Annotated in this window: 49 protein-coding genes (2 of these 49 only partly in view); 25 read left to right on the forward strand and 24 right to left on the reverse strand. The window is 46.4% G+C overall.

Features of this window, described 5'->3' with window-relative positions; translation table 11 throughout:
* On the reverse strand, positions 1-985 hold the 5' portion of the coding sequence (locus NC796_RS01195; RefSeq protein ID WP_310681362.1) for a class I fructose-bisphosphate aldolase. It extends 92 nt beyond the left edge of the window; only the first 985 of its 1,077 coding nucleotides appear in the window; it begins with the start codon at positions 983-985; its stop codon lies beyond the left edge, outside the window.
* Positions 986-1,375: 390 nt separating this feature from the next.
* On the opposite strand from NC796_RS01195, the gene dusB reads away from it, so the two are divergent.
* Complete coding sequence (gene dusB / locus NC796_RS01200; protein ID WP_310681364.1) at positions 1,376-2,368, forward strand: tRNA dihydrouridine synthase DusB; 993 nt, start codon at positions 1,376-1,378, stop codon at positions 2,366-2,368.
* Between the two features lie 326 nt (positions 2,369-2,694).
* Here dusB and NC796_RS01205 read toward each other — a convergent pair whose 3' ends face one another.
* Together NC796_RS01205 and serS are read right to left on the reverse strand one after the other, a co-directional pair.
* Positions 2,695-3,390: a hypothetical protein gene (locus tag NC796_RS01205; RefSeq protein WP_310681365.1), complete on the reverse strand. Its 696-nt coding sequence runs from the start codon at positions 3,388-3,390 to the stop codon at positions 2,695-2,697.
* Positions 3,391-3,445: 55 nt separating this feature from the next.
* Positions 3,446-4,714 carry a serine--tRNA ligase gene (gene serS, locus NC796_RS01210; RefSeq protein WP_310681367.1) on the reverse strand — a complete coding sequence of 423 codons (1,269 nt, stop codon included), beginning with the start codon at positions 4,712-4,714 and terminating at the stop codon, positions 3,446-3,448.
* 202 nt (positions 4,715-4,916) lie between these two features.
* Between serS and NC796_RS01215 the strand changes: the two genes are divergently transcribed.
* Together NC796_RS01215 and NC796_RS01220 are read left to right on the forward strand one after the other, a co-directional pair.
* Positions 4,917-5,399 (forward strand): Lrp/AsnC family transcriptional regulator, encoded by a 483-nt coding sequence (locus tag NC796_RS01215; protein WP_310681368.1) that lies wholly within the window; start codon positions 4,917-4,919, stop codon positions 5,397-5,399.
* Between the two features lie 31 nt (positions 5,400-5,430).
* Positions 5,431-6,939: a hypothetical protein gene (locus tag NC796_RS01220; protein ID WP_310681369.1), complete on the forward strand. Its 1,509-nt coding sequence runs from the start codon at positions 5,431-5,433 to the stop codon at positions 6,937-6,939.
* Here the strand turns inward: NC796_RS01220 and rpoN are convergent, their stop codons facing one another.
* Together rpoN and NC796_RS01230 are read right to left on the reverse strand one after the other, a co-directional pair.
* Positions 6,940-8,478: an RNA polymerase factor sigma-54 gene (gene rpoN / locus NC796_RS01225; RefSeq protein WP_310681370.1), complete on the reverse strand. Its 1,539-nt coding sequence runs from the start codon at positions 8,476-8,478 to the stop codon at positions 6,940-6,942. It abuts the gene before it with no gap.
* The gene (locus NC796_RS01230; RefSeq protein WP_310681371.1) at positions 8,475-9,068 is read right to left on the reverse strand and encodes a DUF3109 family protein; all 594 of its coding nucleotides are present in this window, start codon (positions 9,066-9,068) and stop codon (positions 8,475-8,477) included. The genes rpoN and NC796_RS01230 overlap by 4 nt, the downstream gene beginning before the upstream one ends.
* A gap of 161 nt (positions 9,069-9,229) precedes the next feature.
* Between NC796_RS01230 and NC796_RS01235 the strand changes: the two genes are divergently transcribed.
* Complete coding sequence (locus NC796_RS01235; protein WP_310681467.1) at positions 9,230-9,703, forward strand: GyrI-like domain-containing protein; 474 nt, start codon at positions 9,230-9,232, stop codon at positions 9,701-9,703.
* A 29-nt stretch (positions 9,704-9,732) separates the two neighbouring features.
* Here the strand turns inward: NC796_RS01235 and dprA are convergent, their stop codons facing one another.
* The 4 genes from dprA to accD all read right to left on the reverse strand — a co-directional run bounded on the left by dprA (position 9,733) and on the right by accD (position 15,073).
* Complete coding sequence (dprA, locus tag NC796_RS01240) at positions 9,733-10,854, reverse strand: DNA-processing protein DprA (protein WP_310681372.1); 1,122 nt, start codon at positions 10,852-10,854, stop codon at positions 9,733-9,735.
* Entirely contained in the window at positions 10,829-11,827 is a 999-nt protein-coding gene (gene obgE / locus NC796_RS01245) for a GTPase ObgE (RefSeq protein WP_310681373.1), read from the reverse strand. Before obgE ends, dprA begins: the two co-directional genes overlap by 26 nt.
* A 61-nt stretch (positions 11,828-11,888) precedes the next feature.
* Positions 11,889-14,084: a S9 family peptidase gene (locus NC796_RS01250; protein ID WP_310681374.1), complete on the reverse strand. Its 2,196-nt coding sequence runs from the start codon at positions 14,082-14,084 to the stop codon at positions 11,889-11,891.
* A 137-nt stretch (positions 14,085-14,221) separates the two neighbouring features.
* Positions 14,222-15,073, reverse strand: a complete 852-nt coding sequence (gene accD, locus NC796_RS01255) for an acetyl-CoA carboxylase, carboxyltransferase subunit beta (protein ID WP_310681375.1) — start codon at positions 15,071-15,073, stop codon at positions 14,222-14,224.
* Between the two features lie 260 nt (positions 15,074-15,333).
* Here accD and NC796_RS26710 point away from each other — a divergent pair, with 260 nt between their 5' ends.
* The 4 genes from NC796_RS26710 to NC796_RS01265 are packed head-to-tail and all read left to right on the forward strand — an operon-like array spanning position 15,334 to position 16,313.
* Complete coding sequence (locus tag NC796_RS26710; RefSeq protein ID WP_409070336.1) at positions 15,334-15,474, forward strand: hypothetical protein; 141 nt, start codon at positions 15,334-15,336, stop codon at positions 15,472-15,474.
* Complete coding sequence (locus tag NC796_RS01260) at positions 15,440-15,853, forward strand: low temperature requirement protein A (protein ID WP_409070333.1); 414 nt, start codon at positions 15,440-15,442, stop codon at positions 15,851-15,853. Before NC796_RS26710 ends, NC796_RS01260 begins: the two co-directional genes overlap by 35 nt.
* Positions 15,847-15,951, forward strand: coding sequence for a hypothetical protein (locus tag NC796_RS26715; RefSeq protein ID WP_409070337.1), 105 nt, complete (start codon positions 15,847-15,849; stop codon positions 15,949-15,951). The genes NC796_RS01260 and NC796_RS26715 overlap by 7 nt, the downstream gene beginning before the upstream one ends.
* Entirely contained in the window at positions 15,939-16,313 is a 375-nt protein-coding gene (locus tag NC796_RS01265; RefSeq protein WP_409070334.1) for a low temperature requirement protein A, read from the forward strand. Before NC796_RS26715 ends, NC796_RS01265 begins: the two co-directional genes overlap by 13 nt.
* Before the next feature lie 83 nt (positions 16,314-16,396).
* Here NC796_RS01265 and tsaB read toward each other — a convergent pair whose 3' ends face one another.
* The 3 genes from tsaB to NC796_RS01280 all read right to left on the reverse strand — a co-directional run bounded on the left by tsaB (position 16,397) and on the right by NC796_RS01280 (position 20,765).
* A complete protein-coding gene (gene tsaB, locus NC796_RS01270; protein ID WP_310681378.1) occupies positions 16,397-17,053 on the reverse strand; it encodes a tRNA (adenosine(37)-N6)-threonylcarbamoyltransferase complex dimerization subunit type 1 TsaB in 657 nt (218 codons plus the stop codon).
* Positions 17,054-17,310: 257 nt separating this feature from the next.
* On the reverse strand, positions 17,311-19,368 hold the full coding sequence (locus NC796_RS01275) for a DUF3857 domain-containing protein (protein WP_310681380.1): 2,058 nt from the start codon (positions 19,366-19,368) through the stop codon (positions 17,311-17,313).
* 101 nt (positions 19,369-19,469) lie between these two features.
* The gene (locus NC796_RS01280) at positions 19,470-20,765 is read right to left on the reverse strand and encodes a dihydroorotase (protein ID WP_310681382.1); all 1,296 of its coding nucleotides are present in this window, start codon (positions 20,763-20,765) and stop codon (positions 19,470-19,472) included.
* Positions 20,766-20,978: 213 nt separating this feature from the next.
* Here NC796_RS01280 and xseA point away from each other — a divergent pair, with 213 nt between their 5' ends.
* Positions 20,979-22,178: an exodeoxyribonuclease VII large subunit gene (gene xseA, locus NC796_RS01285; protein ID WP_310681384.1), complete on the forward strand. Its 1,200-nt coding sequence runs from the start codon at positions 20,979-20,981 to the stop codon at positions 22,176-22,178.
* A gap of 99 nt (positions 22,179-22,277) precedes the next feature.
* Here the strand turns inward: xseA and pheA are convergent, their stop codons facing one another.
* The 9 genes from pheA to NC796_RS01330 form a co-directional block, all read right to left on the reverse strand.
* Positions 22,278-23,432, reverse strand: coding sequence for a prephenate dehydratase (gene pheA / locus NC796_RS01290; protein ID WP_310681386.1), 1,155 nt, complete (start codon positions 23,430-23,432; stop codon positions 22,278-22,280).
* Positions 23,433-23,712: 280 nt separating this feature from the next.
* On the reverse strand, positions 23,713-25,425 hold the full coding sequence (locus tag NC796_RS01295) for an AAA family ATPase (protein ID WP_310681388.1): 1,713 nt from the start codon (positions 25,423-25,425) through the stop codon (positions 23,713-23,715).
* A gap of 300 nt (positions 25,426-25,725) precedes the next feature.
* Complete coding sequence (locus NC796_RS01300) at positions 25,726-27,006, reverse strand: hemolysin family protein (protein WP_310681390.1); 1,281 nt, start codon at positions 27,004-27,006, stop codon at positions 25,726-25,728.
* A 56-nt stretch (positions 27,007-27,062) separates the two neighbouring features.
* A complete protein-coding gene (locus tag NC796_RS01305; protein ID WP_310681469.1) occupies positions 27,063-27,320 on the reverse strand; it encodes a four helix bundle protein in 258 nt (85 codons plus the stop codon).
* A gap of 216 nt (positions 27,321-27,536) precedes the next feature.
* Positions 27,537-28,319 (reverse strand): enoyl-CoA hydratase-related protein, encoded by a 783-nt coding sequence (locus tag NC796_RS01310; RefSeq protein WP_310681392.1) that lies wholly within the window; start codon positions 28,317-28,319, stop codon positions 27,537-27,539.
* A 16-nt stretch (positions 28,320-28,335) separates the two neighbouring features.
* Complete coding sequence (locus tag NC796_RS01315) at positions 28,336-29,232, reverse strand: hypothetical protein (protein WP_310681394.1); 897 nt, start codon at positions 29,230-29,232, stop codon at positions 28,336-28,338.
* A 3-nt stretch (positions 29,233-29,235) separates the two neighbouring features.
* A complete protein-coding gene (locus NC796_RS01320) occupies positions 29,236-29,688 on the reverse strand; it encodes a hypothetical protein (RefSeq protein ID WP_310681396.1) in 453 nt (150 codons plus the stop codon).
* An 18-nt stretch (positions 29,689-29,706) separates the two neighbouring features.
* Positions 29,707-30,492 carry a PspA/IM30 family protein gene (locus NC796_RS01325; RefSeq protein WP_310681397.1) on the reverse strand — a complete coding sequence of 262 codons (786 nt, stop codon included), beginning with the start codon at positions 30,490-30,492 and terminating at the stop codon, positions 29,707-29,709.
* 262 nt (positions 30,493-30,754) lie between these two features.
* On the reverse strand, positions 30,755-32,101 hold the full coding sequence (locus NC796_RS01330) for a thymidine phosphorylase (protein ID WP_310681398.1): 1,347 nt from the start codon (positions 32,099-32,101) through the stop codon (positions 30,755-30,757).
* Positions 32,102-32,176: 75 nt separating this feature from the next.
* Between NC796_RS01330 and NC796_RS01335 the strand changes: the two genes are divergently transcribed.
* The 3 genes from NC796_RS01335 to NC796_RS01345 all read left to right on the forward strand — a co-directional run bounded on the left by NC796_RS01335 (position 32,177) and on the right by NC796_RS01345 (position 38,300).
* The gene (locus NC796_RS01335; RefSeq protein ID WP_310681399.1) at positions 32,177-33,304 is read left to right on the forward strand and encodes a 4-phosphoerythronate dehydrogenase; all 1,128 of its coding nucleotides are present in this window, start codon (positions 32,177-32,179) and stop codon (positions 33,302-33,304) included.
* A gap of 271 nt (positions 33,305-33,575) precedes the next feature.
* The gene (locus NC796_RS01340; RefSeq protein WP_310681400.1) at positions 33,576-36,827 is read left to right on the forward strand and encodes a SusC/RagA family TonB-linked outer membrane protein; all 3,252 of its coding nucleotides are present in this window, start codon (positions 33,576-33,578) and stop codon (positions 36,825-36,827) included.
* Between the two features lie 15 nt (positions 36,828-36,842).
* On the forward strand, positions 36,843-38,300 hold the full coding sequence (locus NC796_RS01345) for a SusD/RagB family nutrient-binding outer membrane lipoprotein (RefSeq protein ID WP_310681401.1): 1,458 nt from the start codon (positions 36,843-36,845) through the stop codon (positions 38,298-38,300).
* A gap of 84 nt (positions 38,301-38,384) precedes the next feature.
* Here the strand turns inward: NC796_RS01345 and NC796_RS01350 are convergent, their stop codons facing one another.
* The gene (locus NC796_RS01350; protein ID WP_310681402.1) at positions 38,385-39,149 is read right to left on the reverse strand and encodes a TatD family hydrolase; all 765 of its coding nucleotides are present in this window, start codon (positions 39,147-39,149) and stop codon (positions 38,385-38,387) included.
* A complete protein-coding gene (locus NC796_RS01355; RefSeq protein ID WP_310681403.1) occupies positions 39,142-39,993 on the reverse strand; it encodes a hypothetical protein in 852 nt (283 codons plus the stop codon). The genes NC796_RS01350 and NC796_RS01355 overlap by 8 nt, the downstream gene beginning before the upstream one ends.
* Positions 39,994-40,132: 139 nt before the next feature.
* Here NC796_RS01355 and NC796_RS01360 point away from each other — a divergent pair, with 139 nt between their 5' ends.
* The 13 genes from NC796_RS01360 to rodA all read left to right on the forward strand — a co-directional run bounded on the left by NC796_RS01360 (position 40,133) and on the right by rodA (position 53,657).
* Positions 40,133-40,915, forward strand: a complete 783-nt coding sequence (locus NC796_RS01360; RefSeq protein ID WP_310681404.1) for a tryptophan 2,3-dioxygenase family protein — start codon at positions 40,133-40,135, stop codon at positions 40,913-40,915.
* Between the two features lie 95 nt (positions 40,916-41,010).
* Positions 41,011-42,195, forward strand: coding sequence for a hypothetical protein (locus NC796_RS01365; RefSeq protein ID WP_310681405.1), 1,185 nt, complete (start codon positions 41,011-41,013; stop codon positions 42,193-42,195).
* 147 nt (positions 42,196-42,342) lie between these two features.
* Entirely contained in the window at positions 42,343-42,714 is a 372-nt protein-coding gene (locus NC796_RS01370) for a GxxExxY protein (RefSeq protein ID WP_310681406.1), read from the forward strand.
* A gap of 151 nt (positions 42,715-42,865) precedes the next feature.
* Positions 42,866-43,936 carry a recombinase RecA gene (gene recA / locus NC796_RS01375; protein ID WP_310681408.1) on the forward strand — a complete coding sequence of 357 codons (1,071 nt, stop codon included), beginning with the start codon at positions 42,866-42,868 and terminating at the stop codon, positions 43,934-43,936.
* Positions 43,937-43,957: 21 nt separating this feature from the next.
* Entirely contained in the window at positions 43,958-44,626 is a 669-nt protein-coding gene (locus NC796_RS01380) for a regulatory protein RecX (RefSeq protein ID WP_310681409.1), read from the forward strand.
* The gene (locus tag NC796_RS01385) at positions 44,623-45,690 is read left to right on the forward strand and encodes an AI-2E family transporter (RefSeq protein WP_310681410.1); all 1,068 of its coding nucleotides are present in this window, start codon (positions 44,623-44,625) and stop codon (positions 45,688-45,690) included. Before NC796_RS01380 ends, NC796_RS01385 begins: the two co-directional genes overlap by 4 nt.
* 128 nt (positions 45,691-45,818) lie before the next feature.
* Entirely contained in the window at positions 45,819-46,403 is a 585-nt protein-coding gene (purN, locus tag NC796_RS01390; RefSeq protein ID WP_310681411.1) for a phosphoribosylglycinamide formyltransferase, read from the forward strand.
* Positions 46,404-46,432: 29 nt separating this feature from the next.
* Positions 46,433-48,007 (forward strand): bifunctional phosphoribosylaminoimidazolecarboxamide formyltransferase/IMP cyclohydrolase, encoded by a 1,575-nt coding sequence (gene purH, locus NC796_RS01395; protein WP_310681412.1) that lies wholly within the window; start codon positions 46,433-46,435, stop codon positions 48,005-48,007.
* 140 nt (positions 48,008-48,147) lie between these two features.
* Positions 48,148-49,212 (forward strand): rod shape-determining protein, encoded by a 1,065-nt coding sequence (locus NC796_RS01400; protein WP_310681413.1) that lies wholly within the window; start codon positions 48,148-48,150, stop codon positions 49,210-49,212.
* A 13-nt stretch (positions 49,213-49,225) separates the two neighbouring features.
* A complete protein-coding gene (gene mreC / locus NC796_RS01405) occupies positions 49,226-50,068 on the forward strand; it encodes a rod shape-determining protein MreC (RefSeq protein ID WP_310681414.1) in 843 nt (280 codons plus the stop codon).
* Positions 50,065-50,535 (forward strand): rod shape-determining protein MreD, encoded by a 471-nt coding sequence (gene mreD, locus NC796_RS01410; protein WP_310681416.1) that lies wholly within the window; start codon positions 50,065-50,067, stop codon positions 50,533-50,535. The genes mreC and mreD overlap by 4 nt, the downstream gene beginning before the upstream one ends.
* A gap of 21 nt (positions 50,536-50,556) precedes the next feature.
* The gene (gene mrdA / locus NC796_RS01415; RefSeq protein ID WP_310681418.1) at positions 50,557-52,410 is read left to right on the forward strand and encodes a penicillin-binding protein 2; all 1,854 of its coding nucleotides are present in this window, start codon (positions 50,557-50,559) and stop codon (positions 52,408-52,410) included.
* A complete protein-coding gene (gene rodA, locus NC796_RS01420; protein ID WP_310681420.1) occupies positions 52,407-53,657 on the forward strand; it encodes a rod shape-determining protein RodA in 1,251 nt (416 codons plus the stop codon). Before mrdA ends, rodA begins: the two co-directional genes overlap by 4 nt.
* A gap of 592 nt (positions 53,658-54,249) precedes the next feature.
* Here the strand turns inward: rodA and NC796_RS01425 are convergent.
* Positions 54,250-57,671, reverse strand: partial view of a DUF2194 domain-containing protein gene (locus NC796_RS01425; protein WP_310681471.1) — the 3' portion only. It continues 1,249 nt past the right edge of the window; the window shows 3,422 of its 4,671 coding nt (coding positions 1,250-4,671); its start codon lies beyond the right edge, outside the window; its stop codon occupies positions 54,250-54,252.

Below are 57,671 nucleotides of genomic sequence, written 5' to 3' on the forward strand. Positions count from 1 at the left end.
GGCCACTAATCAGCCCCATACCACCGGCACGCTTATTAATAACAGCTGTACGTACCGCCTGGGCGAAATCATTTTCACCAGAACCGCCGCCTGAGTTAATCAGTCCTGCGCGGCCCATGTAGCAGTTGGCTACCTGGTAGCGGGTCAGATCGATGGGATGGTCGGTTGCCAGCTCAGTGTAAATTCTCTCGTCGAGCTTGCCATAAGAGGAATCCCCCATGTTCAGTGCCTTATATCCACCGTTGTTAACTGGCTGCTTCTGTTTTATAATATCAGCCTCGATGGTTACTCCAAGGTGGTTGGCCTGACCAGTGAGATCAGCAGAAGCGTGATAATCAGTTCCGTTTTTCTTGAATGCGGAGTTTCGCGTATAGCACCACAAGATCGTCGCCAATCCTAGTTCATGGGCATATTCAAAAGCTTTGGCTACTTCCTGGATCTGTCGGCTCGATTCTTCCGATCCGAAGTAGATAGTGGCACCAACAGCGACAGCTCCCATGTTGAACGCCTCATCAATGCTCCCGAACATAATTTGGTCATACGTATTTGGGAAGGTCATCAACTCGTTGTGGTTGATCTTGACAACAAATGGAATTTTATGAGCATACTTGCGAGCTACAGCACCAAGTACTCCATATGTAGAGGCAACTGCGTTACAACCGCCTTCAATAGCGAGTTTAACAATATTTTCGGGATCGAAATATGCCGGATTGGGAGCAAACGATGCGCCACCTGAGTGCTCAACACCCTGGTCTACCGGCAGTATCGAAAGATAACCGGTTCCGCCAAGTCGCCCATTGTCAAACAGCGTTTGGAGATTACGCAGAACACGTGGATTGCGATCGGAATCGATCCACACATCATCTACAAAATTGGGATTCGGCAGATGTAGATTTTCCTTGTAAATTGTTTCACACGAATGATTCAGCAGATCATCTGCTTCATCACCAAGCATTTCATCGATGCTTTTTGCGGCAAGTGCCATAGTAAAAACTCCTATTTTATTGGTATATAAGGTTATGAATTGCTAGAGGCCTAATATAAGTGATCTGTCTAGAAATGACTAAAAAAGATGAAGTATGAGATATTACCAAAGCTTTGAGGTATCCTTCTCAAACGTACAGAGATTTTAAAAATTAAAGTTTGAGAAGCTGTCAGCCTTCAGCTTTCAGTCTAATAGTAACATATATCATCATTGAATCTATTATATGGTAAGCCTATTATCCCAGATAATTAGGGTAAATTTTATCAGGAATACCAACACTGAAAGCTGATAGCTGATTACTGATCACTGACAGCTATTCTCAATGATGTTAAAGCTAAAAGTCCTTATATTTGGTCCTTCAAATTTGCAACAAGCAGCTTAGTTAACAATATGAAAATAGGTTCGATAGATCTTGGTGAAAAACCACTACTTCTGGCTCCCATGGAGGACGTTACCGATTCACCTTTCCGGGTGATGTGCCGTCGACGAGGGGCGAGTATTGTCTATACGGAATTTATCAGCTCTGAAGCGATTGTCCGCGACTCTAACGGAGCCATGCAAAAAATGGATTTCTGTGAGGAGGAACGGCCGTTTGGGGTTCAGATCTTCGGCAGTAGAGAAGTAGCGATGGAGGGTGCCGCGCAAACGGCTGAGGCTCAAAATCCTGATCTGATCGATATCAACTTTGGATGCCCGGTCTATAAAATTGCCAAGAAGGGGGCCGGTGCCGGCTGCCTGAAGGACCTTGCGCTGATGGAGCGTATGGCCGGTAGTGTTGTCGATGCTGTGGAAGATCGACCAGTGACGGTTAAAACCCGACTGGGCTGGGACAACCGCACCATACGAATCCAGGAAGTAGCTCTAATGCTTCAAAAACTGGGGGTTAAAGCTCTGACTGTCCATGCCCGGACCCGTAATCAGAAATATAAAGGAGACGCCCGCTGGGAGTGGCTGAAAAAACTTAAAAATACGCCCGGACTTGAAATCCCGATTATCGGAAATGGTGACGTGACTACTCCACAGGATGCAAAACGCATGTTTGATGAAACCGGTGTTGATGGAGTTATGATCGGTCGGGGTGCTATTGGCAGCCCATGGATTTTTGAACAGACGCGACATTACCTGGAGACCGGTGAGCTTATCCCCCCACCATCGGTGGACGACCGTATTCAATTAGCTGCTGAACAACTGCGTCGTTCCGTAGAGCATCATGGGGAGCGGTATGGCGTCATCATCATGAAAAAACACTATGGGCAATACCTGAAAGGTGTTCGAAACAGTCGAAAACTTCGTGGAGCTATCATGGAGGAAAAAGAGATGCAGCCTATCCTGGAACTGCTGCTAAACTTTAAGGAGCAGGAGATGTACGCAACGGCCTCCTAAATATTCCATTTATAAGAAAATGTCCAGTTAAGCAGGTCACCTTGAATCAAAACCAATCTGATCACGTATAGAGGCAGGTACAAATTTCAAATAATATTTCAGCCTATGTGGTCCCGATTATTTCGTGCTCTAACAGCACTTCTCAACGCATACAGTTTCTATTCGAATCCTGTCAGGTTCATTGTCAGTATATTGGGTCTGATACTGATACCATACCTGGCTTATATCTTCTTGGGAGGCGTTGTTTTCGCCCTGCTGTTGGTCCTTGGTGGGTACCTGATTTACAGGGGATTTAAGAACTCCCGTGCTACCGGATACTGAATTTCCTACAAGGTAAAATGAAGTCCAAGCGAAATTAATGCCGGACGATAGGTGAAAGAGACATCCTGTTCATCCTGAAATAAACCCGCCGTACCGACTTGCCCTTCAATCTTTACGTTTTTCCAGCCCAATCTTGCGAATAGTGCAGGTTCAAAGAACGTACCCGATTCCGACTCACTAAAAGTAGTGGAGGACGTTTCGAACTGAGTAAATGTAACATGTGCCAGGCGTAGTGCCAGCCCTGTTTCTATCCAACTCGTTTCCAGCCCGATGTTGGACTGCAGGAACAACTTGTTGTATTTGCCGGTAGCCTCAACCTGCTGGTTCGACCCCGCAAACACATAGTTGTCGACCGAGGTAGCTGATCCCAATCCACCACCACCGATCAGTTCCAGGCGCCCAATCCTGCCAATTGCCCTGAAGTATTCCACTCCCAGCTCTCCATAAGAATGCTTGTGATAATCCGGGGATCCCTCTTCTTCATTGGTCCCGAATGAGGCGGCACCCAAAATACCGATCTTATCCGAAACTGCTACGGCAGCCTGGCCATCCACCCCATTGGTACCGCTGTAAATGGCAGCACTTACCTCTCCTTTTTCATCCAGCTGGTGGGTATGCCGGGCACTGGGAATGTAAACCGGTGCGCAGGCTTGTATCACAAAAAAGGTAACAGTACTAAGAAACAGGGCTCGCATCTTCATAATCAATCGATTTTTTGGATTAATATGAATTGCTCCGAATAAACCTAGTCAAACCTTACAAATATTCCGAACCAACAAGCGGTTTCAGGACCTCGGGAACTTCAATATTCCCCTCTTCATCCTGGTAGGTTTCAATAATGGCAGATACTACGCGGGGCAGCGCCAGGCCAGAGCCGTTCAGGGTGTGCAGGGTTTGGGTATTCCCGGTTTTATCCCGGAACCGAAGTTGCATGCGCCGTGCCTGGTAGCCCACAAAGTTGGAGCAAGAACTTACTTCCAGCCAGCGCTGCTGCCCGGGACTCCATACCTCCAGATCATATTTCTTGGATTGCGTAAAGCCCATATCACCGGTACACATCAGCAGGGTGCGGTACGGCAGCTTGAGGTCTTCCAGCAGCGACTCTGCGTATTCCCGGAGGCTTTCCAGCTCTTCATAGGAATTATCGGGATGGACAATTTTGACGAGCTCCACCTTGTCGAATTGATGCAGGCGATTCAGGCCCCGAACGTCTTTCCCATATGAACCCGCTTCGCGCCGCCAGCATGGGGTATAAGCCACGTAATAGATCGGAAGCTTGTCCGCTGAAATAATCTCATCACGGTGAAAATTGGTGACCGGAACCTCCGCCGTCGGAATCAGGAAAAATTCATCGCGTGGAATCTCATACATCATATCTTCTTTGTCGGGAATTTGTCCCGTCCCGCGGGCGGAGTCCTCATTCACAAAAAACGGGGGCTGAATTTCGGTATATCCAGTTTTTGTGGCCTTATTAAGAAAATAGTTAATGAGGGCACGCTGAAGCCTGGCTATCGGTCCCAGGTAAAAAGGGAAACCGGCCCCCGTCACTTTGGCCCCGCGTTCGAAGTCGACCCATCCGGAGTCTTCAGCCAGCTCCCAATGAGGGCTTCGCCATTCTTCCTCAGCCGGTTCTCCCCATGTTTTAAAAATTTCGTTATCCTCCTCTGAAGCTCCAACGGGTACCGACTTGTGCGGGACATTTGGAATGTGCAGAATAAGTTCATCCCGCTTGCTTTTCAGCTTGTTTAAATCCTCTTCCAGATCCTTAATCTGCTCTTTCAGCTTACTGGTGTGTGCGATAATCTCCTGGGCTTCCTCTTTCTTGCCCTGTCCCATCAGCTTGCCGATTTCCTTGGCCTTGGTATTACTCTCACTGCGGAGATCGTCAACCTTTTTCACAAGGGATCGCCAACGTTCGTCCGCATCCAGAAGCTCATCCACCACCTGGGTATTTGATTCGCCCTTATTTTTCATTCCTTCTTTCACCACGTCAGGGTGTTCTCGAATAAACGTTACGTCCAGCATAAAACTAATTTAAACTTTTGATTTTTCTTCTCGTCAAAGATAAAAGAGTTTTATGAAGTATTGAACATATTTTTGAATTGTAAAAAATTGGTTTTCCATTAAATAAATTATAAATTCAAAAAATGTATGATATGCTTGCCTACCTAAATATTTTAAGCTAACTTGAAAACATTATAGATAAATAAGGGTTACATTTTATAGCATGGCACATAGTTTAGATGAGATTGACATTAAGATACTCAAACACCTCCAACAAGATGCCCGAGCACAGCGAAATAAACTAGCTGAGATAGTGCATCTCTCTGTTCCTTCCGTTTCTGAACGAATGAGAAAGCTGGAGGAAAGAGAACTGATACAGGGATATCACGCCGTATTGAATTCCCGCCGTTTTGAGTTTGATATTACTGCATTTGTTTTTGTGGAGGTTGACGGTTCGGACAATTATCCAAAATTTGTGGAAAAAGCTGTTGATGAACCCGAAATTCTTGAATGTTATTCCATTACCGGGGATGGCTCCCATATCCTGAAAATCCGAACCTGGAATACTGAGTCTTTTGAAAAGCTATTGTCCAAGATTCAGTCATGGAATGGAGTTCACAAAACCCGTTCTAACGTAGTACTTACCAATTTCAAGGAAACGCGTGAATTACCTATTGAGCTGACCGGTACTATCGACATTAAGTAATTTTTCATCCTTTGTATTTCTGCAATCACCTATGGGCAGAATCCCGGTTGTATATGCTCTTATTCTTTATTTGGTAACATTTTCTTTTTTTCCCAGCTTCAGTTTTGCTCAACGCTCTTTTGGTGTAATTTGGGATGTTCCAGAAAATCATGAAGAAGCAATTCGCCAGCTCGACCAATTCGAAAATCTCAAGATTAAGTATATCGAGGTGGATGAGCTGGTCACCGATGAGATATGGAGCGAAATCAGCCGACGCGATTTCAATGTGTTTGTTCAAATTCCGGTCACATTTCCCGTCATCCAAACTTTTGAGGAGGCCGACTCGTCACTGGTTCGGACTTTTCAGCAATTTTTAACACGATATGGCACAACCCAAGTAGAAGCTATCGGGGCTTTTGCCTATGGCCAGACCAACCATCCACGTTTTGCCGGGGCTGTCCAGCCCTTTACCGAGCAGATGGATTCTGCCCTTTCGGTACCTCTCTATTACAAGAAGTGGAATCGAGAACCTCAAGCAGTAGACTCATTATTCGAGTTCCACATTACCAGGATTGAAGTTACTCCAGCCTTCCAATCCGTGGACAACACCGGGTTTTCATCATCAGGCGCATTTCTCTACGCACCTTCCGGCGGCATGAAGAACCGGATGGCCCCATTAAAATGGTTTATTGAAAAGACCTCGGTGAATCACCAAGCCCCACTATTTTTTGAATCCGGCTGGCTGCTAAATTTCAAAAACGAACACCGGTCCACCGAACAGATTCTCACTGAGTATGCCACCTATCAGGATGCGGTCTTCCCCCTACCCAGGGAACCTCTGACGGACGGTAATTCCCACAGTATTATTGTACTTATCCTGTTTGCATTATGGGGCACAGTAGCCCTAACCTATAGCTTTATCCCCACATATCGCAGGTCCCTTTTCCGATTTTTCCTGAGCCACCAATTTTTTATTGAGGATGTAATGCAGCGCCACATTCGCTCCATTGTACCAGCCCTGGTGTTGCTTGGCCAACATGCGGTACTGGGTGGCATCTTCCTATATTGCATGGCCAACACCTATCTTTCCAGCATTGGGGTTGAGGTATTTTATTTCTATTTCCCAATACTTAATATCTTCGGTTCCGGCCACCTTTCATTCTTATTTCTCGGGCTCCTATTTACCCTATTGTTTCAAACAATCTCTCTGCTCTGGCTATATGTTGCCAACTGGGGAATCGGGTACCTGAGCCAAATTTCGATTCTTTATTCTTGGCCATTTCATCTGAACCTTGTTATTACTACGGTCATCGTCACTTTGCTGATGTCGGGTGGTAATGCCTATCTCATGGGAGCCTGTTTTATCCTGTTCGTAGCTGTACTGTTGCTCGATTTCCCGATCACCGCATTCGATACCGGCCAAAATATCAAGGGCAACCGTTGGTTGTACGCCTCCGGAACACTTGGACTTTATACTCTTATAGTGGCCGTCCTTGCAATACTGGTTGTTACTAATGATAGGCTATTAAATATCCTGGACCTGGCGATAGCGATCTCGTGATCACATAATCTGTTTTCTGAGGCGGGCAACGGGAATATTGAGCTGCTCCCGGTATTTACTCACTGTTCGACGGGCAACTTTATAGCCTTCTTTCTCCAGCTTCTTGGCTATAGCCTGATCGCTTAGTGGTTTCTTTTTATTCTCATTATCCACAATCTGCTGGAGCGAATTTTTTACTTCCCTGTTGGATACTTCTTCTCCACTTTCTGTTTCCAGGCCTTCGCTAAAGAAATATTTCAGTTCAAAAACTCCAAAATTGGTCTGTACATATTTTCCATTGACAACACGCGATATCGTAGAAATGTCGAGGTTGACCCGGTCAGCAATATCTTTCAGAATCATCGGTTTGAGCCCTTCTCCATGCTTGAAAAAATCTTCCTGCAGGGCAACGATCGTTTTCATGGTATTCATCAGGGTATTCTGCCGCTGCCGTATGGAATCGATAAACCACTGTGCAGAATCAATCTTATCCTTGATAAAATTTTTAGTCTCTCTTACGCTGTCGTTTGAATTCTTCTTTTTCTTTTTTTTGAGATCATCCCACATCTTCTTGTATCGGGGAGAGATTCGCAGGGCCGGAACATTTCGATCATTGAGCTTAATAATAAAATCGCCTTCCCCTGTTTCTTTCCCTTCTTCATCAGTTGCCGGCTGGTACCGGACTTCAAAATCGGGCTCAATATAATTTTGAGTGTCTTCCACCTCCGTTCCGCCTCCGCCCGGCTTGGGATCAAGTCCCTTAATGCAATCAAAAGCACTCTTAAGCTCTTCATCCCCGATATTCAATTTCTTTTTGAGCTTGCTAAAATGCTTTTTCTCAAATGCCTCCCAGTGATTCTTCAACATCTTCAATGCAATGTTTCGGCCACTGGTATCGGGATCAGCCATTTCCAGCTGCACTACCAGGCAGTCACGAAGATCGGTTGAGGCGATACCCGGCGGATCAAGACGCTGAATCTGCTTGCGTACTTTCTCGACCTCCTCAGCCGAAGTCAACACTCCTTCGTTAAAAGCGATATTATCGACCACGGCTTCCAGTTCCCGGCGGAAATACCCGTCATGGTCCAGCGAGCCCAGGATCTGATCAGCTACGAGCTTTTCGTTATCCGTCAAATCGAGCAGTCCCACCTGGTGTTCGAGTTCCTCAAGAAGCGATTCATGGTAAGGATTCGGCAGGTCGCGCCACTCCTGGTTCCCACCTGAACCCGAGTACCCTCCATAGTTTTCACCTTCATACTCGGTATTGTGCATAAACTCTTCCCAGTCGACCTCTTCATTTTGATCAACCGGGTCCACCTCATCATTATCCTTTTTTTTCTCTTCCCAATCTTCCGGGGAATCGAGTTGCTCTTCTTTTTGCAGTTCATCAGGTTCGGCTTCTTCCAAGACGGGATTGAGCTCCATCTCCTCCTTGATACGCTGTTCCAAAGCCACCATTGGCAGCTGCAGCAATTTTATATACTGAATCTGCTGCGGAGAAAGCCGCTGTTGTTGCGACTGCTTTTGACTTAACTGCTGGCTTTGGCCGGTTTTAATCATGCTTGAACCGTTTTATTGTTAGCTCGAATCTCATTACATGCTTCAACAAACTCATCATACCACTCTTCCCCATACCGGCGAATCAGCGGGTCCTTCAAAAATTCGGATAACCATATATCCTGCTCCTCGCCGTGGTCACACCCCGCACTGCAAAGGGCAGGGAAATACTCAAAATTTGCGTAATCAAAGTCAAGAATATTCTTCAACCGAATGGGGAAAAGATGACAACTCAACGGTTTTTCCCAATTGAATTCTCCTTCATAATAGGCTTCTTGAATAGCACATTTTGCAATCCCATCCTCACCGTATTTTACAAACACACATTCTCCTTCTTCAACGCAATTAAGCTCATATCCATTCTGATTATCACCTTTAATCAGCCCGGATTCTTCAACAGTCGCTACCGCATCTTCATGAAGCTGTTCTTTTAGCCGGCGGAAGGCTTTACGCAACACGGGGATCTCTTTCTTTGCCACGGGTGCTCCTGCATCGCCTACCACACAACAAGCACCCTTGCAACGGTTTATATCACACGCAAACCTGGCAGTAGCGATATCTTCTGACAAGATGGTGTTTTGCACTCTAAACATAGGTACCCAAAATACTCTTTCTATCTCCTAATTTAAAAGATGAATTATGTTCAATTTTTCTGTATCGTTTTGCCCTGTTACAGAGAGATTTAAGTTAATTACAGGATTTCTCGTGAGTAAGTTTTCCGAGTCATCCAAAATAAAAAACTATTTTGAATAACATGATTACCAAGGAAAAGAAAGAGCTACAAGAAATTACACTTATTGGCCTCGCACTTCCCTCAAAAACTACCAATGAAAATGGCCAATCCAGCATAGATTGTGGTAACCTGTGGCAAAAATTTGAGCAGGGAGAGTATGCCTCAAAAATTCACGGCAAAAAGAGTGCTGATATCTTTGCTGTCTATCACGATTACGAGGGAGATCATACCCGGCCATTCTCCTATTTTATTGGTTGTGAGGTCAACAATGACACGGAACCACCGGAAGGAATGGACAGCCTAACAATACCCAAAGGTATATATCGGAGGGTGATTGCCAAGGGCAAAATGCCGGACTGTATCGCCGAAACCTGGCGGGAGATATGGAAATCGGAACTGCCAAGAGCGTACCGACCCGACTTTGAGGTGTATAGCGAACGGAGCCAAGACTGGAGTGACGCCGAGGTTGACATCTATATCTCAGTCGGGGAATGAGCTTGTCGGATAATTCACCGTCTAATTAATCAGACAAGCTCAAAATTCTTACCGGCCAGTTGGCGCACACACTCCTGCATCTCCAGCTCTAGCAGCTTGGGAAGCAGTTCGTGGGTTGGCTGTTCAAGCTCTTCACCAATCTCATCTATATGGCGGGGTGCATCCTCCAGCAGCTCACAAATCGTTGTGGAAAGCTCATCGAGCTCCAGGGTTTCCCACTTCCGCTCACTGGGTTGGAGGTCAGATTCTACCTGGTCTTTGCGGTGCACGGCAATCTCATTCAGGATGTCATCTACCTTTTGTACCAGCTTCCCCTGCGCGGTTTTAATTAAGTGATTACAGCCGGCACCAGTCTTTGACCGTAGGGAATGAGGAATTACGAATACCTCCCTGTTCTGATCAAGAGCTGAAGTAGCTGTTATCATGCTACCTCCCTTAAGACCAGATTCTACGACGAGGGTGCCCAGTGACAGCCCACTGACAATGCGGTTTCGCACCGGGAAGTTACCCGAATCGGGTGGAGTGCCCGGCGGGAACTCGCTAATGACGGCCCCACCCTGATCTGCCATATCGAACGCCAGCCGAATATTTTTAGAGGGATAGATGCGGTCTATGCCCGAACCCAAAACCGCAATTGTGCGTCCCCCGGCCCGTAAAGTTCCGCGATGTGCAGCGGCATCAATACCATAAGCCAGGCCACTGACGATGGTGAGTCCCGCCTCAACCAGCTTCCCGGCAAAGCGTTCGGCCATCTCCTTGCCGTAGGCCGAGGCTCCACGTGTTCCCACTATGGCTACAGAATCGGTGGCCAGCACCTCCGCATTGCCACGTATCCAAAGCAGAATAGGTGGATCATAAATCTCCTTCAACCGGCGGGGATAAACATCATCCACGTACGTCAGCAGCTGATAGTTCGATTGTTCCGTCTTCTCTATAACCTTGTCTACCTCTTCCCAGTCATCGAACCCCATAATTTGCCGGGCCGTCACTTCACCAATACCGTATACTGAGGTAAGCTGTGCCTGGCTGAATCGAAAAATATCCTGTGGATCATCCACTTTTTTGAGTAGCGCCCGGATTCGCTGGGCACCCAGGTTAGGGACGAGGTGTAAGGCTATTAGCTCTCTAAGTTGTTGTTTCGTTGTCGTCAATGGTTCTTTTCAGTTGCTCCCAGATGAGTTCTTTCAGTTCTTCCATATGGTAGCCTGTTGCAGCCGAAATTTCAACCGTTGGTACGTCGAGATCTATATTTTCCTCAAGCTCGTAATTTTCTTTCAAATCCATCTTGGTTATTGCCAGGATTCGGGGCTTGTCCAACAGATCCGAGCGATAGGCTTTCAACTCTTCGAGCAACGCTTTGTATTCATACTCCACATCCTGCATGCAACTTACCATAAAAAGAAGTAGGTTATTCCTCTCGATATGTCGTAAAAACTGTATTCCAAGTCCTTTTCCGTCGTGCGCTTCCTCAATAATTCCGGGAATATCGGCCATCACAAAGGTACGGTAATCTGCCAGGGTTATGACCCCGAGATTCGGCTCCAGCGTCGTGAATGGATAGGAGTCGATCTTTGGCTTTGCACCTGACATTGCGGAAAGAAGCGTACTTTTGCCCGCATTCGGGAACCCAACAAGTCCAACATCGGCAAGCAGCTTCAGCTCGATTTCTATGGTTCGTTCTTCACCCGTCTTTCCATTTTCAGCCTTTTTGGGTGTTTGGTTTGTGGAGCTTCGGAAATGCCAGTTACCCCGACCTCCTTTTCCGCCTTGAGCCACAACCATTTTGTCCTCATGTTCTGTAATTTCGCCCAGACGCTCACGGGTATCCGCATCATAAATTACCGATCCCAAGGGTACTTCCAGGATTTCATCATCACCGTCTTTGCCGCGTTTTTTACTGGATTTCCCATTTTCACCATGGCCCGCTTTTACAAATTTCCGATACCGCAGGTCGAGGAGCGTATTTAGCTGTTCATTTCCTACTAAAATTATATCGCCCCCATCACCGCCGTCGCCGCCATCTGGGCCACCCCGGGGCACGTACTTCTCCCGTCGAAAATGAACGGAGCCATCGCCCCCACTCCCGGCTGTTAAATAGATCTTGGCGTAATCGGCAAAACGCATTGCTTCAGTTTTTAATTTTTGGTGCTGAATACTGGATTTAGATTTACACTCAGCATCTATATTAAAGTTCTTCCAATATAAAGTTTGTCATCATTCTGTACAGGTGGCGCCGTGTATTTCCCCCGTAGATACTGTGGTTTCGATTGGGATAGTACATCGTTTCGAACTGAACACCTTCTTCGATCAGTTGATTCACCAGTTCAACACTGTTTTGGAAGTGCACGTTGTCGTCACCCGTGCCGTGAACAAGCAGGTATTTACCAGTAATTTTTTTTACATCATAAATCGGGGATCCCTTGCGGTAGCCTTCGGGATTCATCTGCGGCGTCTGCATAAATCGCTCGGTATATATGGTATCATAAAAACGCCAGTGGGTAACAGGGGCAACTGCAATACCGGCTTTGTAGAGATCGTTGCCCTCCTCCATCAGCAGGGTAGATATGTAGCCGCCGTAGCTCCATCCCCAAATGCCGATGCGATCGGGATCTACATAATCGAAATTATCAATTACATATTTCACGGCATCGATCTGATCCGTCACCTCATATTGACCGAGCTTTTTATATATCTGCTTTTCAAAATCACGGCCTCGGGCGCCCGTACCCCGGTTATCGATACTGAGAACGATATATCCCTTGGTAGTCAAATAGCGATGCCACATCGGGCGGTGTCCGGTACCAAACTGCTTCTCTACCGTTTGACTGCCAGGCCCGCCATAAACATACACCAGCACTGGGTATTTTTTTGATGGGTCAAAATCGTGCGGCTTCAGCATATAGGCATTTAGTTCGGCCTGCGGAAGGGGAATTGTAAAAAACTCCTTCTCCGGCATGTTATATTCATCAAACTGTTTGTCAAGACTGGAGTTGTCCTGCAGAACCCGTACCTGCTCTCCATTTCCTTTGTGCAAAGTATATTTTGCTGGTGTGGCGGGACCTGAAGAAATTTCTATATAATATTTATAGTCACGACTCATATTTACTGACGTCCATCCCGGCCCGTCACTCATCTTGCGCTTATCTTCGCCATCAATGCCGATGCTGTAAAAATCACGCTCCAGCGGCGAGTCCTCAGTACTTATGTAATAGAGGCGTTGGTTGGCCTCATTATATCCCAGGAAATTGGTTACTTCCCAATCACCGCTCGTAATTTGCCGAATCTGCTCTCCTTCTAAACTGTAAAGGTAAATATGATTGTAGCCAGACTCCTCGCTGGCATAGATAAACTGCTCCCCATTTTCCAGGAACGTCAGATCATTGTTCACATCGATCCAGGTATCGCTGGTTTCGGTTTTTATGATCTTCGTCTTGCCGGTTTCGGTGTCGGCCAGCATCAGATCCTGCTTGTTTTGCAGCCTGTTCATCCGCCGGATTGCAAGTGTCTGGGAATCCTGGGTCCAGTTTGTTCTCGGGATATACTGGTCATTCTCGCTTCCGATATCCATCCACGTAGTTTTTCCACTTTCCAGATCATAGACCCCAATTTTCACGATTGAGTTCCGCTCCCCGGCCTTCGGATATTTAAACTGCGTAAACCCGGGATAGAGCTGGCCCCAGTCCATCATCGAAAACTCCTTGACATGGGACTCATCAAACCTATAAAAGGCAATTTTGGAACCATCGGGTGACCAATACCACGCTTTGGCAAAGCCAAATTCCTCTTCATACACCCAGTCGGTGGTCCCGTTTATGATTTTCCCCACTTTCCCGTCCGTGGTAACCTGGGTCTCCTGCCCACTGTTAAGATTGACCCAGTACAGGTTATTATCAATCACAAAAGCTGCTTTGTCTCCAGCTGGAGAAAGCTGAGCATACTGCTGCTTTTTATCAGAATCGGTAAGTTTCTGCACCTCTTCTGTTTCCAGGTCATACACAAAATAGTTTTCCTTGGTACTGCGCCGCCATATCTGCTCAATATCTGTCTTGACCAGCAGCTTGGTCTCATCTGCTGAAAACTGGTAATCCTGAATTATAATAGGCTGCTTGCGATCCTCTATCTTAAGCTCGGAACTTGTTACGATAACCTCATGGTCACCGGACGTTATATCATACTTGCGGAGCTCCAGGTCTCTTTCGGTTCGTACCAGCGTTGTGTAATACTGGCCATCATGCATCCAGTTTATATTACGAACCGATTCCGGCTCAAAAATACCATTAAAGATATGGTCAAACTCGAGTTGTTTGGTCTGCTGAGCAACGGTGGGAGAACTTATAAATGCCCAACAAAATAGTGCTGAGAGCAGTATAATTTTCTTCATAAACAACGACTTTTAGATGGAAACTATTTACCAGTTACAATCTCTTCCCCGGAATCCAAATGGCAAAAAGTATTGAGCTGGCGATGCAGCATTGATGCTGACATAGCATATTGTGCCGATATCCCTAACACAACGAATTACTTTTCAAATTTGTGTGTAACGATTTTCAATAGTTTGGTGAGCTTCGATTTCATCTGTGTTCGCTTGATGATAAAATCTAAAAATCCGTGTTCAAGCAGGTATTCCGAAGTTTGGAATCCCTCTGGCAAGTCCCGTCCAATCGTCTCGCGTATTACACGCGGGCCGGCAAATCCAATGAGTGCCCCGGGTTCCGCGATATTAAAATCACCCAGCATGGCAAAACTGGCCGTAACACCACCCGTGGTTGGATTGGTCATAATAGAAATATAAGGCACACCTTCTTCTTCCAATTGGGCAAGTTTCGCCGATGTTTTCGCCATCTGCATCAGGCTGAGCACACTCTCCATCATTCGTGCACCGCCCGATTGTGAGATAATGATCAAAGGTTGTTTGTTTTCACGTGCATGATCAATAGCCAGTGCAATACGTTCACCCACGACTGAACCCATACTGCCGCCAATAAAATCAAAATCCATGCAGGCAATGACTACATCCAGTTCATTCATTTTTCCAAGACCTACCCGGAGGGCATCGGTATGGCCCGTCTTTTCCTGGTATTCATCCAGCCGGTCGCTGTATTTTTTACGGTCCTCAAACTCCAGTGGGTCTGTTGGAAGAATATCCTGACCGATCTCCTCAAATTCTCCATCATCAAAGAGAAAGGAAAAATACTCCTCACTGCCAATGCGAAAGTGGTAATCGCTCATTGGATCAACCCAGTAGTTCTCCTCCAACTCACGCCTGTGGACCGTTTCTCCAGTGCTGGGCACTTTAACCCAAACCCCTTCAGGCATCTCTTTTCGCTGTTCAGTCTGGATGTTTTTGTCTTTTCGCTTAAACCAAGCCATAATAAAGCAATTTCATTTTTGATAAATGGAACCCAAAAATAATGATTCTGTTTCGAAGCTAAAATCTTTTATTTATTTATGTAAGCTTACAGCGTTTGGTGTTCTGTTCGCTTAAATTCAAAACATCTTCAGAATGACTGACAAAAAAAGTAAATCTGGTTTCTTGTGGTGCTTGCCGCTGGAACCTCCGAGATCCTAATGAACAACATCGCCGGGCCTCCTTCTTAGAACTCTTTTTTGACTTATGTTTTGTAGTTGCTATTGCACAAGCTGCTACCCAGCTACACCATGCCCTGGCTGAGGATCATATCGCTTCAGGGATCATCAGTTTTACAATGGTGTTTTTTTGCTATTTGGTGGGCCTGGATGAATTTTACATGGTTTGCATCGGCTTACGATAATGATGATGTCCCATATCGCATCGCTACCCTGGTACAGATTACCGGTGCATTGATCGTAGCCGCCGGCGTTCCGCGTGGATTCACAGATCAAAATTTCAATGTCATATTCATTGGTTACCTGGTGATGCGATCAGGATTAGTGAGCATGTGGATACGTGCAGCAATAAACGATCCGACCTGCAGGGCTACTAACCTGCGATATGCCATTGGAATCAGTGTATCGATGGTTGGATGGGGTGCCATGTTTATTAATAACTACTGGCCGATATGGGGATTCCTGCTCATGGCCATTGTGGAACTTTCTATTCCAGCGTGGGCTGAGTATAAAAAGAGACGCCTTGGCATCCCGGACATATTGCGGAGCGCTATGGACTGCTGACCATTATCGTACTGGGCGAATCCATGCTCTCGTCAACCCATGCCGTACAGTTGCGCTGGATCAGCAAGGAGCAAGTTTTGATGCTATGCTTCACGTAGTGGCCGGAGGTTTGCTCATCCTTTTCTCCGTGTGGTGGCTCTATTTTTCTAAATCAGCTGAAGATTTTCTTTCCTCCATTCGCGTTCCCATTTTATGGGGCTATGGTCACTATTTTATTTTCGCATCCATCGCAGCTGTGGGCGCGGGGCTGGCCGTAAATATCGATCACATCACGGATCATACCGCGCTGGGAGATGTTGGTGTCTCCGCTACTATCACCGTTCCTGTCGCCATTTTTTTGTGCATGTTGTGGTTTTGCAAGTCCGTTTTCAACAGAGTCGGCCGGCGTATGCCATTTTATTTGTTGTTGCTATCGGTGCCGTCCTTACAGCTACATTCAGCCCCTGGGCAATACTATTAACTGGATTTATCATGGCAGCTATGGTAACAATTGGTGTAGTAATCTCCCATAAAAAAAGTCAACTGGAAACGAAGACAGGCTAATCAGACTTGGTTTGAGGTGTAATATTTTGGATCAAAAGATTCAGGATCTACTTTCTTATAAAAGTCAGAGCCCTCTCCCCTGAAAACCCGTATTAGCGAAGAAGAAGTAATAAACTTCTGGCCGAAAATTACCGCTTTTTGTTTGATGCTTTCTGAGATGCGGTTTAACCCGGTGCCAATGATAGTATCTCCGCTGCGAACCATCGATTCAAATGCCTCGATAGGGATAACCTCAACGTTATCATTAGACGAAAGCCGATCATCGCTAAAGCTAAATTTTTGGTGATAAACATGGACGCGCCGAGCATCGATAATGCTGTGGATGTTATCGGCATCGGGATTTTCTTCCACAGCCTGCATTGCAAAAGAGGCCAGTGTATTTATTCCATACAGAGGCACTTCTGTTTGAAACAGTAACCCTTTGACGGCACTGGCACTGATCCGCAATCCCGTGTAAGAACCGGGGCCTTCACTGACTAATACAGCTTCAAGATCTTGAATAGCAAAATTCTGCTCTTGCATCAACTTCTCCACGAAAAGGAACAGCTGCTCGGAATGCGATCCGCGCTTTTCAGTTCGCTTTTCGAAGATATTGCCCTCCTCATCTTTAAAGGCAACCGAGCATACGTTTGTGGCAGTTTCCAGTGCTAGAAGCATTATCAGTTATCAGTTATCAGTTATCAGTTATCAGTTATCAGTTATCAGAGGCTGCTTATTTTATAGGTCTATGTCAAAGTTAAGTAGGATATTACGTATTTCGTATTGCGTATTGGATGAGTCTTTATTTACATGCAGGAACAAATACGCAGTACGGAATACGCAATACTACAATACAACTCCCTCATCAGCCAGCAATTTATAAATCCTCATTCCAATTTGATCATTCACTGAAATACTGTCCCATGACACACTGCTCACTGTCTTTTGATCCGCCAGCTCATATTACTGAGTTCTACCCAGCGTTCATACAAATCCAGCAGCTGGGGATAGAGCTCAGGCTCAAATTGCTTGCGCGAGATATCAATACGATAACCATACTCGACCGTTTGCCCCTGCGAGCGGTATGTTTCCGTAAGTTCAGCGCCTGAGAGTTGAATTCCCCGATTTTGTGTACCTTCCCCCAGGCTATATCCAGTTGGCAATCTGAGTTCATACGACAGATTCAGCTTTTCAGGGGCATCCAGCGTCACGGGCAGATCGCGCTCTTCATCCCCGAAAGGATTACTCATCAGGGAGCCGACAACCAACGGGCGATAATCAAAACCGTCTTGGTAGCTCGTTGCATATCCTTCAATTGCGAAACGGGCCCTCATTTCGAGAGTATCGCTGTGATGGTGCAACTTCTCAATTTCAACATTCTCTAAACTCACGTCGGTATAGCCGTCAAACATTGCATCGCGCATGATCTCATTTACAGTCGACCCGTTTGTCGCTTTTTCACGGATCAGCCGGGCGGGATACCCAAACTGCTTCGTAGATATCGTGCCCGACAAATCCCCTTCTCGACTGAGTTCCGCATCCATATCAATGCTGATTGAAAAGACACTATTTGCCGGCTTCAGCTCAATCCATTCATAACGTTCTTTTTGGAGTAGTAAACCCGTTTCATTGTACGATTCCACCGGCAACAAATTCGGATAGCTGTGCGCAAAGCTCGCGTCCATAAAATATCTCTGTCCGTTAATTTCCGAGTAGGTGAGTAACCCATTGAACTGGTAGTATGAGGGAAACGAGCGATTAATCTTTCCATATTGCCGGGTTGAGATCAGCAGCGGCCAGGCTTCGATGCCGGCTCCCTGCAACATCGCTATTAACGTTTGGTTGATGGCGGGCTGGTTGACTACAGTCCCACTTAAAACGCTGTCATCAGGCACTTCACTGAATGCCCCCTGCATGTCACTAAAATTGGCTTGACTGTTTAGATACCGGAAAATACTGTCTTGAGCCTGTTCCTGGGTCTCAAACTCAGCAGCGATCTGTTCTCCCAATTCCCGGGCTCGCGTATTCTTCTCGATCACTTCCCAGGGGTTTTGATTCCGTCGGATCTGGGCTACGACAATCTCCCAGCTGTTTTCCAAATGCTGCCGGGGTACTCCGAACTCCAACAGCTGAAACTTTAGCTTTCCCCTGTAGTCATCGATGGAAGAGATAAACGACTCCTGCTCCACTGCCGGAACATCCCGGGCAATCCAATGGTGCAAGATCAATGGCTCGGGGCGGGGATAAGCAAATACTTTGGGAACCGAGCTTGTATCAATGCGTTGCTCCACGTGTTGAACCTCGCCGTCAAAATCGACCGGGATCACATCATACCGGAGATATTTTGGATACCGGATCGTAGCTTTGGCAATTGCAGTGGGGGCCTGGTGGGTAAGATAGTAATCGGGCAACTCTTCGATATACCGCCGTTTTTTACGATAAGAATACTCGATCACCGAGCCATCCCTGACTTCCGGCATCGTAAACTCCTTGACGTTATATCGCGCATTCAGGTTGATGGTTCGAATTGCTTCTCCCTGTAATTCCACCTGGCTGCCATCCGATTGATAGGTATACCCCCGGATCTGCTCAATCGACTCTATTTCATCCTGGAAATAGTACGGAATAGCAATGATGGAGGCCTGTTTGGCTTGCGAATCAAAGACCTTGATACGGACGTGATAATCAAGAATCGCAACAATTGACTTTTCATCCTCCTCAAAAGAGATCTCCACGTCCTTATAGGCATAAAAATAGGGTGCAGAAGGATCCTGCCGATATGAATCGATCTGGAACAGGGAGTCGGGAATTTCTCCAAATGTAGCATCCGGCGGTTCTTTCTTCACATTGACCGTTTGCGCAATCCCGTTGACTGTCAGTAGCAATAACGCAAACAGCAATGTTGTTTGCAGCGGCCAACGCTGTAAGAAAAACGACTCTTTTTTTCTATCAATGGAGATCCGGTAAAAAGAGCCTGTTTCAATTAAATCCATAGGGGGTATCATCAAATTCCAGCGTATCGAAAATCATCTTTTAGAATAAGAAATAAGTAACGCGATACTTTAGGAACTATTCCGAAGAGTTTCGGGCTAGACTAAATTTCATTCAGCACAAACTGTCCCTTGTTGTAGATCGCCTCCGCACGGCCGGACATTTTGGTTTCCAGATAAGGAGAATTCGCCGATTTCGATTTTACATGCCGCTCCTCGAACGTCCACTCTTGGTCAGTATTAAAGATCGTTAGGTTGGCGACCGTACCTTCCGTAATCTCGGGGATCTCCAAATTCAGTATCTCACGCGGATTATAAACCAGCTTTTCCAACAGTTGCTCCAATTCCAGGACACCCGATTTCAGCAGCTGCCGCACGCTCACGCCCCATGCGGTCTCAAGCCCGATAATGCCGTTCGGAGCATAGATAAATTCGACCTCTTTCTCTTGGATGGCATGGGGGGCGTGGTCCGTACAGATCACATCGATGGTGCCGTCAGCCAGGCCCTCAATCATCGCTTCTACATCTTCTGCAGTGCGTAGCGGGGGATGCATCTTGCAGTTGGTATCAAAGTCACGATTCTCAATTTCCTCGTCGGTAAGATCAAAATGGTGCGGGCAAACCTCGGTAGTTACATTCACGCCGTCCGCTTTTGCGCGCCGTACCAGCTCAACGCCCTTGGCGGTACTGATATGGGCTACATGAATATGCCCCCCGGTAAATTCTGCCAGCAACAGGTCACGGGCAATCATCACTTCTTCGGCAATGCCCGGCGTTCCATCCAACCCAAGCCGAGTGGAGACCTTCCCCTCATGCATGTAACCGGGGCGCGACAGCTTCAGGTCCTCCTCGTGATTGATAATTGGTACACCAAGCATGGAGGAGTACTCCAGGGCCACACGCATCAGCTGTGCATTCGAAACCGGGTCACCGTCATCACTGAATGCCACGGCACCGCCATCCTGCATATCGCCCATTTCAGCAATCGACTCTCCCTCCCGGTCTTTGGAGACGCAGCCAATCGGGTGGACCTCAACAGGTAATTTTTCTCCCTTTTTCTTAATAAATTCAACCACATCCCGGGTGTGGATCGGGGGATTGGTATTCGGCATGCAGGCCACTTCGGTAAACCCGCCAAATGCCGCCGCCTTACAACCAGTTTCTATCGTCTCTTTGTGCTCAAACCCCGGCTCACGCAGGTGTACATGCATATCTACCCAACCCGGCGAAAGGTAAGCCCCTTCAAAATCCTGGACTTCTTTATCTTCACTACTACTCAACCCTTTGCCAATCTCGACAACACTCCCACTTCGGATGCGGATGTCCAGCTGTTCATTGCCATCGTGTTTGCGACTGATAGGGGTAACATTTTGCAGTAGTATATCGGGCGTAATACTCATGTAAACTTTCCTTTATTTTTGTTGGCAAATATACGTTTTTTGAGTTGAATTCAATAACGGGCAACAGTTTTGAACTCTGCACACAATCTCTGATAAATTTCACAAATTTCAACATTCATTAATTAATCGTTTAGCTCTCAGCGATCAGCCGCCAATCATCAATTTAGATCAACTACTCTGACAGCTGAAAACTGAGAACTGAATGCTCAGACCATGTCACAACCTGATCTTTTTACACCCTCGGTATTCTCGGTTTCAGAACTCACTGACGACATCAAAAGCCTGCTGGAAGGTAACTTCATAGATATCAAGGTGGAGGGAGAAATCAGTAATGCCAGCACCAGTGCCAACGGGCATACCTATTTTACGCTTAAGGATGAAGACGCACAGCTCTCATGTGTCATTTGGCGAAGTACATCTCGCCGCATTGGTGGCGACCCGGTGGTTGATGGACAGCAAATTATTGCCCGGGGAGATATACAGGTGTACCCGCCACATGGAAAATATCAGCTTATTGTGCAGTCCGTTGAGCAAGCGGGTGTTGGAGCGCTGCAGGAGGCATTTGAAAAGCTCAAAGCCAAACTCAAGGAAGAGGGACTGTTTGATGAAAAACACAAAAAGCCACTCCCGGAATTTCCTCGCAGAATTGGGGTAATCACTTCTGAAACGGGGGCTGCCTTTCATGACATCACAAACACGCTGGAGCGACGCTGGCCGGTAGCGGAAGTGCATCTGCATCACGCCAGCGTACAGGGCGTAAATGCCGCGCCGGAGCTGGTCAAGGCAATCAACTGGTTTTCGGAAGACCAGGATGTGGATGTGCTGATTGTTGGGCGGGGGGGTGGTTCACTGGAGGATCTTTGGCCTTTTAATGAAGAAGCGGTCGCCCGTGCTCTTTTCAACTGCAAAGTGCCAACCATCAGTGCTGTGGGACACGAGGTCGACTTCAGTATCTCCGATTTTGTGGCTGATGCCCGCGCCGCTACGCCTACCCAGGCTGCTATTGTTGCGACTCCGGATATCAACGAGTATCGCATGCTGGTGGATGACCTGGGCAGCAAGCTGGAAGAGTCGGTCTCTGGTCAGATTGACCAGCAAAAAGAGCAGGTTGAGCAGTTGGTGAGTTCCCATGCTCTGCTGGCCATTGAGGAGAAGGTCATAAATAACCACGAGAAAGTGAACAACTTGACGCAACGTCTTGACCACCGCAGCCAGATGCTCTTTATGAAAAAACGAGAGGAGCTCACCGATCTCACCTACCGGCTGGAGAGCAAGAATCCCAACCTACCGCTTGAGCGAGGTTTTGCCCGCGTCTGGCAGGAGGGCAAATGGATCAAGCAGGCTTCGAATTTTGATATAGAGCAAGGTGCTGAACTGGAGTGGGAAGATGGGAAGTTGGATGTTGGAAGCTAGAGCCTGGACGATGGGAACCAAGCTCTAGCAGATTCATATATGAAAAAACCAATTGCTGACAATAATTGGATTGGTCAAGAATGCAATACTTCTGTCAGCTCATTCTTCAGAATGCCAGCTCATCTGGGTGGGATAGCACCCCAGAATTTTGAGGGAACTCGCTTTGTCTTTTATTTTTTTTACTGCATCTCCCACCTTGGGGCTGTCGATATTCCCTTCGATATCCAGGTAAAACTGGTATTTCCACGGCTCGTTGGGTTTGGGGCGTGATTCGAGCTTCACCATGTTGATACCACGGTCGGCCAACACATTCAGGCAGCGAACGAGGTCGCCCTGCTGGTGACCAGTGACGAGCAACATAGAAGTTTTGCATGAGATCTGTGGATCGCAGTGAATAGGATCAGGCGCTACCACCACAAAACGAGTAAAATTTTCTTTCTGGTTGGCAATATCCCGCTCCAGGATGTTGAGGCCGTAGAGGTCTGCAGCATGTGCCCCGGCAATAGCCGCCTGCGAAAGATCACCATCTTCTACCACCTTTTTGGCCGCCATCGCAGTATCGATATACGATTCCACCTTCGTTCGGTGCAATTTCGCCAAAAAGTTACTGCATTGTGCTATCGCTTGTGGGTGCGACATGATCCGGCGAATGCGGTCAATCGGGATCTGCTCCAGCGCCAGCAGACAGTGAATAATCCGAATCACTTCCTCCCCTACAATATAAAGGTTATCTTCTCCAAGGATATCATAGGTTTCGTTGATAGAGCCTGCCGTTGTATTCTCAATTGGCAGAATAGCATAATCATGCTCCCCTTCCATCACCGAATCGGCCGCCTGCTTAAAGGTATCATACCCGTAACAATTGACTTCGGTATAGCGCTCCTCGAAATGACGAAAAGCAGCCTGGTGACTAAAGGCCCCTTCCGTGCCCTGGTAGGAAACAGAAACACTTTTCTGCTTATTTTTCACATTCTGATGATCTACCAGCGAATGGGTCTGAAAACGTACAGAGTGATCCAGAATATCACGATACAGCTGCTCGGCAAAATAGCGATCCAGTCCATACTCGCGGGCAAGCTTGGTAATACGCTTCAACAGCTCTTCTTCTCTTTCATGATCACGGATGGCCCCCTGCTCCTCAATTTTAAGAGAGGAAACCTGCTGAATCACCTGCTGACGCTCGGCCAGTGATTCAATGATATTCTTATCGATCCGGTCAAGTGCATCCCGGATTTGTTTTAGCTTTTCGTCCATTTCTTTATGTAAAGTGGGTACTGATTATCAAAATGAAGCGGAATATAAGAAGAGCAACGGAGAATTATGAACGGGATTGTTATCAGAGGCTGCTTATTTCTTCGGTACATGTCAAGGACTAACTGAAAGTATTGCGTATTACGTATTTCGTATTTGCTCCTGCCTTTTAACAACGACTCTACCAATACGCAATACTACAACCTCATCTACCAGCACTTCCTAAATCCTCATTCTAATTTGATCACTATTCACTGACACACTGATCCTTGATACACTGCCCTTACTCTATGCGGAATTTCAGTTCTTCGATTTTATCCAGGATTTCACCACGATCCATCTCCTGGTATCGTTCGGGGAGCAGTTCATTGGAGGTGCATTCTATGACAGCACTCAACGTCTGAAGTTCTATCTCCTCAGGATAGGTGGGCGGCAGAAAATCAGTGAGTGCCGCATCCAGAATTTCGGGTGTTACCTCCTCTTTTCCTTCTGCGGCGGCACGGAACTTGGCCCGCGTAAGGGCGGCTTCCATGTCGGCTCCCGAAAATGTTTTCAGACCGTCTTTGATAATTTTAGGCACACACTCTTCGGTAAGCTGGATCCGGGTCTTCCTTTTCATCACTTCGAAAAGCTCCACACGCTCCTCTTCTGTGTAGGGATGAAACAGTGCCAGGTGCTCCTCGGCCCGCCCCTGCCGTTTGAGGTCTACCGGCATCAGGTCGGGACGCGCCGTCATAAGAAACCAAATAATCTCTCCCCGGTGGCTGGTATCACTCATAAAGGAAGCGATCTGCGAAAATACGCGGCTTGATACACCACTATCTCCACTGGAGTCGCGGTCACCCAGGTAGGCATCGGCCTCATCAATCATCACAGCTACCGGTGCCATCGCCTCCAGCAGGTTCAAAATTTTCTCAAGATTGCCCTCCGTCACCCCCTGCCACTGGCTGCGGAAATTCTTCAACTTCACCATTGGGATTCCCACCTCACTGGCAAAGCAGGTCACCAAAAACGTTTTTCCCGTACCCACCGGACCACAGACCAAATACCCCATCGGCAGCACATCCTGGCGGCCCCGTTTAAGAGCTGTAACGGCCTGGCGCAGATGCTTTTTCACTTTGGTATGGCCGGCTACATCATCGAGGTCAAAGTCCGTTTCCACAAATTCGAGCAGTCCGTAAGCCTCTGCTTCGATCAGCTCTTTTTTGGTTTCTGTAAGTTTCTCATGGGTGATTTTCTCTTTGTTCTCCTTCGCATTGGAGAGGATACTCCGGATATTTATAAAATTGAGTCCGGCAGTCTGACGAGCCAACACATTTGCGGGAATAGCTGATACTGTTGTGTAATCATCGCCCTGGGTTTCCGACTCTATAAAGGAGTATCGCTGGCTTTCATCCGGAATTCCGATACGGATATTGGTGGTGTATGGATTCTGGATCAGTGTTCGGTTCAGGTCGGTCATGTTTTCAGTGATCAGAACCGTGGTAAAGTCGGAAGCCAGGAACAACGGGTCGTGCGCCCAGCGGGAGAGATAAACGAGCGAATTTCGATCTTCCGTACCCGACGATCCCGCCTCATTCATAGGCACAATCGTCTCGGCGTAATCGACGATCAGGGCCACGCTTTTTTTGTTATCCAAGCGAACTCGCAGGTATTGCTCCAGGATGGAAAATACGCGAACCGGGTCTTTCGGCAAATTTTTGGCGTATTCTGTTCCCACCAGCGAGTCGCGACCAACAATTGCCTGGTTAAAGTCTTTTTGAGTCTCTTTATCCCTAAAGTAGATACCTGACGAGCGATCATAAAAAATCACAAAATCACGAGCCCCGAAAAAGTCATCAGAAAGGAAGGTCTTTAGCCGGACAAATTCCGTATTGTCTTTTCGTTGCAGTGGCACCAAGTCGTGCACATTCCCATGCAGGATGAACTGGTTTATCGTACGCCCCAGGTATTTTTGCGCAAATTCACGCGCCCATTTTGGATAGTGATCGAACATGCGTTATCAGTTATCAGTTATCAGTTATCAGTTATCAGTTATCAGTTATCAGTTATCAGTTATCAGTTATCAGTTATCAGTTATCAGTTATCAGTTATCAGTTATCAGTTATCAGTTATCAGTTATCAGAGGTTGCTTTTTTCATAGGACTGTGTCAAGGACGAAACTACAAGTATTGCCTATATGGTCCAGCTTTTTAACAACGACTCAATCAATACGCAATACGAAGTACGCAATCTGGCTACAATACCTAAATCCTAACTCCCATTTGATCACTGTTCACTGACACACTGCCCACTATCACTGCTCATTTCCGAGAATCAGCTTTACGTTTTCTATGCGACTTGGTGAGGCTTTACTGATAATAAACCGGTTGCCGTCAATCAGTAGCTCTTCATTTACTTTGGGAATCCGCCCGAGAGAATTGATAATGTATCCTGCCACCGTTTCATAATTTGCCGACTCTTCGGGTAGAATAATTTCAGGATAGGCCTCCATAAGATCCTCAATTTCCACATTGCCACTCAATACATAGGTGTTGGGAGAAAGCTTCTTCATCACCTGGTCTTTCGTATCATACTCATCCTGGATATCGCCAACCACCTCTTCCAGCAGATCTTCAATCGTCACCATGCCGGCCGTTCCCCCGTATTCGTCAATAACGATGGCCACTGAGAGGTTTGATTTTCGAAATTCTGACAATAGATCTTTAGATCGCTGTGAGGGCGGAACGAGTTTTATCGGCCGCATGATCTCAGACAAGCTGGTGGGGTTATTGAACAGGTCATGAGCAAAAATTACCCCGACAATATCATCAATAGTTTCCTGGTAAACCGGGAGTTTAGAGAACCCTGAGGAGATAAAGACTTTCAATGTTTCTTCAATGCTCGTATTCTTTTCAATTGCAACCATATCAGTACGGGGAATCATCGATTCTTTAACCCGCTTGTTGGACAGCTCCAGCACATTGTGCAGAATCTCGGAATCCTCCTTATCGAGATCGGAGCCGCCGGTATCCCGCAATTCTTTGAAGATCAACTCCACATCCTGGCGCCGAAAGACCTGGCCCGTTCGGTCAATTTCAGGATTTATCAGCCTTATTATAAAATCAGATGCGATATCGGCTATAATGATCAGCGGTTTAAAGAGCCAGTGAAAAATCTGTTGGGGCACTGAAATAAGTCGCACGGTCCAGTCCGAATGGATGCGGAAGAGAGCTTTCGGCAGAATTTCCCCAAAAATCATAATGACAACAGAAGCAAGTATCGTCTGTATGGACAGCATCGTCATGGGTGAAGGAGTTTGCCCAAACCAATTTTGGTATAACACCGTTATAGGCGCAGCAAGGAAAAGCGTCATTAAGGTAGCATACACTACGTTTACAATGTTGTTACCCACTAATGTAGTCGTAAGAAAGGTCTCCGGATTGCGGATAAAATAATTGACTGAACGCCCGATCAGGGATTTTTTACGCGATTCTATCTCCAGCTTCAACCGGTTGGCCGAGATAAAAGCGATCTCAGAACCAGAAAAAAATCCACTAAGTAAAATGGTCAGAAGTATTAACGAAAGTTCAAACATTTGGGTAAAAGGGATATATGGGAATAAGAACTATCAATTTTTCAAGTAAATAATTATTAACTCATATTTTGCTTTTTAACATAGTCTATATAGCCATTCAAAGTTATCTTGGCTTTCTCAATTAAAGATAACCCCGTATCAAAAATAAAAATATGTTTGTCAATATAATCTAAATCAAAACAACTAATAAGGTGATCTTTTAATTCATATAACGATCCCCGTGCAATTCTAAAAAACTGGATTCCCTCCTGGAAATGAAAACGTCCGTAGCCTTCGGCAATATTGGCGGTTGCACTTATTGCGGCCAATCTAATTTGTACACAAAGCTAATATTTTTCCTCCCCAGGTATATTTGGCACAACTTGTTTATAGAAAAACAGCTTTACCTTCCTCGCTCTTTTCCAAGTATTCAACAAAGTAAAATCCTTATGCTTGTTTATAACCCCTGGTACTTTCACATACAACATCACTTCTTATCTCTTGAATAAATTTTGGCTTCATCCCCAAAACCTTTATTTCCCAATTACCCCTTATATTCCTTTAAAATTAGGCTTTCGCTTTTCTAAAAATGCAGATAGCCCTTCCTCCGCATCATCAGTACCGCAGAGATACCCGAACAGTTCCGACTCTATTTGGAATCCACTTTTGTGATCCGAATGATAGACCGCTCGCATTGCCTGTTTGACAGCCAGGGGACCATTCTTCAAAATGGCATCCATCATCTTCTCAACTTCTTCCCAGCCGTAGTCTTGTGATACGACCCTGTTTACCAGTCCAATCTGTTGTGCCTGCTCAGCAGAAAGTTGTTTGCCGGTCAAAATCAACTCCAGGGCCTTGGCCCTTCCCACAATGCGGGGTAGTCGCTGGGTGCCACCATATCCAGGTATGAGGCCCAAGCCCACTTCTGGCAAGCCAAACACTGCATTTTCTGTTGCTACACGCAGGTGGCAAGCCATAGCAAGTTCGGCTCCACCGCCAAGTGCATATCCATTAACGAGGGCTATGACCGGTTTCCGGGTGTCTTCAATTAATTGGAAAATCTGCTGCCCCTTTTGCGATGCCATCCGACCGCGATGCTCATTCAGCTCACGCAATTCTTTGATATCTGCTCCAGCGACAAAGGCTTTGTCCCCCGTCCCGGTCAGGATACATCCCCTCACGGTATCATCTATATTGATTTGCTTAAATACCTCGGCCAATTCGTTCAACACATTATCATTAAGGGCATTGAGTTTTTCCGGGCGGTTTATGGTAACCGTCGCCACCCCTGGCTGATTCGTCTCGTACAAAAGAGTATCGAAAGATGCGCTCATAATCCTTTGATATTTGCTATTCCTGTACCTTTTTTCCAGACCTGTTCATCGATTCAGTGTCTTCCTCGATCTCAGGTACATCAATATCAATTTCATCCTCCCCTTCAAGATCCATTTCGTCAAGATCAGAATATATAGGCAGGATATCACGGTCAAGATCATCAATAATCTGGGAGGTTTCTTCTACCTCTTCAAGCAGGTTATCCAGTTGGAAACCGATCTCTTCCGGGTTACTCATCGTCATCGACTGTTCGTAAATATACCGAATCGCATCCTCAATGGTTTCTAGGTGTGTTTCACAAATCAGGTATTTTTCCTTGGCGATTTCGAACTTTTTAAGCCGTTTTTTCAATATTCGAATGCGGCGGGCTTTAGTGCGCTTCAGCCGTTCGGATTTAAGTTCCTGAATTTTTTCTTCTTCATGCTCCACTTCCCGCTTCAACCCCTCTTCAACCGAGGTATGCATATACAGCTGGTAGCGTTTGTGCAGGTCTAGCAGGGTGAGATAGTTGGAGATCAACTCCTCAATCTTTTTTCGGATATTTTCCAGCAGTCCCTGAGAGCTGTAGGGGAGTTTGTCGAAATTTTCCTTGATCAATTTGGTCAGGTGTTTCAGCACCAAAAATCGCCGTTTACTCTTCTCATCCAGATCCTGGAAAACCGTTTTTTCTTCTGTGGCAGAACTCCGTTCGCGAAGCTTTTTCAGCTTCACATTCTTGCGGAACCGTGGAAGGCGCGGGACGATGCCCAGGTACATCAACTCCGTGCCAAAGGCCATGGTCAGGATAAGATTCGATATTAACCCCACATCAGCCAGGGCAAAAGCCGAGATGGTAGCAACAAGCAGCACTCCCATATTGAGAGGGTGCAAAAATGCTTCTCGTGTATAATTTATCGATTCATCTTTTTCCATAACCTAACCTTCACTTTGTGAGTCGGTATCATCTTCTGCACCAGGCTTTTGCGAGCCAATAGTTTTTTGCACATTCATAGAGTTTGCCTGTCGTTCAATTTCCTGGTACAATTTGCCCATCTCCAGCTTCACCTGTTTGAGGGTGTCTTTGGCCTTGGCTTTCTGCAGCTCTTCATCACGCTCCTGCTCGCTCATACCAAACTCAGTCTCCTCCTCCAGGCTATCCATAGCCACGTCCAGTCGCGCCTCCACATTGGCAATCTTGCTCTTCACCGAAAACAGGAAGTCATCAAAACTTTGCATCAATTCTAATGTATCCATATCCCGGAGGGCATCGGTAATGTTCTTTTTACGCCGGGCACGGTTATACTCCTCCTTGGCCTCCCGCATTTTGCGGTAATGCTCCTTGTATTCCTCCTTCAGGCGTTCCCGTTGTTCACGACTATCACTAGACATCGCTTCCCACAATTAACTTTATGATTTAGACCGCTCTTTCTTTCCCACCGTTTTCGACTGGTCAGACTCTTGTTCCTGCTCTTTGCCGTCAACCTCGATCTCAGGCTCAGAAGCTGTCGTCTCTTCTTCAATTTCAGGCTCTGCTTTGCCCATTTCCGACTTAAACTGCTTCACAAGCTCACTGGCCCGAAGCTTTTCTGCATTGGCTTCAATCTCCATCGTTTCAGTGTCAATGCTGTCGAGTGCAAGCTCCATGCGGGCTTCATTTTTAGCAGTTTCTTCGTTCAGCCGGTTCAGCATTTCATCGTGCGTCTGGTCGAGTCCACCCACCTCAAACTGCTCGAGGGCATCGGCGACACGCGACTGCCATTCGGCACGTTCGCTCGCACGCAACGCTTCTTTGGCTTCCTGGATTTTCCGATCCTTTTCACGAACAAAAGCTTTTTTGACTTTCAGCGCCTTTTCGTAGGCCTGTTCGGCGAACTCCAGCTGCTCCTTGGAATGCTGAAGGTTTTCCTTCGCCTTTTCCAGCTGCATAGCATATCCTTCAGCTATATCATCGCGGTCAGCATTAATTGCCGACTTTATTTTCGAGGTTAAATCCTTGATCTGCTTGTCATACTTTTTAACCTCTTTCTGCAGCATGATCATATTCGCTTTCACCGTAGAGATATTCTCATTCATCTGCGGTATCTGATCATTGAGATCACGAATATTTTGCTCAAGTATCAACTTGGGATCCTCTATTGAGCTCACAAATCCACCAAAAAGTGACTTTAATGCTCTGATAAAACGTTTAAACATGGTTTTATTTGGTTTAATTAACCTTTGCCCTGCCCTATTACTAAGTTAGGTGTTTACGTGTTAACGTGTTGACATGTTTATGTGTTGGCAATCTTAACTAAGATAAAAATACTTTAGCATCTTAACACTTCAACACATTAACAAACGTATCATTTATAACAGCCTGTATTTATAAACTTGGCATCAAAAACTGAATAATGCTGTTTCAAATTAACTATCAGTCATTACAAGTTATGTGATTTTAATGATATTGCAATAGTAATCAGGTTTTCAATTCGTGAACGCCCTTTTTATCTGCCCTGTACTGTATCAGCCCATTCATTTCAGGACGTTCTGCTTCTATCGACACAGCCTCATCCATTGTTTGTAAAACTGAATCGATCACAGCTTCTTTGTTCGTATAACCCCGGGCAATTGTTTCATTTTCTTTCACATATTCTCCTCTCTTCTTTGCCAGGACGATTCCAGCAGTCGGGTCCACAGCCTCCTCTTTCCTGCGTCGCCCGGCCCCGAGTTCCAGGGATCCCATGCCCATCTGGTACGCATCAATTTTCTGAATGTACCCATCCTTCGTAGCTTTGAATTCAAACTCAAACTCGGCCTCCCGGTATGTTTCCGGGTTGTGGATCAGGTTCGTATCCCCACCTTGCGCTTCCACCAGTTCGAGCCATTTCTCCAACGCCTGTCCATTTTGAACTGCTTCCAAGCTCTTTTCAACTCCTTCATTAATAGTGGATGCTTTCTCGCCTAACCAGATCATGGTTCCGGCCAGCGTGTGCGTTATCTCCATCACGTCAGCAGGACCGTCGCCTCTGAGCGCATGAATACTTTCTTTAACTTCCAGCCAGTTGCCCATTGCATATCCCAGTGGTTGATTCATATCGGTAAGATACGCGATCGTCTGCTTCTCAAAATCCTCTCCAATTGTTACTAACGTTTCGGCAAGCTCAATAGCGTCCCCTAAATCACGCATGAAGGCACCCGAGCCAAATTTCACATCCAGCACCAGGGCATCAATCCCTTCCGCCAGCTTTTTACTCATGATGCTGCTGGCAATCAGGGGAATCGATTCTACAGTAGCGGTCACGTCGCGCAGAGCATAAAGGCGCTTGTCAGCCGGGGCGATCTCCTCGGTTTGTCCCGCCATCACCACGCCCGTTTTCTTTAAAATATTGCGATATCGATCCAGGGGAATATCTACCATAAAACCGGTAATCGACTCCAGCTTGTCGAGCGTTCCGCCGGTATGTCCCAGTCCCCGACCAGAAATCATGGGAACGGACACGCCCCAGCTAGCCACGATAGGTGCCAGGATAAGAGAAAGTTTATCTCCTACTCCGCCCGTAGAATGCTTATCCACCTTTTTCCCGGGAATGTCACTCAGGTCAAGTACTTTCCCCGTATTGAGCATAGCATCGGTGAGTGTGGCGGCTTCCCGGTCGTCAAACCCGCGGATAAAACCCGCCATAATAAAGGCGCTCATCTGGTAATCCGGAATCTCATCCCGGGTATATTGCTCAATCATAAAACTGATTTCATCCGTTGACAAGCATTGGCCATCCCTCTTTTTTCGAATAATAGAAACAGGATTGAAATTATGTGACGACATTATTAGTCTTGATCTGGTTTTTGTGGACTTTAAATGAACTATATTGACAATAATTTTCAACTTTAAAATATCATCGTGCTGACGGTATTTGCAGATCAACATCTCTACAAAATCAGGGAGATTGCGCCAACCGGCATCAACCTGCACTTTTATGACCCTGAGGAGGGATTCCCCTCTCAACTTGACCAGGCCGACGCGCTCTTGGTCCGAACGGTTACGGATATCAACAAAAAAACGCTCCCCAATATCCCCAAGAACCTGAAGTTTGTAGGAACCGGTTCTGCAGGTATTGATCATATTGACACCGAATACCTGGCCAGTCACGGTATCGAAGCCACCAATTCGGCCGGATGTAATGCGCGCTCAGTAGCTGAATATGTCATAACTGCGCTATTGCTGTGGGGTGAACAAAAGAATATTACGCTGGAAAACGAAACGATCGGAATTATAGGTGTCGGTCATGTGGGGCAGGCCCTGCAAAAAATGCTCGATTCGCTGGGGTGGTCCTACCGGTTGTACGATCCGCCGCGCTCTGAGCGGAACCCTTCGTTTGAGTCGGCTGAGCTCAGGGAGGTATTGGACTGTTCTGTACTCACATTTCATACTCCACTGCATGAAGAGGGTAAACACTCTACATACCACTGGTTAAATCAAAAAAAAATATCGGGCCGCAGGTATAAAATGGTGATAAACACGGCCCGTGGGGGCGTCATTGATGGGCAAGCCCTGATGCAAGCCAAAGCTTCGGGGCGGGTAGAGGATATGATCATTGATGTGTGGGAAAACGAACCCGCTTTTGATGATAATGTGGCCCGTACTGCTTTTATTGCTACTCCCCACATCGCCGGCTATTCAATCCAGGCTAAGTTTCGAGCTACCAAAATGGTTGTTGATCAGATGGTCACTCATTTTGGGCTTGACCTCCCAATTGCATCACTCAATAAAAAAAAGGAACAGATCACCTTGCCTGATCAAGATTACGATTCGCTCTCCTTGCCTGATCTACTGACAACTATCCATCCGATAAAAAAATATGGTTGCGAACTAAACAAACTGATAGGGATAGAGAGCGAATCCAAAAAAACAAAATTCAGTAGATTGCGAACTTCCATGCCACTTAGGAATGAATATGCTTACCTGGGTTTACCTGCTGCTCTAATCCGCAGTTTTCCTTTTCTACATAAAATTGGTATCAATATCTAGTGCTTTACTACCCGTTAAATGACCATCCAAGATGACGTTATCTCTATGTCTCCCTTGACTTTGTCAAAAAAAATACACTAGGTTTGATCAAATTACTTAGGGCATTATATGTCTTAGGAAAAGGTCAGTTTATATTTTTTAAAAAAAGTGTCAGCTAGTACTTACTAATATTTAACTACCACTATTATTAGTTGTGAGTTAAATAACTCTTTCCGTAGTGCACTGGCATATCTATATCTATTCACTAATCTCAATTTAAAATCCCATTCTAATGTTACGAAAGCTACTAAGTAGCTCGTTGGGTTTAGTGCTATGCTTTATGTTGTTTGCCTCTGGTGCTATCGCTCAAACGGGTTCGATCAGTGGAACAATTACAGACAGCAATACTTCTGATGTATTACCCGGAGCCAATGTATTCATTCAAGACATTGAAAAAGGTACAGCAGCTTCTGGAGATGGTACATACATCATTGAGGATGTTCCATACGGTACCTATGAATTACAATTTAGTTTTGTGGGCTACCAAAGTCAGACAAAACAAGTTGTGGTCGATAGCGATGAAATTACGGTTAACGCTCAATTATCTCCTTCCGAAGCAGCCTTGGAAGAGGTCTTCGTTACAGCATACGGAATTGAGCAGAGCCAGAATGAACTTCCGTACTCAGCTCAAAAAGTGGACGGAGATATCGTTGCCCAAAATCGAAATGATAATTTCCTCACCTCATTAAGTGGCCGCGTTGCCGGTCTTAAGGTGAGCAAATCCAATGGTATGGGTGGCTCTACAAACATGGTTATGCGGGGTTATAAATCTATTTCCGGCAATAACCAGGTATTGTTTGTTGTAGATGGAGTTCCTTATGCTAACAGGGAATTCAATACTGAGGATGTTGAAGAGGGTGATGCCGGCTATGACTACGGTAATACCGCTGTAGATATCAATCCGGATAATATCGCCTCGATCAATGTGCTGAAAGGACCAGCTGCCGCAGCCCTTTATGGTTCTCGGGCATCTAATGGTGCAATCGTTATCGAGACCAAGAAAGCAGAAATAGGGCAGCAATCGGTAGATGTAACCTTCAATTCCAGCGTCACCGCAAGCCGTATCGACCAGAGCACATTTCCTGAATATCAAATGAAATACGGCCAGGGTTACGGTCCGTATTATTCCGGTGGAAGTGAACCATACTTTTATCAATTCGATGCAAATGGAGATGGTTCGGATGATCTCGTTGCACCATATACAGCAGATGCCTCCTTTGGACCGCGATTTGATGCTGATAAAATGGTCTACACCTGGGAGTCATTTGCCAACAGTGGACCTAACTCCGGGCAACCACAACCTTGGACTGCTCCTGAGAATACTCCTGTTGACTTCTTTGAAACCGGGATGACTACTCAAAATAGTATTTCTGTTGATGGAGGTTTCACAGGCGGATACTATGCTCTTGGCTATAATCAAAACAATACGTCCGGAATAATGCCCAACAGCGAGCTTGACAAACACAAGCTCAATTTTTCAGCAGGATATGATATAAGTGAAGATCTCCATGTTTCAGCTTCTGTAAATTATGCACGAACGGAAGGACTTGGAAGGCCTCAAACTGGTTATAGCACACTGCTAAGTCAATTCCGGCAATGGTGGGCAACCAGCGTTGACATTGAATCCCAACGTGATGCATACTTCCGCAACGGCGGTTCCAATACGCCATGGAATGTAACGAGCGACCTCTCAGGACCATTTTATTGGAGCAATATCTACTGGTCTCGTCATGAGAACTATTCTACGGATCAACGAGATCGTTACTTCGGATACACTGAAGCGCGTTATGATGTTAATGATTGGCTAAGTTTTACAGGTCGTGTGGCCATTGACAACTACAGTCAAATAATTGAAGAACGAACAAACAAACCAAGCGCTACCACCGATCTACCCGAATACACTCAGAGAAAACAAAATTTCACTGAGTTCAACTACGACTTGCTGGCCAACTATGACACTCAGCTTTCCGAGACAATCGGAGTTAGTGGTGTAGTCGGTATGAATATTCGCAGAAATCACACTCAAGCTATTACTGGAACCACAAATGGAGGCTTGGTTGTGCCAGACCAGTTTTCACTTGACAATTCCAGCAATGGCATCCTCTTCCCTGAAGAAACTGATGAACAGCTTGGGGTAAATGGATATTTTGCCAGCCTGAATCTTAACTATGATGATCTGGTGAATATTGAGTTAACAGGAAGACGGGATAAATCCTCAAGCTTACCAGAGGATGAAAACGTCTATTACTATCCTTCAGCTTCTGCAGGTTTCATTTTCAGTGAGATTGTCAGCGCTGACTGGCTAACGTTTGGTAAGATCCGAGCAAGTGTAGCCTCGGTTGGTAACACTGCTCCACCTGCCAGTTTGACTGATCGTTTCAACCGAAATCCTTCAAACTTTGGTAGAACTCCTCTTTATACCTTGCCAAATACAAAAAACAATCCTGACCTGAAGCCTGAACGGACTAAAAGTTGGGAAGTCGGTCTTCAAATGAGTCTTTTCCAAGACCGTTTTAGCTATGACATCAACTACTATGATCAAAATACTCTTGATCAGATTCTAGCGACTGAAGTGTCACGTGCTTCAGGTTACCAAACGAAGTTTGTAAATGCAGGAAACGTAGAAAACCGTGGTATTGAGCTTACGGTTACCGGTCGACCGGTCGTTACGCAAGATTTCGCATGGACTGTGACCGCCAACTGGAATAAAAACATCAATGAAGTTAAAGCACTTGCACCCGGTGTAGACAACTATCAGCTTGCTGCACCCCAGGGTGATGTAACGATTAGTGCGGCTCTTGGTGAACCCTACGGTGCCATTCGCGGCTCAGACTTCATATATCAAGACGGAGAGCCGGTTGTGAATTCAAGCGGATTCTACAAGTCCACCGCTTCATCCAATCACATCATTGGAAATATGAATCCCGATTGGACTGGCGGTATTTCCAACCGGATAAACTACAAAAACTGGTCGCTTAACTTCCTCGTTGATGTACGATGGGGCGGAGATATCTTCTCCCTCGACCAGTACTACGGCCAAGGCACTGGACTTTATCCCGTTACTGCAGCTATTAATGATAATGGAAATAATGTACGGGATCCCGTCTCAGAAGGTGGCGGCGTCGTTCTGGATGGTGTCAAAGAAGACGGTAGTCCTAATGACATTCATGCTCCAGCCAATACTTATGCGGGGGCATTCGGGTGGATCAATAACCCATCTGCAAACTTTGTTTACGACGGCAGTTATGTAAAACTCAGAGAAGTGGGGCTTACCTACTCAATTCCACAAGACCTTATTAACAGGATAGGCCTTTTACGTTCAGCCTCTGTCTCTGTTATCGGTCGTAACTTGTTGATCCTTCACAAGAACCTGCCGTATGCAGATCCTGAGCAGGGAATTGCTGTTGGAAACGTTCAGGGCTATCAAGGTGCTGCGCATCCGACCACCCGAGATGTTACACTTAATCTGAAATTGAGATTTTAGTAAGTAATGAACACTATGAGAAAACTAATATTACCTATACTTGTACTTGCACTGGTACTTGTTTCGTGCACGGACAATCTTACGGATCTGAATACAGATCCCAAGAATCCGACCGATGTACCAGGAGAAACACTGTTTTCCAATGCACAGGTCAGCTTGGGTACCTATCTCACTGAGCCTGATGTAAACCTGAATACGTTTAAACTAATGGCCCAATACTGGGCACAAACCACCTATGCAACCGAATCCAGGTATGAACTTACCACACGGTCCATACCTTCAAACCTGTGGAGTGAGCTGTACCGAGACGTACTTAAAGACCTGGACAAGTCAGCTGAAATCATAAGTAATGATGAAAGCCTGAGTGATGCGGAGAAGACTAACCGCTTGGCCTCAATCGAGGTTCTCAAAGTGTTAACTTATTCGGAGCTGGTTAACATCTTTGGTGATATCCCATACTCAGAGGCGCTCAACCCTGATAATACACAGCCTTCATATGAAGATGCTGCCTCAATCTATGAGGATCTGATGTCGAGATTGAATACCGCGATCTCTGATTTCGATGCGAGTGCCAGTAATTTCAGAGAAGCTGATATTTTCTATGGCGGAGACGTCGAGAAATGGCAGAAGTTTGCCAATTCGCTCAAGCTGCGTTTGGCTATTACATTGGCCGATGTAAACAACTCAATGGCGCAGACAGCCATAGAAGAAGCGGCACCCAACGCATTTGAATCAAATGATGACAATGCAGTGATACCGTTTCAAGCTTTTCCTCCACATGCCAATCCCATATGGGAGGCCCTGGTTAATAGTGGGCGCCATGACTATGTCCCCTCCAATACGATCATCGATCATATGAATGATCTGGATGATCCACGGCGGCCTAAATTCTTTACGCTGGCCCCCGATACCAACACATACTTTGGCGGAACGTACGGTACTACAAATACCTATAGTGCATTCTCACATTTCAGCGAAGATGTAGCCAACGATGACGACTATGAGGTCAAAACAGCTACCCTGCCGGGGACCATTTTGGAATATGCCGAGGTAGAATTTATCCTCGTTGAAGCTCGTGAACGGGGGTATAATGTAAGCGGATCAGCTCAACAGCATTACAACAATGCGATTGAAGCTGACATGAAAAGTTGGGGAGTAGATGAAGATGATATCTCTGATTATCTCTCCCAACAGAGTGTGAATTACCAAACTGCTTCCGGTACCTGGAAAGAAAAAATTGGAAAGCAAAAATGGCTTTCTCTCTTTCTCCAGGGACTTCAGGGATGGACAGAATGGAGACGGTTAGACGCTCCCACACTTAACGCTCCGCCTGAGATGACCCTGGAAGATATTCCGGAACGATTCACCTACCCTGTGGATGAACAAAACCTCAATACTAGCAATTATAATGCTGCCTCAGAAGCGATAGGTGGAGATGATCTTCAAAACAATCTCTTCTGGGACGTCAACTAACCAATAATTTAATCTACGTAGATAACCTCAGCCTCGGCTCATGTCATTGAGTCGGGGCTTTTTTATTTAAAAACTTCTCTCCTCTCATAAACTCAAACCAAAAAGATGGCGTGCATTTGAAGAGGTGACTTGATCAATTTCCTCAAAGGAACTGTTTAAAACCTCACCCAGCTTTTCCGCGGTGTACTTGACAAAAGCGGGTTCATTTCGTTTGCCCCGGTTGGGCTCCGGAGAAAGATAAGGTGCATCGGTTTCCAGGATCATCTTTTCAATTGGTAGTTGAGCCACCGTTTCATCTACGCCGGCATTTTTAAAGGTCAGAACGCCCCCAATACCAAGGTACAATCCTAAATCAAGAGCACGTTTGCCTTCCTCCACTGAACCATTAAAACAGTGCCATACGCCGGAAAGGGTTCCATCCTGCTCCTCTTCAATGATATCCAGCAGGTCGTCGGTACTCTCCCGGTTGTGTAGCACAATCGGCTTATCCAGGGCCTTGGCGACCTTGCAGTGCAGACGCAGACTTTCTTTCTGTTTTTCCTTGTATTCGCTGCTCCAGTAATAATCCAGTCCCGTTTCACCGACCGCAATGATATCGGGTTGGCTACAATACTCCAGTAGTTCCTCTTCGGTGGTCGAGGCGCCATCATTTATTTCGGTCGGATGGATGCCGGCCATCTTGTGAAACTCAATCTGCTGATGAGCCAGCCGGTCCATTTTGGGAAGGGAATCGAAATTGATGGCGGGCATCAATACCTGTTCTACACCCACCTCAGAAGCGCGATATAGCACTTCCGACAAATCATTCTCAAATTGTTCGAGGTAGATGTGGCAGTGCGTATCAATCATGCACACGCTTAGTATGATATTCTACCATCCGCTGCATCGGCTTTTGGATAAAGCCACCGGGTGTCATGCCGTGGGATCTCAAAATTTCTGAGATCATTTCTTTATATGCATGCCCGACCGAGCCGATAAACCGAACTTCATAATCCTTGGCGTTGGTATAGTTCATCAGGATACGGGTAATAAAACTCTCAAAACCCTCGCGAAGCATCTTCTGTATGAATGGATGATCGGAATGTTTTCCCAGGAAGGAGCCGTATGAAGCGATAAACCTACTTTTCTGTGCCCCGTCGTACACACCCTCCGTGATATGCTCAAGGGACATATTGTAATTTTCTTCAAGTGACTTTTTCAACTCGGGCGGCAGCTCAAACCGGAAATAACTATTGATAATCTTTTTGCCAAAATAACCGGCGCTCCCCTCATCACCCAGTATAAAAGCAAGTGACGGGATATGTTCCACAATCTTTTGCCCATCGTAGAGACAGGAATTTGAACCGGTTCCCAGGATACATGCAATACCGGGTTTGTCGAGAAAACACGCACGGGCTGCTCCCAACAGGTCGTGATAAACTTCAATCTTGGATTTACCAAAATATGTTTCCAATGCTTCCTTAACGACTTCTTTCTTCTCATCGGAGTCACAACCCGCACCGTAAAAAAACACCTCTTCTACATTTTCGACATCAATTTTTGGTAGTAAATCCTCTTTTATAACATCCCGGATCGAATCTATGGTATGGTAATAAGGATTCAATCCTTCTGTTGCAATTACATTACTTTCCCCGTCTTCCCAAACGCACCACTCAGTTTTAGTGGCGCCGCTATCTGCTATAATAATGCTCATTAATAGAAATTTCGTTTTTTGATTAATATACTGCCAAATCTAATGATTTTTGATCATTTCCCACAAAGTTCATCCATGGATTGGGCAAACTAATTTTGTCCCAGCTATTTGTTTCTAAAAAAAGATTAAGATTATAAAAATGGACATCACATACGGTAAATATCTAAAAATTGACGAACTCCTTGAGTTGCAACAACCACTCTCGGATCCCGAGGAGCATGATGAAATGCTGTTTATCGTCATTCACCAAGTGTATGAGCTCTGGTTTAAGCAGATATTGCATGAATTCGATAAACTGCGAGCTGAACTGAAAAAGGGCGAAACATGGACCTCTTCCAAAACAATGGACCGCATCTTGACCATCTTAAAAACCATGGTCGCCCAGATAGATGTTCTTGAAACCATGACCCCACTCGAATTTGAAAGCTTCCGAAGTTTCCTGCAAAGCGCCAGCGGATTTCAATCAGCACAATTTCGCGAAGTTGAAATTCTATGTGGGCTCCGTTCACCTCACATCCTGAAAGTGCATAAAGATGAGCCTGAAAATTATAAGAAACTACAAAACCGACTCGAAGAACTGACCTTGTGGGAATGCTTTTGCATCTACCTTAATGAGCGGGGATATGATGTGTCCAAACCGGAGCGAAACAATGAGCAAGGATTGCTTTACGATCCGAATGAACGGACCCAACAGGTGCTACTGGACGTGATGAACAATGACCCCGAAACCGCCCTGCTTTGTGAGCTGTTCGTAGACTTTGATGAAGGCATGCAGGAATGGCGATACCGACACGTGAAGATGGTGGAACGAACCATTGGAAATAAGAAAGGAACTGGTGGGTCCAGTGGTGTCGATTATCTAAGGGGTACACTCCACCAGCGCATATTCCCTGACCTATGGGAGATGAGGTCAAGGATCTAAATTCCAAATCACAATTTTCAAATAACAAATAAGCAATAATTTACGAGCGTGGCTGGTGTTTGTAATTTGCTGCTTGTTATTTGAGTATTTTTCCTATGAATAAAATTAATGAGTTAGCGCAACGCCTCCAACCACACTATAGCCATTTTAATGTGGGCAACCGGCTCCTCTTTACCGGCCATTCCCACCAGGCCTGGCCGGATGTAGCACTGGAGGGATTAAAGGAATCGTTCAACGTTTCAGCAAAGGAAGTGGATGACAAATGGGAATCTGCTTTCAAAAAAACTGAAATTCTGCGTAGCTATTTGCGCGATTATTACGATGATCCCAATGGAATGTACTGCCTTGCGGAAAACACCCATCACCTGTTAGTTGCTTGGCTTTCCAGCTTCGACCTTAAAAACAAGCCGAAAATTATAACAACGGATGGGGAGTTCCATTCTATGAGCCGTCAACTTCGTCGATTGCAGGAAGAGGGAATAAAACTGAATATTGTCAAAGCGGAATCAGATGATATCGCCGACCAAATTGATTCTTTTGCGGATGACCGGACTGCGGCCATTATGTTATCCCGGGTGTATTTCAAAAGTAGTCTCATCAACCAATATATTTCGGAGATTGCCGAAGTGGCACGCACCAACAACATTCCGCTGCTGATTGATGATTATCACGGCACCAACGTCGCCCCTCTTTCCCTGCGGGATCAAAACCTGGAGGATTGCTACCTGCTTACCGGGGGATATAAATACCTGCAGTGGGGCGAAGGTAACTGCTTTTTGCGTTTTCCTGCCAATTGCCAGCTTCGGCCTGCAATAACAGGCTGGTTTGCGTCTTTCAACACCCTCGATCAACCCACGGATCAAGAAAAAGTGTTATATGAGAGAGGCAACCAGCGTTTTGCCAGCGGCACCTACGATTCAGCCTCCCAATTTCGTGCGGCCCGGGTAGTGGAATTCTTCCGGGAGCAAGGACTGACGCCTACTGTTCTTCGCCAGCAGTATCAAGCCCAGATATCATTACTAAGGAGGCTATTTCTAGATCAAAACTTTGACAGAGATTTCATCAGGTTGGCACACGAGAAGCCGGTAGAACAGAATGGTGGCTTTCTTGCCCTGCGATCTCCCCATGCGCTGGAGCTACAAAAAGAATTAATGAACCGGGGTGTCTACACTGATGCCCGCGGTGATGTGCTCCGTATCGGTCCCGCTCCCTACATCACGGCCTCCCAGATTGAGCAGTGCATTCAACTGTTAACGAACTCCGTAAAATCACTTAAATAAAAAAATTTTGTAAGGATTTGCTCTGAAACCGATCTATTAGAGTGGAATCCTTCGTGAGACTCTGTGTATTCTCTGCGATTCTCAGTGTTATAGTTGAAGCACAAAGTTTCACTAAGGCAACACAAAGATACACTAAGACCCATAAATATGAGAGAGAATAAAATTTCAAATAAGGTAATCGGGGCAGCTATTGAAGTCCATAGACAGTTGGGGCCCGGGTTACTGGAATCGGCATATCAAAGATGCATGTTTTATAAACTTTTAAAAGCTGGGGTACCCGTAAAAAAGGAAGTCCCTATGCCCATTATCTATAAGGAAATTCACTTAGATCATGGCTATCGCATGGATTTATTAGTCGATGCAAAAGTAGTGGTGGAAATAAAAACGGTCGAATCTATTACAGATGTACATTCAGCTCAATTATTGAAGTGTCTTCGTCTCGGAAATTTCAAACTCGGTTTAATCATTAATTTTCATGTAAAACTGTTAAAGAATGGAATTAAAAGTTTAATAAATTGAAATTTGTGATTTGTTATTTTGCTCTTTGCTATTTCTCATTTGCTAAATTGCATTTTGCCATTTATTTAGAGCCCCGTGACAATGGGTTGTCAGCTTAATTTTTTATCTTCGAATGAAACTGAATAAAAAGCCAATATTCTAAACCTCCATTATGTCTAACAACAATAACGATCGCGAAAAAGCCCTCGAAATGGCCATCGGCCAAATTGAAAAGCAGCACGGCAAGGGCACCATCATGAGACTGGGCGACGAAGCCAACCGAAATGTCCCAGCTATCTCAACCGGTTCCATCATGGTTGATTACGCCTTGGGTGTAGGCGGCATTCCCCGGGGCCGTGTGACCGAGATTTACGGTCCGGAAGCCAGTGGTAAAACGACGCTGGCACTGCATGTCATTTCTGAAGCACAAAAAACTGGTGGGTACGCCGCCTTCGTCGATGCCGAGCACGCTTTTGACCCACGATATGCCAAAAACCTGGGCATCAACACCGATGAACTGCTGGTTTCTCAACCCGACAGCGGGGAGCAGGCGCTCGAAATTGCAGAAACCCTGATTCGCTCTGCCGCCCTTGACGTGGTGGTTATCGACTCGGTAGCCGCCCTTGTGCCACGCGCTGAACTGGAAGGCGAAATGGGCGACTCACACGTTGGCCTGCAGGCACGACTGATGTCACAGGCGATGCGGAAAATTACCGGTATCGTCAACAAAACCAGAACTGCGGTCATCTTTATCAACCAAATTCGCGAGAAGATCGGGGTCATGTTCGGCAACCCGGAAACAACCTCAGGTGGACGCGCACTTAAGTTTTACTCCTCGGTGCGTATCGATATCCGCCGTATTGGCTCCTTAAAACAGGGTGACGAGACAGTCGGAAACCGTACAAAAGTCAAGGTGGTCAAGAACAAGGTGGCACCGCCCTTCAAAGTCGTCGAGTTCAATATCATGTACGGTAAGGGAATTTCCAGGCTTGGTGAGATTCTTGATCTGGCTGTTGAGATGGATATTATTGAAAAACGGGGCAGCTGGTACCGCTATGACGGCGAACCGATTGGGCAAGGTACTGACAACGCCACTGACTTCCTCGAGAGCGAACCCGAGCTAACCAAGAAGATAGAAAAGAAAATCCGCCGGGAAATGCTGCCTGATGAAGAGGGTGAAGAGACGGAAGAGGAAGAAAAGGCAAAAGATAAAGATGAGGACTCCGATACCGACGAGGATTAATCCCCAAAATAACGTGCAAGATTGAGTAAGGATAATTCTGACAAGCTGCCGGCTCGCATTACTTCTGTTCAACCCCAGAAGAATAACAAGAACCGCTATTCAATCTTTATCAACGATGCATTTTTGATCGGAGTTTCGGAATCCACTTTACTGGAATACAAACTAGGAAAGGGCGTCGAAGTGACGCCTTTTCTGTTTAAAAAGCTCCAGAAAGCGGAGGGGCGGCACGCTGTCAAATCATACTGCATGCGGATGCTGGGGCGTCGCGACTACTCTCGCAAAGAACTTTTCGACAAGCTGATTAAAAAGGAACATCCAAGAGACGTCATAAACTCCGTTCTCGATGAGCTGGAACAAAAGGGCTATATCGACGATCGCTCTTTTGCTGAAAAGTTCGCTTCTGATAAAAGTCGGCTTAACAACTGGGGACCTGCTAAAATCAAAGCCAAACTCTATAAAAAGGGGATTTCAAAACATGATGCGGAACAAAGCATTGAACAGGCCTTTGCCGAGCTTAACCTCAAAGAGATCTTTCTGGATTTAGTAGCTAAGAAACGGCGACGCTTCCTGAGAGAAGAGGATGAACTGAAGCGAAAAAAGAAAGTCTTTGATTATTTAAGCAGAAAAGGTTATCGATCAGACAGTATTTTTAAATACCTGGATGAGCTGCTGGAGTCACTTGATACATGAACAACCTTACACTTGACAAAATAGTTAAATTCATACTGGGCACGGCGGCATTTATTGCTGTGGGAATGCTCCTGTATAACTACAGCAACCTGCTGACCTATGCTATCATTGCGATGATTGTTAGCTACATCCTCGATCCCATTGTAAACCGGATGCAGTTTGCCGGCATGAATCGAACGGTGGCCATTACCCTGACACTCAGCTCCGTCATCCTGCTGCTGGTCTGGATCTCGACTACCGTCATCCCGATCATAGCCAATCAGATGGTACAGCTGGCCAACCAGCTCAATATCGAAACCATCCGTAATATCCTAAACCAGGTGGAAGATCGATTCACAGAAAACCTAACATTTCTGCCCGAGGGCTTTCTTATTGACAATGTGACCCGCATCCTGGAAGAACTTTTTGATGTCGGGGAACTCCCTTCAGCCATCAGCAACATTATTGGAATTTTCACGAATCTCTTTTCGGCATTTCTCGTTATTCCCTTCGCCACGTTTTTCTTTTTGAAGGATGGCAGCAAAATCAGGCGTGACCTGCTTCAGTTTGTACCGAACAAGTATTTTGAGACAACCCTCAGCCTGATTGATAAAATTGAAACACGGCTGGGACTTTATTTTCGCAGCGTGGTTTTCCAGAGCTTTCTCGTCGCCACCTCATCCTACATCGCACTGTCGGTGGTGGAACTGAATAATGCTCTGTCGGTTGGCATATCAATCGGCATTGCCAACTCCATCCCCTACTTCGGTCCTATCATTGGCTATATTCTGTCTATCATCGTCTCGATTATTGAGGTAGGCGATTTCTCTTTGGTCTTACCATGTGTGCTCGCAATTTTTGTGGTCCAGGTATTGGACAACGCCGTATTCCAGCCCCTTATATTCTCACGCTCGGCCGACATGCACCCCGTAGCGATCCTCTTCATCATACTTATTGGGGCGGAAACCGCCGGAATCCTGGGCATGCTTATCGCCATTCCCATCGCCACCATTGTTAAGATTACGATCAACCAGTTTCGCTGGAGTTTCAACAACTATTATATCTTCCGGGCGGGTAGGCGGTAAGAGTAAAAACCCCATAAACAGATCTTTACTCGCGATTAAATCGGGTTAAAATTTCGATTATAGTTGGCATTTATTTTTCATTATCTTTGCGGTGCAATTAGATCAGCAATCTTACAGGGCATCCCAGATTGAAAAATATTGTTGTTTTTGCTTCAGGATCGGGAACGAATTTCCAGGCTATTATCGATGCAGTTGAGGCGGGCCAAATTGATGCACGCATTAGTGGACTCCTTGCCAGTAAACCCGGTATCGGGGCGCTGGAAAGAGCACGCAAGCACAACATTAATACCCAGGTGCTTAGACCTTCCGATTTTGACGATTCCTCAGCTTATGAGGCCACGCTACTCAACATGCTTGACGAGTGGCAACCCAACCTTATTGTATTGGCCGGCTACATGCTGAAAGTACCTAATTCGGTGCTCGATCGTTATGAAAACAAAATCATAAACATCCATCCCTCACTGCTTCCCAAATATGGCGGAAAAGGATTTTATGGGAGCAAAGTTCATGAGGCGGTCATTGCCAATGATGAAGAGGAATCGGGCTGTACGGTACATTATGTAACCGAAATATACGATGACGGTCCCATTATCGACCAAATTAAAGTACCCGTTCGAGATACCGATGATCCGGAAACCCTGGCTACTCGGGTTCTTGAGCAGGAACACAAGCTATTGCCCAGAGTAATTGCCAAGCTAGTTAATAACCAGTAACAATAAACCATTAACAAATAACCAAAACAGTGGCGGTAAAACCCTTAAGCAAATTACCTGAAGAAGCGTTAACTATTAACCGGGCCCTCCTCTCAGTCTCAGACAAAACAGGTTTGGTTCCATTAGCCCAAGCATTACACAAGGCCGGGGTGGAACTGGTATCTACAGGCGGGACTGCAGAAAAAATTCGATCTGCCGACATCCCCGTTACGGACATTTCTGAACTGACCGGCTTTCCTGAATCACTCGATGGACGGGTAAAAACACTTCATCCCTATGTGCATGCGGGACTGCTGGCGCGCACCAGTCACCAGCCCGATGTTGACGAACTGGAAAAATTAGATGCTGACCCAATTGAGTTGGTTGTTGTAAACCTGTACCCCTTTAAAGAAACAGTTTCCGACCCGGATTGTACGCCGGCCATCGCCACGGAAAACATCGACATTGGTGGTCCAACGATGATACGCGCTGCAGCCAAAAACTTTGCTCATGTTTCAGTGCTCACATCGCCGGACCAGTATGAAGAATTTATAGAACAGTTAAGTGAACGAGAATCGGTAAGCTTTGCATTTCGCAAGGAGCTGGCCCGCCAGGCGTTTAATCACACGGCTGACTACGACGCCCACATTTCGGAATATTTTAACAGCCTTTTTGAAGAGGAAAATCCGCCGCAACTGAACATTTCGCTGCCTAAATCGCAGGAACTTCGGTATGGAGAGAATCCCCACCAAAAAGCAGCCGTTTACGGCAATCAGCCCGAATTTATCGACTGCTTTCATGGCAAGAAGCTCAGCTACAACAACTACCTGGACCTGGATGGAGCCCTCAACCTGATCGCCGATTTTGAGGATTCTGATCCCACCTGTGGTATCTTCAAACATACCGTACCCTGCGGAGTCGCAACTGACGAAAACTTGACTCGGGCATGGGAAAAGGCATTCGCCACGGATACGAAGTCTCCATTTGGGGGAATTATCGTCGTTAACCGGGAGTTGGACTTGGAAACCGCTAAAAAAATTGACAAAATATTTACTGAAATTATTATCGCACCCTCCTTCTCTACAGACGCAGAAAGACTGCTTAAAGAGAAGAAGAATCGCCGCCTGGTACGTCTTAAAAAATCGATCCGCGGCAGCGAAGCAAGACAATTCCGTTCTATTTTCGGAGGGGCTCTCAGCCAAGAACCCGACTTTGTGACCGAGCGCATGGAGGATTACAAAGTAGTAACCGATCGAGACCCAACCGAAGAAGAAATTCGGGATCTTTTATTCTCCTGGAAAGTAGTAAAACATGTGAAGTCCAATGCTATTGTCTATGCCAGAGATGGTCAAACGATCGGAATTGGCACGGGGCAGACCAGCCGGGTGGAAGCATCTGAAATCGCCATTGCCAAGGCTAAAGAGGAAGGGTTGTCAACCGACAATTCAGTTATCGCATCGGATGCCTTTTTCCCTTTTCCCGATGGCGTGGAAGCCGCTGCAAAAGCGGGCTCAACGGCTGTTATCCAACCGGGGGGCAGCATCAGAGATGAAGAGGTAATTGAAATGGCAAACAAGCATAACCTGGCCATGGTATTTACAGGCAAACGCCATTTCAGGCACTGATCATTCTATTCTCATATTTTTTGAGTGCAGAATTTCGGTTTATATATTTATTTCTATTTATTCGCAAATAGCTATACAAAATTGTATTTTCGAACACGTATTTTTTGATATAACTGTAATTTGTTTTTTTGATCACACCTATGATTGAGTCCAAACAAAAGAAGAGCTTACGAACAAATAAAAATCAAAAGAAAAGCGGACTATTCGACTGGCTCTACACCGATATCGCCATTGATTTGGGGACGGCTAACACGCTCATCTATTCCCGTGGAGAAGGCATTGTGCTTAATGAACCCTCCATTGTAGCATTGAATATGCAAAATGAGCCTGTAGCCACAGGTCATGAAGCCCGGTTAATGCATGAAAAAACGCATAAAAATATCCGGACTGTCCGACCGCTCAGAGACGGCGTAATCGCTGATTTTGAGGTAGCCGAGCAGATGATTCGCGGGATGATCAAAAAAGTGAAGATGAAATGGTATTCCAGTACGCGGCAGATGGTCGTATGTGTGCCCAGCGGCATTACCGAGGTGGAGCGGCGCGCCGTTCGTGACAGCGCCGAACACGCCGGGGCCAAGGAGGTCTACCTGGTCGATGAACCGATGGCGGCTGCTATCGGGATCGGGCTTAATGTTCACGAGCCGGTTGGTAACATGATAGTGGATATTGGTGGAGGAACAACTGAAATTGCGGTCATCGCCCTCTCCGGTATCGTCTATGCCCAGTCCGTTCGCCTGGGTGGCGATGAACTGAATGAGGATATCATCAACTATTTCCGGCGCAACCACAATCTGCTGATTGGTGAGCGGACGGCCGAAAATATTAAATGTGAAATCGGTACAGCTGCACCACTGGACGAGGAGCTCGAGATGGTAACCAAGGGTCGTGACCTGGTCAACGGCGTGCCACGCACACGACATGTGACCTCTAAAGATGTTCGAGAAGCGATCCAGGAATCGGTCAACACCATTGTGGAGTCGATCACAAAGTCGCTTGAGCAAACGCCGCCCGAACTCTCCGCTGACATTCTGGACCGCGGTATTATGCTTACCGGTGGTGGTGCACTGCTCAAAAACCTTGATAAACTAATCATAGAGACCACAGATCTACCGGTGCACATCGCTGAAGATCCACTAACGGCCGTTGTACGTGGGACCGGCGCCATCCTGGAAGACCTGGATTATTACCGAACCGTTGTATCATAATGAACTGAAATGAATGCGATTTCGACTTCCCCGAATAACAGATGCTAAAGATCACCTGATCACTGCAGCCCTGCTGGTACTATCCCTAATTCTGATGGTAGGCCGGCATCAGGGGGGGATCGACAATCTGCGAAAAGTTTCGATTACGCTATTCAGCTATCTGGAGGAGCCCCTATCAAATATTCGCGTATATCGGCAGGCGCTGAAAACAAACACCTATCTTCGAAAACAAAATATCCTGTTGCTGGATGAACTCAGTCGGCTGCGTGCCGCCGGGCAGGAAAACGCTGAGCTACGTGAGCTCCTGCAACTGAAAAATGAGAGCGAGCTCCAGCTATATCCCGTCCATATTGTTGGCAAAGAGCTCAATAAAATTAATAACTCAATTACTGTCGATGCCGGAACAAGGCAAGGGATAGAGACAGGCATGCCGATGGTTTCCGCCGATGGGCTGGTTGGACGCGTCATCGTAACCGCCCAAAATTATTCCCAGGTAATGCCATTCTACAACACGCTGTTTCGTGCCAGCGCCAAGCTCCAGCAATCGGGGGCCTACGGCATTGTTTCCTGGAACGGGAAAAGTATTAATGAGCTGGTTCTGAACTTTGTTCCACAGACCGTGCCCGTAGACAGTGGGGAAGTTGTCGTAACCTCGGGATACAGTAACCAGTTTCCACCCGATATTCCGATCGGAAGTGTGATAAGAACAGAACCTGAAGAAGGAAGGGAGACTCAGAAGATTTTCCTGAAACCTTTTGTCGACCTCTACACAATAGCCGAGGGTTTTGTTGTAAAATTTACCCCAGACACCACTATTCAACAACTTAATCAAGAATATCAGCAACAGTTTGAATGAATATTGAACGGCTTAAAGATTTTGGCGTTGGTTTGGGCTTTGTGGGGCTGCAAATAGTGATGTTCCGGCATCTCAAAATTTGGGATATGCAGCCCGACCTCGTTCTAATCTATCTTGTATGGCTTATTACCGTCCGCGATCGGACTTCCTGCATTTTTATCGCAGCTGCACTGGGATTGGTTCAGGATGCGCTGCTGGACCTTTGGGGGCTGAATATGTTCGCCAAAACACTGATGACTTTTGCTGTCTATAATTTTATCCCAAAAAGTAAAGAGGTACGACTGCTTTTGGGTCAAATTTTTCTTACCGTATTTATTGTAGCTCTGTTTCACAACATAATATTTTTAGGTTTAAGCGTTAGTGTAGAAAGCTATTCCGCTGAATTACTTTTTTGGCGACAATGGGTAGGCAATGCAGTATATACCACCTTCGTTGCATGCTTTATACAACTCTTTAGAACAAAATGATAAGCAGCTGGGTGCTCACCGATGATGAGGCATCATAGAAAAAAAAGACGAAAAACCTCGATTCGCGTTTTAAAGATAGCGATGATCGGGCTTGGACTGCTCATTTTGGGGCGGCTGGTACAGCTGCAGGTAGTCAACTATGACCTCTATAGTCCGCTGAGTCGCGAAAATTCGCTGCGCCAAGAGGTGATCAACCCGGCCCGCGGGCTGATATATGATCGCAACGGGAATCTTATTGTCGATAATGAACCGATCTATTCCATTACGATTACCCCGGCAAGCTATGACCGCTCAAACACCCCGCTTCTGGCCAATCTTCTTGAGATGCCTCTTGAAGATGTTCAAAAGCGCATCGACGAAGCCCAGTCATATTCCTGGTATCGCTCTTCCAGGCTTTTTACAGAATTGAGCTTTCCCAAGTTTTCACTTATCCAGGAGAACATTTGGCAGCTGCCGGGCATCGGCCACCAGATTGAGAGCAAGCGCCACTACTCGGTTGACAGTATACGGGCCTCGCATGTGCTGGGTTATCTTCGGGAAGTTTCAGAGCAAAAATACCTGGAGTCGAATCGTTACCACATGGGCGATAAAGCCGGAAAGAGTGGACTGGAATTGGTATATGAAGACCAGCTTCGCGGATCACTCGGGCTGGAATATATCCGTATCAATGCTCTGGGGCAGTCGCTTGGTCCATTCAATGAAGAAAACACCCGGGAAGCTCCCCAAAAAGGGAATGACCTTTATACCACACTCGATACTGACTTACAGCTCCGGGCTGAAGACCTCATGAAAGGTCGACAGGGAGCGGTCGTTGCGCTCGACCCCAATGACGGATCCATACTCTCCATGGTGAGTGCACCGCAGTATGATATCCGGCGTCTCTCCGGGCGTATCGATTCGGTGTACTGGCAGTCAATTAATGCTGACACCACGAATCCACTGTATAACCGGGCTATCTCCAGCAGGCAACCGCCCGGCTCCACATTTAAGCCTCTAATGGCGCTTATCGGACTTGAAATGGGTATTATCACCCCGGAGACAGTCATCGATAATCCCGGCTATTATTACCGGGGACGACGCTATGGTGACCTGGCAGATCCCGGTAAATACGATGTCCAAAAAGCACTTGAGAAATCCAGCAACACCTTCTTTTTCTGGATGATGGACAAAATAGCATCCAGCGGTAGATTTAACCAGTGGCACAAGCTCGTCACGGAATTTGGCGTGGGGCGAACCAACGGGATCGATCTGCCATACGAAACTTCTGGTGTTATCCCCGACAGCAGTTACATGAACAGAGCATTTGGCGAAGGCCGATGGGGTATTGGTGACCTGATAAATCTTGGCGTAGGTCAAGGTGTGATTTCAGTCTCTCCCCTTCAGATGGCAGTTGTGGCTGCCGGTATTGCCAACAACGGGTACCGGGTACAGCCTCACCTGGTTAAACGCATCAGAACACCTGAAGGCAAAATCTTGGATACCAATACCGAACTGCACAAGATAAGCTGGGTTGAGCAAGCCCAAATTGATGTCGTAAAAGAGGGAATGCGCCGTGTTGTGACTGATGGCAGCGGCCGCTATTACGCCAACCTGGACAGTATCAAGGTAGCTGGTAAAACCGGGACAGCCCAAAATCCGCATGGGAAAGATCACGGTTGGTTCATCTCATTTGCTCCCCTTGAAAATCCCCAAATAGTAGTGGTTGTGCTGATGGAAAACTCCGGATATGGTTCGATCTCTGCGGCCCCTGTGGCTTCATTATTAATCGAACAGTATCTGAAAGGAAAGATTGAGCGCGATTACGTATATCGCTATGCAAAGGATTTTAAACCCAGGGGTGAAGAACAAAACGAAGAGGAGGAGACCGAAGAATGAACATAATGCGTGAAATAAACTGGTCGCTTATCCTCTTTTGGATTGGACTTACCATCATCGGTTTGATTGGCATTTACAGTGCTACACAGGGACCGGTCGCCCAGTTTTTGCCCGAATTTATTCAAAACAACTTTGTAAAACAGCTGGTCTGGATCGGCATCTCGATCTGTATCCTTATCGGCATTCAGTTTATTTCTCCCCGGTTATTCAAAAGCTTCTCCTACCTGTTCTATGTGGTCGGCATCCTGCTTATGATCATTACGCTTCTGTTTGGACAAGAGATCAACGGGGCAAAAAGCTGGCTACAGATCGGGCCGGTGAACCTCCAGGTAAGTGAGCTTATGAAAATTGCCACAATCCTGGCTGTAGCCAATTACCTGACCAGCCGACGAGACATTTCGGCCGAAAACCTGCGGTATGCCCTTATCGCTGTTATGCTCATACTTCTTCCAACCATCTTGGTTATCATGCAGAATGACATGGGAACGGCCGTGGTATTTATGGCCCTCATTCCCGTCATGCTCTTCTGGTCGGGACTACCATACGGCGTGTCCCTCTTTATTGTCTCCCCTGCCATCATCGGGTACCTGAGCATCATCCAGTGGTATTGGGGCTTAATTGCCGCCGTTTTGCTGACCCTCGCGATATTCATTATTCAGCGGCGAACATGGCTGACATTTGCTTCTTTTGTTTGCGGCATCCTCATGGTGATCGGTGTGCAGGTGGCACTATTCCAGGTTTTACAGCCACACCAGCGTGCCCGAATCGCCGCATTTACGAATCCCTCCTTTGATCCCCAGGGAGCCGGGTGGAACGTAATTCAAGCCAAAACTGCGATCGGGTCTGGAGGCATTTATGGAAAGGGATTTCTGCAAGGTACCCAAACTCAGCTTCGCTTTCTGCCTGAGCAGTGGACTGACTTTATTTTCTGTGTAATAGGAGAAGAGTTTGGCCTTATAGGTGGGGGAATCGTGATATTTCTATTCCTTGGGATGGTGTTACGCATGCTAAACGCCGCCGATAGCCATAAGCACCCCTTTGCTCAACTTGTCATTGTGGGCGTCACGACCATCCTCTTTATCCACTTTTTTATCAATGTAGGAAGTGCTACCGGTCTCCTGCCCGTTATCGGCTTGCCTTTGCCTTTTGTGAGTTACGGCGGATCCGCGTTCCTGACCAACACCCTAATGTTGGCAATCTGTGTTAACCTCGATATCTATAAACACCAGTTCAGTATTTACCGCTAATTGAAGCTTGTTCTATATTAAACCTGTCATTAGTACATCCAATAAGTACTCAGGTTTGATAAGACACAAAATGTGATACTGTGTGACGTGGTTATTGAGGAGTTATTGGATTGACATTATTTGCCCCTAACGATGAGCACGTTTCAACGTTGGACTGAAGGATACAGGAATAGATGGGGGGGGCAAAGGTGGACAAAAATTGGAACCGGGATTTGCAGGATTAGGGAATGAACAGGATTGTTACGTTACTGTAGAAGTAATCCCGTAGATCCTTTAATCCAGCCTATCCTGATTCAAATGGCAAAATGTGAAAGAGGATGTCTTTCTACGCCTTAGTGAAAGAAATATTTCTTGACAAGGACAAGAAATAATGAGTGCACCTAGATTTTCAAACCCATACCAACGATAGAGCAGCCAACCAATCTTGACCGGCAAGCCCTGCATGTTCCCTATAAGGCTTTGTATATCGTTGCCTAGTGCTCGCGAAGCCTTTGCGTACCCTACGCATAGTCTCTGCCTACCCTACGCGAAGCCTTTGCGTAGGGTAGAGGTAGTCTATACGGAACGCTGCGTAGCTTATTTGCCCGCTTGGTTATGGACTGATATTCGGCTGTATATCACGAAATACCTGGTCGTCTCCCAAAACGTTCTTTATCTCCCTAAGGCGAAATCCGGACTGTCGCCAGTCGGTATACTCACTGGTTGAGATTTTGAACAAGCCCAAAAAGGGATCCACATTTATCGCCAGATCCAGCTCAGGATTACCCGTTGCCAGGAGATTTAAAAATGCCTGTGCGTTATTCAGTTTCCTGAATGAACCGAACTGGAATCGGTACGTCATCTCGGTGACTGCGGTATCCGCCAACGCAATAGTCTCAATGCCAAATGGCGTCCCCTCCAGCCGCTGGCTGGCCAGGTTATAAAATGCCACTGCCTCTTCTCTTTCCCCAAAACTTCTACTACCTATCTGGATGAGGCTGCGGGAATAATCATAATACAACGACAGGGACTCCTTCAGCCTTGGTTCATCGCGCTCTATTAGTGATATCGCCTGTGACAGTGAGTCTGAATAGTTCAGGACTACATAATATTGCAGGGTATCCTGTGCCGTCAGCGGTTCGGGTACTGGGGGCAACTCAGGATGCAGGTTGAAATTGGCATTGGTAAACACCCTGTTTTCCAGGTTTGAGGTCAAGTCAACGGTCATTGTGTCCGGTTTAACCTGCTCCATTCCATCGGTTTCCGGGAGCCAAAGTTGATACCTCCCGGGAGAAAGATCTTCAATGATAAAATCACCGGTGAAATAGCTTCTTACCGCACCTTCTTCCCGTTCTCCTATTTTTTTATACCTGATAGTGTGATCATAAAGAGAAGTATAAGCCGTGGTACCAGGATAGCTCAGCGTACCAATAATTTTGTAATCCTCTCTTCGATTGTTGGCTGGCACATTCCCGTATCTGCTCAAATCTTTATTCGGTAGGTTCATTGAAGTACCAGCATAAAAAGTTGGTGCGCGACGAACCGGGGAAGGCAATTTTTTAGGGAAGTCGAAATGCAGGGTAAAGCCGATATTGTTCGACCGGTAGATCTCGCTGTTGGATAAACTGGCCTGCAGCTGAAGGTTCAGATTCCGTGTTATCGGGGTTGATACTGTCGTGTTTGCTGAATAAAACAGGCCGGTATCATTGTCCCTGTTTGCCTGCAGTTGAAGCTGTATATCTATATTTGAGGTCGGCTCTTGGTACGCCAGGTTCAGTCCGCCCCCACGGGTTATTAAATTATCGGGCGTAAAGTACGGCACCCCTGAGTTGCGACTCTCGGTGGCACTGCCATAGAAACCGGTAGCCACCGGCGTGGCAGAAAAGTTACCCAGCGTCTGGGGCCACAGGAAGAGCGTCAATCCTCCTTCATAGGCAAATACATTATCCGTAAAATAACGACCCCTGCCACTAACCGCGGTTCTCAACAATCCGTCCAGCCACGTGTCTTCTCGATAAAGCGTGGCTTCCAGCTCCTTGATATTTTGCTCGATGCCGGTATTGGTTAGCACTGACTGGTACTGCAGCTCCAGGCTGTTGAAACTGAGGCTGTCGTAATAGGATATCCCGGCAGAGATGTAGGGAAACGTATCACTGGTTCGATATTGGGCGCCCGCCCCGGCATGGGCCTGTAGCTGTTGACTGGGAAATGTATGAGTAAAACTGTAATCGGCTTGGTAAAGCTGACCGGACAAATCCTGTTCATTAACAGTAGATCCCACAAAAATATCTGACAGGTTTATTCGATGCAGATTTCCAGTAGTATTGCCCCACTCCGCTCCCAGGCCTATCCGTGTTACCTGGTTGTTGAAGTTGTCATCCTGGTGGGAAGCCTGTGCCACTACCGAAAAACTCTCACGGGTCTGGTAGCGTCGGTTTAGATCCCTGCGCAGTGAGTCCGTGAACATCGCGGGATATTCCCGGTACATCTCCATCTGCTGATCATACGTCAGATAGCCCATCTCCGCCTCTAGGTCGTACTCCACTGAGTCTTTCCGGTTATCAAATAACAATGGATATAAGATATCGTACGCCTCCGGGGTATAGCCCTCGTAAAACAGGGCCCCGCCAATAAACGTGCGGAGTGAGTCGACTTCTGGATACTTCCTCAAGATCTGGAGTGACTGGCTGTGAAACCGATCGAGCTCGCCACGGTCAAGCATCCACTGCAACCTTGTTGTGGGGTCAAAATGAAACGCACGGCTTGCCCACTGTTCGGCGGTTACAGTATCCTGGCGTGTATCGGCGTAGATGAAGGCAAGATCATCGGCAAATGGGCGCAACTGCGCATGTGCATATGGCGGCAGCTCATCTACTATTTTCAAGGTTGTTTCAGTACTGTCATACCAGAAAGAACGCTGCAGCTTATAAGCATACAGAGTGTCGGACTGAGGGTTTTGGGCTATCAGGCGGTCCAGGGCTCCTTTGGTAATGCTGTTCCAGCTAGTGTCCGCAGTAAAACTGGTTACTACATTCCGGATTATTTGCGTGCTGTCTGGATACGTATGGTATTCACGTCGCAGCCACTTCAACTCGGTCTGGATATCCGGCCACCCAAACTCTTCAACGACTTTATTATTCAGATCGAGTGTGGCAGGAGTGGGATTGATTCTCCACCGGTTTTCCAGCAGCCTCCAGGCATCCATAGCCCTGTTCTGCCAGCCGTAGAATGTAAGCAGGCGCTCCACCGACATCGGGTCCATATTCTGACTGACCAAGACTTCATCCTCCAGCAGATCGATCGCTTTATCGGTGTTGTTAGTCCCGAGACTAACCCGAATAACCTGATCCCTGAGCTCAACTGATTTGGGATTACGGGCAAAGGCTTGCTCCAGGCTATCCAGGGCTTCCGGGGTATATTCGATTCCGGGATTGGCGGTAAGAGACTGAACCGCCTGGAAGTTTTGAATTTCCTGAGTAAGCTGATCAACGGTTAGCCGATTTTCAACACCTCGCTCGCCAGGGTCCATTTGGGGAAAGGATAGCACCAGGGCCGAGGCAGCAAATTGATATAGATATCCATTCCATAACGTAGTGCGAGTAAATTCCGCTCCTATCTCCTCCAGCTTTTGTTCTGTCTGATCAACGTAGTACTCTGGCACATACATGAACCAGTACCTGGACGTTGCAGAATTCGCAACCCGGCCCTTTTCATCTATCTGGCGGGTCACAAACTGCTGTTCAGTAATGGAACGCTGGTAGCTTCGGTTACGGTAGGCCTGAACTTTGGGCACAGCTGTGCGCGCCGCCTCAAATCTCAGCATCGGGTATGATGCCTTGGTCTCAACAACCCTGTTTTTGAAGAGGTCGTAGAACCCATGCTCGCCTCCACCAAGCCCATCTCTCCAGCCCAGTCGGTTTGGATTTCGTGTACCAAACTCTTCATACATATCGTTACCGTTCCCGATGTCAAACACATCATCAGGATGAACAAAATGGTTCCATATTCCGGTGATAAGCAAGTGTGAGTGCTGCA

The organism is Aliifodinibius sp. S!AR15-10 (assembly GCF_031569985.1).
Classification (GTDB): Bacteria; Bacteroidota; Rhodothermia; order Balneolales; family Balneolaceae; genus JAMQKA01.

What these genes read in the sequence shown, in the direction of transcription:
- rodA (WP_310681420.1), top strand. Translation starts at nt 52,407, where the DNA reads ATGAACATAATGCGTGAAATAAACTGGTCGCTTATCCTCTTTTGGATT.
- NC796_RS01220 (WP_310681369.1), top strand. Translation starts at nt 5,431, where the DNA reads ATGGGCAGAATCCCGGTTGTATATGCTCTTATTCTTTATTTGGTAACA.
- NC796_RS01350 (WP_310681402.1), bottom strand. Translation starts at nt 39,149, where the DNA reads ATGATTGATACGCACTGCCACATCTACCTCGAACAATTTGAGAATGAT.
- xseA (WP_310681384.1), top strand. Translation starts at nt 20,979, where the DNA reads ATGTCACAACCTGATCTTTTTACACCCTCGGTATTCTCGGTTTCAGAA.
- dusB (WP_310681364.1), top strand. Translation starts at nt 1,376, where the DNA reads ATGAAAATAGGTTCGATAGATCTTGGTGAAAAACCACTACTTCTGGCT.
- NC796_RS01295 (WP_310681388.1), bottom strand. Translation starts at nt 25,425, where the DNA reads ATGTTCGATCACTATCCAAAATGGGCGCGTGAATTTGCGCAAAAATAC.
- NC796_RS01345 (WP_310681401.1), top strand. Translation starts at nt 36,843, where the DNA reads ATGAGAAAACTAATATTACCTATACTTGTACTTGCACTGGTACTTGTT.
- NC796_RS01330 (WP_310681398.1), bottom strand. Translation starts at nt 32,101, where the DNA reads ATGTCGTCACATAATTTCAATCCTGTTTCTATTATTCGAAAAAAGAGG.
- NC796_RS01385 (WP_310681410.1), top strand. Translation starts at nt 44,623, where the DNA reads ATGAACAACCTTACACTTGACAAAATAGTTAAATTCATACTGGGCACG.
- mrdA (WP_310681418.1), top strand. Translation starts at nt 50,557, where the DNA reads ATGATGAGGCATCATAGAAAAAAAAGACGAAAAACCTCGATTCGCGTT.
- NC796_RS01400 (WP_310681413.1), top strand. Translation starts at nt 48,148, where the DNA reads ATGATTGAGTCCAAACAAAAGAAGAGCTTACGAACAAATAAAAATCAA.
- NC796_RS01315 (WP_310681394.1), bottom strand. Translation starts at nt 29,232, where the DNA reads ATGGAAAAAGATGAATCGATAAATTATACACGAGAAGCATTTTTGCAC.
- NC796_RS01355 (WP_310681403.1), bottom strand. Translation starts at nt 39,993, where the DNA reads ATGAGCATTATTATAGCAGATAGCGGCGCCACTAAAACTGAGTGGTGC.
- serS (WP_310681367.1), bottom strand. Translation starts at nt 4,714, where the DNA reads ATGCTGGACGTAACGTTTATTCGAGAACACCCTGACGTGGTGAAAGAA.
- recA (WP_310681408.1), top strand. Translation starts at nt 42,866, where the DNA reads ATGTCTAACAACAATAACGATCGCGAAAAAGCCCTCGAAATGGCCATC.
- NC796_RS01260 (WP_409070333.1), top strand. Translation starts at nt 15,440, where the DNA reads ATGAATTTTACATGGTTTGCATCGGCTTACGATAATGATGATGTCCCA.
- NC796_RS01370 (WP_310681406.1), top strand. Translation starts at nt 42,343, where the DNA reads ATGAGAGAGAATAAAATTTCAAATAAGGTAATCGGGGCAGCTATTGAA.
- NC796_RS01230 (WP_310681371.1), bottom strand. Translation starts at nt 9,068, where the DNA reads ATGTTTAGAGTGCAAAACACCATCTTGTCAGAAGATATCGCTACTGCC.
- NC796_RS01280 (WP_310681382.1), bottom strand. Translation starts at nt 20,765, where the DNA reads ATGAGTATTACGCCCGATATACTACTGCAAAATGTTACCCCTATCAGT.
- NC796_RS01205 (WP_310681365.1), bottom strand. Translation starts at nt 3,390, where the DNA reads ATGAAGATGCGAGCCCTGTTTCTTAGTACTGTTACCTTTTTTGTGATA.
- NC796_RS01365 (WP_310681405.1), top strand. Translation starts at nt 41,011, where the DNA reads ATGAATAAAATTAATGAGTTAGCGCAACGCCTCCAACCACACTATAGC.
- accD (WP_310681375.1), bottom strand. Translation starts at nt 15,073, where the DNA reads ATGGCTTGGTTTAAGCGAAAAGACAAAAACATCCAGACTGAACAGCGA.
- NC796_RS01250 (WP_310681374.1), bottom strand. Translation starts at nt 14,084, where the DNA reads ATGAAGAAAATTATACTGCTCTCAGCACTATTTTGTTGGGCATTTATA.
- obgE (WP_310681373.1), bottom strand. Translation starts at nt 11,827, where the DNA reads ATGCGTTTTGCCGATTACGCCAAGATCTATTTAACAGCCGGGAGTGGG.
- pheA (WP_310681386.1), bottom strand. Translation starts at nt 23,432, where the DNA reads ATGGACGAAAAGCTAAAACAAATCCGGGATGCACTTGACCGGATCGAT.
- mreD (WP_310681416.1), top strand. Translation starts at nt 50,065, where the DNA reads ATGAATATTGAACGGCTTAAAGATTTTGGCGTTGGTTTGGGCTTTGTG.
- NC796_RS01275 (WP_310681380.1), bottom strand. Translation starts at nt 19,368, where the DNA reads ATGGATTTAATTGAAACAGGCTCTTTTTACCGGATCTCCATTGATAGA.
- NC796_RS01320 (WP_310681396.1), bottom strand. Translation starts at nt 29,688, where the DNA reads ATGTCTAGTGATAGTCGTGAACAACGGGAACGCCTGAAGGAGGAATAC.
- NC796_RS01215 (WP_310681368.1), top strand. Translation starts at nt 4,917, where the DNA reads ATGGCACATAGTTTAGATGAGATTGACATTAAGATACTCAAACACCTC.
- rpoN (WP_310681370.1), bottom strand. Translation starts at nt 8,478, where the DNA reads ATGATTAAAACCGGCCAAAGCCAGCAGTTAAGTCAAAAGCAGTCGCAA.
- NC796_RS01360 (WP_310681404.1), top strand. Translation starts at nt 40,133, where the DNA reads ATGGACATCACATACGGTAAATATCTAAAAATTGACGAACTCCTTGAG.
- NC796_RS01325 (WP_310681397.1), bottom strand. Translation starts at nt 30,492, where the DNA reads ATGTTTAAACGTTTTATCAGAGCATTAAAGTCACTTTTTGGTGGATTT.
- mreC (WP_310681414.1), top strand. Translation starts at nt 49,226, where the DNA reads ATGCGATTTCGACTTCCCCGAATAACAGATGCTAAAGATCACCTGATC.
- NC796_RS01235 (WP_310681467.1), top strand. Translation starts at nt 9,230, where the DNA reads ATGATTACCAAGGAAAAGAAAGAGCTACAAGAAATTACACTTATTGGC.
- tsaB (WP_310681378.1), bottom strand. Translation starts at nt 17,053, where the DNA reads ATGCTTCTAGCACTGGAAACTGCCACAAACGTATGCTCGGTTGCCTTT.
- NC796_RS01340 (WP_310681400.1), top strand. Translation starts at nt 33,576, where the DNA reads ATGTTACGAAAGCTACTAAGTAGCTCGTTGGGTTTAGTGCTATGCTTT.
- NC796_RS01310 (WP_310681392.1), bottom strand. Translation starts at nt 28,319, where the DNA reads ATGAGCGCATCTTTCGATACTCTTTTGTACGAGACGAATCAGCCAGGG.
- NC796_RS01300 (WP_310681390.1), bottom strand. Translation starts at nt 27,006, where the DNA reads ATGTTTGAACTTTCGTTAATACTTCTGACCATTTTACTTAGTGGATTT.
- NC796_RS01265 (WP_409070334.1), top strand. Translation starts at nt 15,939, where the DNA reads ATGCTTCACGTAGTGGCCGGAGGTTTGCTCATCCTTTTCTCCGTGTGG.